62 protein-coding genes, 2 pseudogenes and 1 riboswitch (1 of these 65 only partly in view) are annotated in these 57,011 nt (G+C 38.0%); of the genes and pseudogenes, 14 read left to right on the plus strand and 50 right to left on the minus strand.

What is annotated here, in order from left to right; all coding sequences use genetic code 11:
* The 3 genes in view from ACN6NE_RS04545 to ACN6NE_RS04555 are tightly spaced (at most 15 nt apart) and all read left to right on the plus strand, a layout consistent with a single transcriptional unit that may run on beyond the window.
* On the plus strand, window positions 1-761 hold the 3' portion of the coding sequence (locus ACN6NE_RS04545; protein WP_129704270.1) for a spore germination protein. Its footprint begins 676 nt before the window's first position; 761 of the gene's 1,437 nt are visible here — the last part of the coding sequence; its start codon lies off the left edge, out of view; its stop codon occupies window positions 759-761.
* 15 nt (window positions 762-776) lie between these two features.
* The gene (locus ACN6NE_RS04550) at window positions 777-1,886 is read left to right on the plus strand and encodes a GerAB/ArcD/ProY family transporter (RefSeq protein ID WP_129704272.1); all 1,110 of its coding nucleotides are present in this window, start codon (window positions 777-779) and stop codon (window positions 1,884-1,886) included.
* On the plus strand, window positions 1,883-3,010 hold the full coding sequence (locus ACN6NE_RS04555) for a Ger(x)C family spore germination protein (RefSeq protein ID WP_129704274.1): 1,128 nt from the start codon (window positions 1,883-1,885) through the stop codon (window positions 3,008-3,010). The genes ACN6NE_RS04550 and ACN6NE_RS04555 overlap by 4 nt, the downstream gene beginning before the upstream one ends.
* A 6-nt stretch (window positions 3,011-3,016) precedes the next feature.
* Here the strand turns inward: ACN6NE_RS04555 and ACN6NE_RS04560 are convergent, their stop codons facing one another.
* Entirely contained in the window at window positions 3,017-3,385 is a 369-nt protein-coding gene (locus tag ACN6NE_RS04560) for a hypothetical protein (RefSeq protein WP_013084654.1), read from the minus strand.
* A 230-nt stretch (window positions 3,386-3,615) separates the two neighbouring features.
* Between ACN6NE_RS04560 and ACN6NE_RS04565 the strand changes: the two genes are divergently transcribed.
* Window positions 3,616-4,218, plus strand: a complete 603-nt coding sequence (locus ACN6NE_RS04565) for a DUF3885 domain-containing protein (RefSeq protein WP_013058688.1) — start codon at window positions 3,616-3,618, stop codon at window positions 4,216-4,218.
* Window positions 4,219-4,286: 68 nt separating this feature from the next.
* Here ACN6NE_RS04565 and ACN6NE_RS04570 read toward each other — a convergent pair whose 3' ends face one another.
* The 5 genes and pseudogenes from ACN6NE_RS04570 to ACN6NE_RS04590 all read right to left on the minus strand — a co-directional run bounded on the left by ACN6NE_RS04570 (window position 4,287) and on the right by ACN6NE_RS04590 (window position 7,981).
* A complete protein-coding gene (locus ACN6NE_RS04570) occupies window positions 4,287-4,952 on the minus strand; it encodes a hypothetical protein (protein ID WP_474324714.1) in 666 nt (221 codons plus the stop codon).
* Window positions 4,952-5,647: pseudogene (locus ACN6NE_RS04575) on the minus strand (ATP-binding cassette domain-containing protein). Before ACN6NE_RS04575 ends, ACN6NE_RS04570 begins: the two are co-directional and overlap by 1 nt.
* A pseudogene (locus ACN6NE_RS04580) lies at window positions 5,644-6,012 on the minus strand (GntR family transcriptional regulator). The pseudogenes ACN6NE_RS04575 and ACN6NE_RS04580 overlap by 4 nt, the downstream one beginning before the upstream one ends.
* Window positions 6,013-6,117: 105 nt before the next feature.
* Entirely contained in the window at window positions 6,118-6,873 is a 756-nt protein-coding gene (locus ACN6NE_RS04585) for an alpha/beta family hydrolase (RefSeq protein WP_474324715.1), read from the minus strand.
* Window positions 6,874-7,090: 217 nt separating this feature from the next.
* On the minus strand, window positions 7,091-7,981 hold the full coding sequence (locus ACN6NE_RS04590; protein ID WP_013058693.1) for a YitT family protein: 891 nt from the start codon (window positions 7,979-7,981) through the stop codon (window positions 7,091-7,093).
* Between the two features lie 259 nt (window positions 7,982-8,240).
* Here ACN6NE_RS04590 and ACN6NE_RS04595 point away from each other — a divergent pair, with 259 nt between their 5' ends.
* The 3 genes from ACN6NE_RS04595 (at window position 8,241) to ACN6NE_RS04605 (ending at window position 10,617) form a co-directional block, all read left to right on the plus strand.
* Window positions 8,241-9,050, plus strand: coding sequence for a DUF4397 domain-containing protein (locus ACN6NE_RS04595; RefSeq protein WP_129704280.1), 810 nt, complete (start codon window positions 8,241-8,243; stop codon window positions 9,048-9,050).
* Window positions 9,047-9,670: a class F sortase gene (locus ACN6NE_RS04600; protein ID WP_129704282.1), complete on the plus strand. Its 624-nt coding sequence runs from the start codon at window positions 9,047-9,049 to the stop codon at window positions 9,668-9,670. Before ACN6NE_RS04595 ends, ACN6NE_RS04600 begins: the two co-directional genes overlap by 4 nt.
* Before the next feature lie 128 nt (window positions 9,671-9,798).
* Complete coding sequence (locus tag ACN6NE_RS04605; RefSeq protein ID WP_129704284.1) at window positions 9,799-10,617, plus strand: glycerophosphodiester phosphodiesterase family protein; 819 nt, start codon at window positions 9,799-9,801, stop codon at window positions 10,615-10,617.
* Between the two features lie 27 nt (window positions 10,618-10,644).
* On the opposite strand, the gene ACN6NE_RS04610 is transcribed toward ACN6NE_RS04605, so the two are convergent.
* From ACN6NE_RS04610 to ACN6NE_RS04665, 12 genes are all read right to left on the minus strand, one after another.
* The gene (locus tag ACN6NE_RS04610; protein WP_474324717.1) at window positions 10,645-11,331 is read right to left on the minus strand and encodes an ABC transporter permease; all 687 of its coding nucleotides are present in this window, start codon (window positions 11,329-11,331) and stop codon (window positions 10,645-10,647) included.
* Between the two features lies 1 nt (window position 11,332).
* Window positions 11,333-12,175, minus strand: a complete 843-nt coding sequence (locus tag ACN6NE_RS04615; RefSeq protein WP_129704288.1) for an ATP-binding cassette domain-containing protein — start codon at window positions 12,173-12,175, stop codon at window positions 11,333-11,335.
* 119 nt (window positions 12,176-12,294) lie between these two features.
* Entirely contained in the window at window positions 12,295-12,804 is a 510-nt protein-coding gene (locus ACN6NE_RS04620; RefSeq protein ID WP_129704290.1) for a GNAT family N-acetyltransferase, read from the minus strand.
* A gap of 35 nt (window positions 12,805-12,839) precedes the next feature.
* Entirely contained in the window at window positions 12,840-14,045 is a 1,206-nt protein-coding gene (locus tag ACN6NE_RS04625) for a TolB family protein (RefSeq protein ID WP_129704292.1), read from the minus strand.
* 361 nt (window positions 14,046-14,406) lie between these two features.
* Window positions 14,407-15,225, minus strand: a complete 819-nt coding sequence (gene yidC, locus ACN6NE_RS04630) for a membrane protein insertase YidC (RefSeq protein WP_013058701.1) — start codon at window positions 15,223-15,225, stop codon at window positions 14,407-14,409.
* A gap of 21 nt (window positions 15,226-15,246) precedes the next feature.
* Window positions 15,247-15,519: a hypothetical protein gene (locus ACN6NE_RS04635; RefSeq protein ID WP_013058702.1), complete on the minus strand. Its 273-nt coding sequence runs from the start codon at window positions 15,517-15,519 to the stop codon at window positions 15,247-15,249.
* Window positions 15,520-15,730: 211 nt separating this feature from the next.
* Window positions 15,731-17,110 (minus strand): sucrose-specific PTS transporter subunit IIBC, encoded by a 1,380-nt coding sequence (locus tag ACN6NE_RS04640; protein WP_129704294.1) that lies wholly within the window; start codon window positions 17,108-17,110, stop codon window positions 15,731-15,733.
* 178 nt (window positions 17,111-17,288) lie between these two features.
* A complete protein-coding gene (locus ACN6NE_RS04645) occupies window positions 17,289-18,116 on the minus strand; it encodes a PRD domain-containing protein (protein WP_474324718.1) in 828 nt (275 codons plus the stop codon).
* Window positions 18,117-18,153: 37 nt separating this feature from the next.
* Complete coding sequence (locus tag ACN6NE_RS04650; protein ID WP_013084668.1) at window positions 18,154-18,651, minus strand: PTS sugar transporter subunit IIA; 498 nt, start codon at window positions 18,649-18,651, stop codon at window positions 18,154-18,156.
* A gap of 255 nt (window positions 18,652-18,906) precedes the next feature.
* Complete coding sequence (locus ACN6NE_RS04655) at window positions 18,907-19,533, minus strand: FMN-dependent NADH-azoreductase (RefSeq protein ID WP_045293975.1); 627 nt, start codon at window positions 19,531-19,533, stop codon at window positions 18,907-18,909.
* 140 nt (window positions 19,534-19,673) lie between these two features.
* Complete coding sequence (locus ACN6NE_RS04660) at window positions 19,674-20,126, minus strand: transporter (protein WP_129704296.1); 453 nt, start codon at window positions 20,124-20,126, stop codon at window positions 19,674-19,676.
* 160 nt (window positions 20,127-20,286) lie between these two features.
* Entirely contained in the window at window positions 20,287-20,832 is a 546-nt protein-coding gene (locus tag ACN6NE_RS04665) for a hypothetical protein (RefSeq protein ID WP_129704298.1), read from the minus strand.
* A gap of 689 nt (window positions 20,833-21,521) precedes the next feature.
* Here ACN6NE_RS04665 and ACN6NE_RS04670 point away from each other — a divergent pair.
* Complete coding sequence (locus ACN6NE_RS04670; RefSeq protein WP_013084672.1) at window positions 21,522-22,688, plus strand: FtsW/RodA/SpoVE family cell cycle protein; 1,167 nt, start codon at window positions 21,522-21,524, stop codon at window positions 22,686-22,688.
* A 245-nt stretch (window positions 22,689-22,933) separates the two neighbouring features.
* Here the strand turns inward: ACN6NE_RS04670 and ACN6NE_RS04675 are convergent, their stop codons facing one another.
* Both ACN6NE_RS04675 and deoD read right to left on the minus strand, forming a co-directional pair.
* On the minus strand, window positions 22,934-24,382 hold the full coding sequence (locus ACN6NE_RS04675) for a SulP family inorganic anion transporter (RefSeq protein ID WP_028410908.1): 1,449 nt from the start codon (window positions 24,380-24,382) through the stop codon (window positions 22,934-22,936).
* A gap of 214 nt (window positions 24,383-24,596) precedes the next feature.
* A complete protein-coding gene (gene deoD / locus ACN6NE_RS04680; RefSeq protein WP_129704300.1) occupies window positions 24,597-25,301 on the minus strand; it encodes a purine-nucleoside phosphorylase in 705 nt (234 codons plus the stop codon).
* Window positions 25,302-25,495: 194 nt separating this feature from the next.
* Between deoD and ACN6NE_RS04685 the strand changes: the two genes are divergently transcribed.
* Window positions 25,496-25,648, plus strand: coding sequence for a hypothetical protein (locus ACN6NE_RS04685; RefSeq protein ID WP_013058712.1), 153 nt, complete (start codon window positions 25,496-25,498; stop codon window positions 25,646-25,648).
* Window positions 25,649-25,699: 51 nt separating this feature from the next.
* On the opposite strand, the gene ACN6NE_RS04690 is transcribed toward ACN6NE_RS04685, so the two are convergent.
* The 5 genes from ACN6NE_RS04690 to ACN6NE_RS04710 form a co-directional block, all read right to left on the minus strand.
* Entirely contained in the window at window positions 25,700-26,023 is a 324-nt protein-coding gene (locus ACN6NE_RS04690) for a hypothetical protein (protein ID WP_013058713.1), read from the minus strand.
* A gap of 246 nt (window positions 26,024-26,269) precedes the next feature.
* Window positions 26,270-26,896: a phosphatase PAP2 family protein gene (locus ACN6NE_RS04695; protein ID WP_474324720.1), complete on the minus strand. Its 627-nt coding sequence runs from the start codon at window positions 26,894-26,896 to the stop codon at window positions 26,270-26,272.
* 234 nt (window positions 26,897-27,130) lie between these two features.
* Window positions 27,131-27,901 carry a sporulation protein gene (locus ACN6NE_RS04700; RefSeq protein WP_474324722.1) on the minus strand — a complete coding sequence of 257 codons (771 nt, stop codon included), beginning with the start codon at window positions 27,899-27,901 and terminating at the stop codon, window positions 27,131-27,133.
* Complete coding sequence (locus tag ACN6NE_RS04705) at window positions 27,888-28,724, minus strand: serine/threonine protein kinase (protein ID WP_129704306.1); 837 nt, start codon at window positions 28,722-28,724, stop codon at window positions 27,888-27,890. Before ACN6NE_RS04705 ends, ACN6NE_RS04700 begins: the two co-directional genes overlap by 14 nt.
* 3 nt (window positions 28,725-28,727) lie before the next feature.
* Complete coding sequence (locus tag ACN6NE_RS04710; protein ID WP_129704308.1) at window positions 28,728-28,982, minus strand: hypothetical protein; 255 nt, start codon at window positions 28,980-28,982, stop codon at window positions 28,728-28,730.
* A 117-nt stretch (window positions 28,983-29,099) separates the two neighbouring features.
* Here ACN6NE_RS04710 and ACN6NE_RS04715 point away from each other — a divergent pair, with 117 nt between their 5' ends.
* On the plus strand, window positions 29,100-30,161 hold the full coding sequence (locus ACN6NE_RS04715; RefSeq protein WP_129704311.1) for a DUF2515 family protein: 1,062 nt from the start codon (window positions 29,100-29,102) through the stop codon (window positions 30,159-30,161).
* Window positions 30,162-30,219: 58 nt separating this feature from the next.
* On the opposite strand, the gene ACN6NE_RS04720 is transcribed toward ACN6NE_RS04715, so the two are convergent.
* The 3 genes from ACN6NE_RS04720 to ACN6NE_RS04730 all read right to left on the minus strand — a co-directional run bounded on the left by ACN6NE_RS04720 (window position 30,220) and on the right by ACN6NE_RS04730 (window position 31,761).
* The gene (locus ACN6NE_RS04720) at window positions 30,220-30,390 is read right to left on the minus strand and encodes a YozD family protein (protein ID WP_013058720.1); all 171 of its coding nucleotides are present in this window, start codon (window positions 30,388-30,390) and stop codon (window positions 30,220-30,222) included.
* A 266-nt stretch (window positions 30,391-30,656) separates the two neighbouring features.
* Complete coding sequence (locus tag ACN6NE_RS04725; protein ID WP_013058721.1) at window positions 30,657-31,343, minus strand: hypothetical protein; 687 nt, start codon at window positions 31,341-31,343, stop codon at window positions 30,657-30,659.
* A 202-nt stretch (window positions 31,344-31,545) separates the two neighbouring features.
* Window positions 31,546-31,761: a YozE family protein gene (locus ACN6NE_RS04730; RefSeq protein ID WP_013058722.1), complete on the minus strand. Its 216-nt coding sequence runs from the start codon at window positions 31,759-31,761 to the stop codon at window positions 31,546-31,548.
* 408 nt (window positions 31,762-32,169) lie between these two features.
* On the opposite strand from ACN6NE_RS04730, the gene ACN6NE_RS04735 reads away from it, so the two are divergent.
* Window positions 32,170-33,207 carry an acyltransferase family protein gene (locus tag ACN6NE_RS04735; protein WP_474324724.1) on the plus strand — a complete coding sequence of 346 codons (1,038 nt, stop codon included), beginning with the start codon at window positions 32,170-32,172 and terminating at the stop codon, window positions 33,205-33,207.
* A gap of 121 nt (window positions 33,208-33,328) precedes the next feature.
* Window positions 33,329-34,174 carry a D-amino-acid transaminase gene (dat, locus tag ACN6NE_RS04740; RefSeq protein ID WP_474324725.1) on the plus strand — a complete coding sequence of 282 codons (846 nt, stop codon included), beginning with the start codon at window positions 33,329-33,331 and terminating at the stop codon, window positions 34,172-34,174.
* Between the two features lie 35 nt (window positions 34,175-34,209).
* Here the strand turns inward: dat and ACN6NE_RS04745 are convergent, their stop codons facing one another.
* From ACN6NE_RS04745 to ACN6NE_RS04805, 13 genes are all read right to left on the minus strand, one after another.
* Window positions 34,210-34,488, minus strand: coding sequence for a YokU family protein (locus tag ACN6NE_RS04745; RefSeq protein ID WP_474324727.1), 279 nt, complete (start codon window positions 34,486-34,488; stop codon window positions 34,210-34,212).
* A gap of 14 nt (window positions 34,489-34,502) precedes the next feature.
* Window positions 34,503-35,915, minus strand: a complete 1,413-nt coding sequence (kamA, locus tag ACN6NE_RS04750) for a lysine 2,3-aminomutase (RefSeq protein WP_474324729.1) — start codon at window positions 35,913-35,915, stop codon at window positions 34,503-34,505.
* Window positions 35,916-35,982: 67 nt separating this feature from the next.
* Complete coding sequence (gene ablB / locus ACN6NE_RS04755) at window positions 35,983-36,831, minus strand: putative beta-lysine N-acetyltransferase (protein WP_474324730.1); 849 nt, start codon at window positions 36,829-36,831, stop codon at window positions 35,983-35,985.
* Between the two features lie 26 nt (window positions 36,832-36,857).
* Window positions 36,858-38,123: a peptidase gene (locus tag ACN6NE_RS04760; RefSeq protein ID WP_028410900.1), complete on the minus strand. Its 1,266-nt coding sequence runs from the start codon at window positions 38,121-38,123 to the stop codon at window positions 36,858-36,860.
* A gap of 13 nt (window positions 38,124-38,136) precedes the next feature.
* Complete coding sequence (locus ACN6NE_RS04765; protein WP_129704319.1) at window positions 38,137-38,799, minus strand: 3-oxoacid CoA-transferase subunit B; 663 nt, start codon at window positions 38,797-38,799, stop codon at window positions 38,137-38,139.
* Window positions 38,784-39,485: a CoA transferase subunit A gene (locus ACN6NE_RS04770; protein WP_129704321.1), complete on the minus strand. Its 702-nt coding sequence runs from the start codon at window positions 39,483-39,485 to the stop codon at window positions 38,784-38,786. Before ACN6NE_RS04770 ends, ACN6NE_RS04765 begins: the two co-directional genes overlap by 16 nt.
* Window positions 39,486-40,835: an aspartate aminotransferase family protein gene (locus ACN6NE_RS04775; protein ID WP_129704323.1), complete on the minus strand. Its 1,350-nt coding sequence runs from the start codon at window positions 40,833-40,835 to the stop codon at window positions 39,486-39,488.
* Window positions 40,836-40,943: 108 nt separating this feature from the next.
* A complete protein-coding gene (locus tag ACN6NE_RS04780; protein ID WP_129704326.1) occupies window positions 40,944-42,179 on the minus strand; it encodes a dicarboxylate/amino acid:cation symporter in 1,236 nt (411 codons plus the stop codon).
* Window positions 42,180-42,359: 180 nt separating this feature from the next.
* Window positions 42,360-42,514: riboswitch (cyclic di-AMP (ydaO/yuaA leader) on the minus strand.
* Window positions 42,515-43,120: 606 nt separating this feature from the next.
* Window positions 43,121-44,590, minus strand: a complete 1,470-nt coding sequence (locus ACN6NE_RS04785; RefSeq protein ID WP_221783451.1) for an NAD(P)/FAD-dependent oxidoreductase — start codon at window positions 44,588-44,590, stop codon at window positions 43,121-43,123.
* Between the two features lie 217 nt (window positions 44,591-44,807).
* On the minus strand, window positions 44,808-46,208 hold the full coding sequence (locus ACN6NE_RS04790) for an ATP-binding protein (RefSeq protein WP_129704330.1): 1,401 nt from the start codon (window positions 46,206-46,208) through the stop codon (window positions 44,808-44,810).
* Window positions 46,209-46,361: 153 nt separating this feature from the next.
* Entirely contained in the window at window positions 46,362-46,535 is a 174-nt protein-coding gene (locus ACN6NE_RS04795) for a YjcZ family sporulation protein (RefSeq protein ID WP_080967524.1), read from the minus strand.
* Between the two features lie 91 nt (window positions 46,536-46,626).
* On the minus strand, window positions 46,627-47,052 hold the full coding sequence (locus ACN6NE_RS04800; protein WP_474324733.1) for a hypothetical protein: 426 nt from the start codon (window positions 47,050-47,052) through the stop codon (window positions 46,627-46,629).
* Window positions 47,042-47,203 carry a hypothetical protein gene (locus ACN6NE_RS04805; RefSeq protein ID WP_164796341.1) on the minus strand — a complete coding sequence of 54 codons (162 nt, stop codon included), beginning with the start codon at window positions 47,201-47,203 and terminating at the stop codon, window positions 47,042-47,044. Before ACN6NE_RS04805 ends, ACN6NE_RS04800 begins: the two co-directional genes overlap by 11 nt.
* Window positions 47,204-47,417: 214 nt before the next feature.
* Between ACN6NE_RS04805 and ACN6NE_RS04810 the strand changes: the two genes are divergently transcribed.
* On the plus strand, window positions 47,418-48,173 hold the full coding sequence (locus ACN6NE_RS04810; RefSeq protein ID WP_474324735.1) for a DUF4397 domain-containing protein: 756 nt from the start codon (window positions 47,418-47,420) through the stop codon (window positions 48,171-48,173).
* Window positions 48,174-48,204: 31 nt separating this feature from the next.
* Here the strand turns inward: ACN6NE_RS04810 and ACN6NE_RS04815 are convergent, their stop codons facing one another.
* The 7 genes from ACN6NE_RS04815 to ilvA form a co-directional block, all read right to left on the minus strand.
* The gene (locus ACN6NE_RS04815; RefSeq protein WP_013058738.1) at window positions 48,205-48,777 is read right to left on the minus strand and encodes a YpmS family protein; all 573 of its coding nucleotides are present in this window, start codon (window positions 48,775-48,777) and stop codon (window positions 48,205-48,207) included.
* A 12-nt stretch (window positions 48,778-48,789) separates the two neighbouring features.
* Window positions 48,790-49,677, minus strand: coding sequence for an SGNH/GDSL hydrolase family protein (locus tag ACN6NE_RS04820; RefSeq protein ID WP_230933461.1), 888 nt, complete (start codon window positions 49,675-49,677; stop codon window positions 48,790-48,792).
* Between the two features lie 233 nt (window positions 49,678-49,910).
* Complete coding sequence (locus tag ACN6NE_RS04825; protein WP_474324737.1) at window positions 49,911-50,489, minus strand: SCO family protein; 579 nt, start codon at window positions 50,487-50,489, stop codon at window positions 49,911-49,913.
* A gap of 24 nt (window positions 50,490-50,513) precedes the next feature.
* A complete protein-coding gene (locus ACN6NE_RS04830; protein WP_474324738.1) occupies window positions 50,514-52,130 on the minus strand; it encodes an ATP-binding protein in 1,617 nt (538 codons plus the stop codon).
* A 150-nt stretch (window positions 52,131-52,280) separates the two neighbouring features.
* Window positions 52,281-53,123, minus strand: a complete 843-nt coding sequence (locus ACN6NE_RS04835; protein ID WP_474324739.1) for a DegV family protein — start codon at window positions 53,121-53,123, stop codon at window positions 52,281-52,283.
* A gap of 169 nt (window positions 53,124-53,292) precedes the next feature.
* Window positions 53,293-53,544: a YpmP family protein gene (locus tag ACN6NE_RS04840; protein ID WP_013058743.1), complete on the minus strand. Its 252-nt coding sequence runs from the start codon at window positions 53,542-53,544 to the stop codon at window positions 53,293-53,295.
* Window positions 53,545-53,705: 161 nt separating this feature from the next.
* Window positions 53,706-54,977 (minus strand): threonine ammonia-lyase IlvA, encoded by a 1,272-nt coding sequence (gene ilvA, locus ACN6NE_RS04845; protein WP_013084697.1) that lies wholly within the window; start codon window positions 54,975-54,977, stop codon window positions 53,706-53,708.
* Window positions 54,978-55,208: 231 nt separating this feature from the next.
* On the opposite strand from ilvA, the gene ACN6NE_RS04850 reads away from it, so the two are divergent.
* A complete protein-coding gene (locus tag ACN6NE_RS04850) occupies window positions 55,209-55,427 on the plus strand; it encodes a hypothetical protein (protein ID WP_129704338.1) in 219 nt (72 codons plus the stop codon).
* A gap of 277 nt (window positions 55,428-55,704) precedes the next feature.
* Here the strand turns inward: ACN6NE_RS04850 and ACN6NE_RS04855 are convergent, their stop codons facing one another.
* Together ACN6NE_RS04855 and ACN6NE_RS04860 are read right to left on the minus strand one after the other, a co-directional pair.
* Complete coding sequence (locus tag ACN6NE_RS04855) at window positions 55,705-56,190, minus strand: dihydrofolate reductase (RefSeq protein ID WP_474324740.1); 486 nt, start codon at window positions 56,188-56,190, stop codon at window positions 55,705-55,707.
* Window positions 56,187-56,981, minus strand: a complete 795-nt coding sequence (locus ACN6NE_RS04860) for a thymidylate synthase (protein ID WP_013058746.1) — start codon at window positions 56,979-56,981, stop codon at window positions 56,187-56,189. Before ACN6NE_RS04860 ends, ACN6NE_RS04855 begins: the two co-directional genes overlap by 4 nt.
* Window positions 56,982-57,011: the final 30 nt, after the last annotated feature.

The raw sequence follows: 57,011 nt of genomic DNA on the forward strand, positions 1-57,011 counted from the left end.
AAGTACAAAATACCGAAAGACCGGATCGTGTTCTCGCTGCGGTGAATGAAGGGCGAGTAGCCATTTTAGTAGATGGCTCTCCTTTTGCTCTTTTAGTGCCTACAACTTTCGATATGATTATGAAATCACCCGATGATTATTACGAAAGATGGATAGCTGGTTCATTGCTAAGATTACTAAGGTACTTGTCTATTTTTATTACCCTATTCTTTTCAGCTATTTATATTTCACTCGTTTCGTTTAACCAAGGCCTGCTTCCGACTGAGCTAGCTATTACTATTGCGGCCACACGAGAAAACGTTCCTTTTTCTCCTTTTATCGAAGCAGTGGTTATGGAAGTGACGCTTGAATTATTGCGCGAAGCCGGTCTGCGTCTCCCAACTCCTGTCGGACAAACAGTTGGACTTGTAGGCGGGGTTGTGATTGGTCAAGCAGCGGTAGAAGCCCATATCGTTAGTTCCGTTATGATTATTGTTGTATCTGTGTCGGCAATTGCTTCCTTTACCGTTCCTCAGTACGGAATTGGCCTTTCGTTTCGAATTTTGCGTTTCGTATCTATGATGATTGCAGCAATCTTTGGATTATACGGAGTTACCATGTTTTTTCTTGTTCTCGTCATTCATCTAACCAAACTCGAAAGTTTTGGTATGGCCTACTTCAAACCGTTTTTTGCATTAAATAAAAAAGCATGGAAAGACTCTTATATTCGTCTTCCAAACAAAAGCCTAAAACAGTCTAAAAATAAATCTCAACAAAACTGACAAAAGGAGGACCATATGGAACAATCACAATCACAGTCACAATCAAGCAAGCTTCTTTCAGATTTTTATGCCATATCAATTATTTCTTCAACCATGCTTGGCGTCGGTTTATTAACGCTCCCAAGCAGTATTACAAACCAGACAAATAATGCAGATGGATGGATTGTACTTATTATGGATGGCCTTTTGTTTATTGGAATTGTTCTTTTTTTAGTCTGGATGGTTAAGTATTTTACGATTAGCTGTATGTTTGATTTCACACAGGAAGCAACCGGCAAGCTGATTGGGAATATATTCAATTTCGCTATGGTCGTTTATTTCACATCTGTAGCAAGTTTCGAAGTAAGAGCTATGGCAGAAATGATTCATTTTTATTTACTGGAAACGATGCCCATTGAATTAATTATCCTTTCATTTATTTTGACAGGCGTCTATTTAATCACTGGCGGTATTGATTCTATCGGAAAAGTAATGGCGCTATGTTTCCCTGTAACGGTCATTATTCTTCTTATCTTATATCTTCTTAGCATTGGAATGGTGGATTTAAAAAACTTGCAGCCTGTGTTAGCTGATGGCTTCAGTCCGCTTCTTTCTGCTTTTACAACCGTCTCTGTTTCCTTTTTAGGGATTGAAACCATTGTATTTCTACCCAAGCATATGAAAAACAAAAATCATTTACGAAAAGTTTCCATCATCGGATTTTCCATTCCTTTACTTTTATATATTATCACTTACGTATTAGTTGTCGGCGCTTTATCCGTTCCGGAGGTAAAAACAACCGTTTGGCCTACGATTGAATTTGTTCAGACACATGAAGTAAAAGGAATTTTCTTTGAGAGGCTTGAATTATTTTTACTTATTGTCTGGCTTCTTCAGTTTTTTTTAACCTTTGTAATGTATTTCTTTTTAGCTGTTTCAGGCTTTAAAAAAATTTTCAAAAACCGATCCACTACCAATATTATCTTTCTTGTACCCGTTTTATTTATGAGCTCTTTAGCGCCCAAAACAGCAAGCGACGTGTCGCATTTTTCAACGGTACTAGGCTGGGCATTTTTAGTGACATTTTTAGTTATCCCTCTTTTTTTCAGCATGTTAATGAAAATAAAAAAGGTTGTGTTCAAATGACGAAAAAATATCTTCCTGTCATGATGACCATTTTTTTATTATGCGGCTGTATGAGCCATCGAAATATTGAACAACTTGCTCTGGTTATAGGAGTGGCAATGGATATCACACCGAAAATCGAACCAAAAACAGGAAAAAATCAGCTTGTGCTGACTCATCAAACGCTAACCGAAACGGAATCCGGAAATATGTCTTCTTCTATTCCATACAAGAACATTACAACAGCTGGTCCTACTATTCATGAAATCACGCGAAATATTTCGCTGAAATCTGATCCTATATACAGTCAGCATCAGCGAGCACTTTTAATAGGAGAAAAAGCGAGCAAGACCATCCCTCTAGATGCGCTTATTAATCAGTTTGTCCGTGATAATGAAATACGGCGCAGCAGCCTTGCGTTTGTTACAAAAGGCGATGCTAAAAACGTTTTAACGATTCAAGGAATGTCTGTACCACCAGTCAACTTAATTTACGAGCTTGTTTACAATAAATTCAAAACGAATAAAATTTTAAATCCCCTAACAATGGGAGAGTTATCAGCCAAGTTAAAAACCGATCAAAGCTTTTTAATACAGCGGATTTCTAAAATTAAAAATAGCGTGGAACTAGACGGTGCGGCGATCATAAAAGATAAAAAAGCAAAATTCATCTTAACTCAGCACCAAGTGGAGGCTTTAACGTGGTTAACGGGGAATATTAAAGGCGGAATTATTTACGGCAAACACAGATCATACCCCTTTTCCTATGAAATTGGAGATGTTCAGCAAGATGTGAAGGCCCGCATTGATTCAAATCACTCCGTTCATTTTGATATCAACGTTCAAACAAGCGGCAGGCTATCAGAAGATTGGGAGACTTCAAAACAGGCTCTTGCCGCATCTAATGTAAAGAACACCGAAAACAAAATAGAAAAAATCATTCGAAAAGACGCAGAAAAAACACTACGCTTACTGCAAAACAACTACAAAGCTGATGTGATTGACCTGCATGATTACGTACGAATTCATTATCCTCATTTTTGGAAAAAACATCAGCATGAATGGGATGAAATATTTAGCCAGTCGACCATCGACTATCATGTTCATGTTCAAATTAAAGATTTTGGGACACAGGGCAGGGATTAGCTCTTATTACTCAACGCCAGCTTCAGTCAGCTCTTTTTTCTTTAGTTCCATAATCGTGAACTTATCGGTATAGTTTTTGCTGACAAACAGCTGGCGTTCATTGTCGTTATTAAAATAAAATTTTTTATCATCTTGATATTGAAAATTCACTTTCTTCTTTTTCATTTGTTTAATAAACGTTAAGTAGTCATCTGAATGAATGAGATACCTTTTAGGCTTATCGGATATTTGAACAACATCTTCACCGGAAGATTTTAATTTTACAATACTCCATGCAATGGGAAGAGGATTACCTTCTTGAAAGATCGTTTTGTGAAAAATGAGCACAAAGAAAGCAGCTGTAATAATTGAAATAAGAACAAGCTGTTTTTTCACCGTATATCATCCTTTCTTCACGTCGTTACTACGTTAAGTAATACGACAGGCGTATGAAAAAACCTGTTCATCCGAAAAGGTTGTGTAAAGAAATAATGCAAAATCAACAAAATATAACAGTTTGGTTACCTTTTGATTAAATAACATTACTTCTTTACAAATTTAGCTAATCACGTGATAGACTAAACTCAACATATTAAGTCAGGACTAAACTAAATGAGGTGTTGCGTATGACTACAATGCGGCTTCAATCATACTTAACAACAATGTTTCCAAATGTTCAAATGAAAAGACCTCTTTTTTATAACGCGCCCGCAGGTATCCGCTTTACGCTTACCAATCAAAAAGGCGTATGGGAACGAGAATACATGAAAAATGTGTACGCACGCGCTTATGAAATTTTTGAGACACTCCATGAAAAAAATGATGAGCTGTTACTTGTTTTCAAAGCGAATGCTGCACAAGATGATTTACTTTTAAAAAAGAAAAAAGAAACAGCTATTAAAAAATTCATTCGCTCTCGCCTGAAGAAACAAGAAGTTCAATCCGTAGCATTATTAAATAACGCTGAGTATATTATTGCCTGTAAAACAAATGATGTGAAAGAAAAGCTTCTTTTGCAATCAATTGCCAACCGCGATCTTCATATTCATCCGGCTATTGAAGAAGAGTGTTACATTGTGAATTTGAATAAAGAAACCATCTTCCACCTATACGACGAGCGCGGACTGGACATTGTATCGAACAATCAGTCTTCTCTTCAACTTCTTCAGCAAAAGTTTCACGACTGGATTCTAGATATTGATGCAGCTTGCTCTAAAAAAGTACAATAAAAAAGCAATCATTCAGTAAAGGAATGATTGCTTTTTTATTAGGCTTGATGGACAGGAGACGCTTTTTTTTAAAACAGCCAGTTGATAAGAAAGAATAAAAAGCTTACGATAACCATTGTTCCAAATGTAAGTAACAACGACCCGTTCGAAAAGCTTTTTATAAAATGAATAACCGGTTCTTTTGTCACTGGAATGGTAAACAGTAAAATTAAAACAGCACCGGTGACCATCCCTCCTGTTTGCCCGAATTTGTAAACGATGCTGCCGAGCAAACACGCTGCTGCTGTAATAAAAAAGATAAATACAGCATCCGTTAAAAAGTGAACAGCGACAGTAGGGTCATGAAAGATAAAATCGCTCGCATAATAAATCTGAACATTCATTAAATTCGAACTATTAATCACCTTTATTGAAATGCTCATGATGACAACATTGATAAGGGACATTATAATTGCAAATAAAGTAAAAACACAGGTCATCGTTAAAAGATATGCTTTACGAGTAGCTCCTAATTTCAAGCAAAAGGAAAAACTTTTTCGAATGATAATAAAACTTACAATACCTGAAAAGATGTACTGCGGCATACTTGTTACTAATAGAAGATGCTCATTCACCTGACTGAACACTAAAATATCTACTACAACAAAAGCTAACAGAATCGTCCAAAAGCGAATCATTAAATACTTTAGTTCAACGTAGAGCGAATAACTAATGGCGGCAAACTGTCCTTTCATTACGCTACACCTCCACGATTTGCTGTAAGATAAATCATAATATCCTGTATGTGAACAGCTTCTACATGAAATGAACTGTCGACAAGCTCCTCAGCATAAATATCTTCATTAAAGAGCACTATTTTTTTCTCTCCTCCGAATACTTGTTCATGGATTACTTGCTTTCCTTTTTCATATTCATCCAATAAAAGCTCATAAAAACGCGCTCACATCGCAGCATCAAGTCCAATATAAGGTTCATCAAAGATTGTGATGCTCGTTCGAGAAGATAGCCCAACAATAATTCCTAATGCTGATTCCATACCTTTAGATAATGCTTTCACTTTCATATTACAATTTAAATCGAACTCTTCCATAAGCCTCTCAGCAGCTTCTTCGCTCCAATAAGGATAAAAAAGTGACGCAATTTTTAGCACGTCTTTGACTTTTAATGTTTTTTTAAAATTTCCGCTTTCGTTAATTAAGCAGATGTTTTGCAAAACAGAGCGGTTTTCAAATGGAGATTGATTCCCCACTTTTAACTCTCCTGTCGTAGCTGGAATATGTCCGGCTACAATTTGCATCAGAGTCGTTTTGCCCGCTCCGTTTCTACCTAGCAACCCGTATATTTTATTTTGTGATAGCGTAAGTGAAATGTCTTTTAACACTTGTTTAGATCCATAGCATTTATTTAACAGCTGCGCTTCTATATTCATTTTATTTCCCCCTTGTCTAACAGCTCTTTTAACTCGGTTACCGTAATTCCTAAATGCTGTGCTTCTTTTTTCAGCGGAACGATAAAACGGTTATAAAATTATTCTTTTCTTTGTGTAAGCAATACTTCTTTGGCGCCTGCACATACAAACATCCCTATCCCTCTCTTTTTATACAGTATTCCGTGGTCAACTAGCTGATTAATTCCTTTAGCTGCTGTTGCAGGGTTAATGCGATACATTTTGGCAAATTCATTCGTAGAGGGTACTCTTTCTTCTTCTGGAAAAGCATCATTCAAAATATTCTCTTCGATGGTTTCTTTGATTTGTTGAAAAATTGGTCGCTGATGATCTAATGATTGTTTCATTTTGACTACCTCACTTAAGTGGTTCGTTACTCATGCAACTAACTATATAACTAGTTGGTTATTTTTTCGAGTATTATTTCCAAAAAAAGAAAAAAAGTCCATCAGTTAGTTACTGATGGACTTTTTCATTTGACTATTTAACCACTTGACCGTTCTTTTTACTAGCTCATCCTGCTGCTCTTTAGGAGAAATACTCGCTTTGTTGTCTCCTTTTTGTTTACCGTACATCCCAAACTGTGCATGATTAGCTCCTTTTACTTGGACCAGCTCCGTATTTTTTGAAAGTAAATGCTTGGTTTCTTTAATTTTTTCAGGGGTCGACAAACCATCTTTCTCACCGGTTAAAGACAAAATAGGATAAGTGGAAGTTGAAAAATTATTTTTATTCATTGGATACGATGCTAAAAGAACTAAGCCTTTTATTGAATTTTGATGATCATACGCATAAGAGGCTGCACTCACTCCTCCAAGGGAATGCCCTCCGATAAACCATGCGGAAATCTTTGGATAGCTCTTCACAATATCTGTCGCTTTGTTTTGACTAAAAAAACTCATATTAAACGGAGAATCTACCACAGCAACAAGATATCCTTCATTTTCAATTTGCTTAGCATAATAGCCATATGCTAACGGCTCTACTTTAGCACCTTGATAAATAATATAGCCAGCTTTTATCTCTTTGTTCGTTTGAGGCTTGAATACGTAATAATCGTCTTTCTTCACTACTTTTTTCTCATCTACTAGTGAGTGAAGCTGCTTTGAAGGTTCATAATCAAAACTTGACCATATGACAAAAAAAGCCACGGTTACTGCAACAAGAACGGCAAGACCGACTCCTACTATTTTTAACGTTTTTTTCATGTCACTCGCTCTTTCTGTTTTTTTACTATGTACTCTTTTTATATCTTTTAGACATTTTACATGTTTGTTTCAAAGACATACAAGAAAAAAGAGGGGCTCAATATGCATGAAGCAGCAAAAGTGACACAAACCGTTACAAATAATGGAACAAGCAGAGAAAGCTAAAAATTCTGCTGTAAGCTATATAAGGGGCAGTCTCATTAGTAGACAACTTTCATTAATGAATATCCCGTTTCTTAAACCTTCCTCCTCTGACTTCAGCAATAGCCGCTACAGCAAAAAAAGCAGATGGATCTATCTCATCGATAATCGCTTTTAGCTTTGCTTCTTCAAGTCTGGTAATAACACAAAAAATGACTTTTTTATCATCTCCCGTATACGCCCCTTCCCCATTTAAATACGTGACGCCTCTCCCTAAACGAGCAAGAATTGCTTCGCCAATTTGTTCATATTGTTCGCTGATAATCCAAGCTGACTTAGACTCATCTAACCCTTGAATCACAATATCAATCGTTTTAAAAGCAATGAAGTAAGCCATTAAAGAATACATAGCGCGATCCCAGCCAAATACAAAACCGGCACTTCCCAAAATAAATAAATTAAAAAACATAATCGTCTCACCTACGGAGAAAGGCGTACGCTTATTAAATAAAATAGCTAATATCTCGGTGCCGTCTAGCGAACCTCCGTACCGAATAACAATTCCTACTCCCACACCGAGAACAATTCCTCCAAACACAGTGGCTAAAAGAGGGTCACCTGTTAAGACCGGTAAGTCGTGAAAAATAGAGGTAGCAATGGATAGAATGATAACACCTAAAAGCGTAGATAGCGCAAATGTTTTTCCAATTTGCTTGTAGCCAATAAAAAAGAATGGAAGATTTAATACGAAGATATAAAAGCCGATTTGAACATCCGTTAAGTGGGATAAAATAATAGATATACCTACAATTCCACCGTCAATAACCTCATTAGGGACAAGAAAAAATTCTAGCCCGACGGCCATTAAAAGGGCTCCCACTAAAATAAACAGCATGCGCTTTACAATCATTTTAGCTGATAGCGAACGATGAACAACCTTTTTTATTTCATGATTCGTTTGCAGCACATAACTTCCCCTCCTTTTGTGATAGAGACATCAACTACTAACCAAACCCCCTATTTTAATATTATCACAAAATTCAAACTATTTACCTGCTCTTTTACAAAAATTTCATCTAATGAAATAAATTATGAATATATTGGATAAAATTGCAGATGATAACAAATGAATAAATGCCCGAGTACGTTCAAAAGTGAATGCATGCCCACCACTTTTCATACGGGACTAACAGGACAAACTTAGATTAAAAGGAGAGTAAAACGTTATGAACCGTGTAAAGATTATTGCTGCTTCTTTACTCGCAGTTTTATTGCTAGCTTTTTCAGATAATTTCACTTCTGCAGCTGTGCAGGAGGCGATGATACGAGTTGTGCATGCGTCACCTGATGCACCTGAAGTAGATATATATGTCGACAATCAAAGCATCGTAGTCGGCGCATCGTTTAAAGATGTGACAGATTACCTTAAGGTACCTGCGGGGTCTCATAAAGTAGAGGTATATGCCATAGGTACAAAAGGAAAAGAAAAACCTGTCATTTCCACCAATATAACCGTCGAAGCAAACAAAGCCTATACCCTTGCTGCTATTAACCAAGTTGCACACTTAGAATTAAAAGTAGCTCAAGATGATATGAACGTAGCTAAAGGAAAGAGTAAAATCCGAATTGCTCACTTTTCTCCAGATGCTCCCGCTGTTAATGTAGGTATTAATCACGGCCCTACTTTGTTTAAAAACACTGCTTTTAAACAAATGACAAATTATTCTGAAGTACATGCCGGAACCTATGATTTGACCATTACAACTAGTCAAGACAATAAAAAAGTACTGGACATTCCAAACCTTAATTTAGAAGCCAACACGCTCTACACAGTGCTCGCTATTAACAAAGCCGACAGTCTTGAAACGCTTTTATTAAAAGATAATACGGCTATGCCTTCCGAAATGCCAAAAACAGGTATGGGCGGTGCTTCACAGGATAATTATAATTCAATTGTGCCGGTTCTTACTTTATTAGGAATTGGAGCAGTCGCTATATTTGTTGTTCGTCGTCACAGAGGATACGAAAGCGAATGAAATGGATAGGAGGGGTTTTCACCTTTTCTTTTATACTATTCATGAGCAGCTGGTTTGCCCAATCAGCAATTGCAAACGGCTCGACGGATTTTGTTGTGAAGTTGGCTGAAACAAAATCGGCTCAATCCTTGAAAGCTTCAGGAACTGCTTCTACGCCTCTTCCATCTCAGCTTATTATTCCGAAGCTTCATATCAAGGCTTTTATAAAAGGAATGGGCCTTACTAACCAAGGTGAAATGAGCGTTCCTGATAATGGTCATGATGTAGCTTGGTTTAAGCTTGGAGCAAGACCCGGAGAGGAAGGAAATGCGGTCATTGCAGGACATGTTGATGATCAAAAAGGACCGGCTATCTTCTATCATCTCGACAAGCTCACAAAAGGAGATGAAATTTTTGTAACCGATCAGCAAGGGGATCAGCTGACCTTTGTTGTTACCAATAAAGCTTCTTATCCCCGAGATTCTGCTCCTATCAGAGAGATTTTCGGTCCAACTTTTCAACACCAGCTTAATTTAATCACCTGTACGGGAACGTTTGATCATACACAGAAAACTCATGAGCAAAGGCTCGTTATTTATACAAGCCTTCGCCCGGAAAAAACAGCCGATGTTTCTCACTAAACATCGGCGTTTATTACTTTTAATTACATACTGGTTCGTTTTATTTAAATATTTACACAGCCTTAATATGAACACAACATCTCACTAGTAAACTAATGCACGACCCCTCAATAAAAAGGAGTTTTGATATGAGACGAAAATGGTGGTTTGTAAGCTCACTCACTCTTTGTTTATGCGGCATTTTTATGTTTATACATACGCAGGCAGCTTCTATTCAAGCAGAAAAAGTAGCCATTATTGCTCATCGAGGCGCATCAGGGTATGAGCCAGAGCATACGATGCAATCTTATCTCGCGGCCGTCCAGCAAAAAGCGGATTACATTGAACTTGATCTTCACATGTCTAAAGATCAGCAGCTTGTAGCAATTCATGACTACAAAGTTGACCGAACGACAAATGGAACAGGATATGTAAAACAGTATACAGTGAAGCAGCTTCAGCGTTTGAACGCAGGAAAAGGTAATAAAAAAGCCGTCATTCCAACTTTAGAAGAAATATTCCGTACGTTTGGCAATCGAACAAACTATTATATTGAAACAAAATCTCCTCATGAATATCCAGGTATGGAAAAGGAATTGTTGACGCTGATGGCTAAGTACAACATTCATACCAATCACGTCATTGTACAATCATTTAGTCCTGAAAGCTTAAAAACCGTCCATCGATACCGACCTACTATGAAACTAATTCAACTGATTCGTTCTAAGCAAACCAATATGTTAACAGATCAGCAGTTCAGACAAATCAAAACGTACGCGAACGGCATCGGTCCGAACGCAAACACGCTGACAAAACCATATGTACAAAAAGCTCGCTCGTACGATTTAGACGTTCATCCTTATACAGTAAATGACGAAAAGAAAATGAGAACGCTTATCGAGTGGGGCGTAACCGGTATGTTTACTAATTACCCGGATCGTCTTTATAACGTGCTTCATAATAAATAAACACTTGCCGCGGCAAGTGTTTATTCTTTATACATCTCTTCTATTCGCTCTCCACAAGTACAGGCTAATTAATGCTATGGCATAAAGCAAAGCCCAGCCAAACACCAAAAATTTGTTTAATCCTTCGTTAATAAATTGAATGATTGCAGATACGGGTGGCAATACATACAGCAGCAGTCCGCCTCCTTGATACGGAAATGAGACACCTGCCGCTGCAAGCGTAACGATTAAAATAAATAGAGGTCCAAACCACGATAAGCTGCCTTCTCTTACAACATCTCTTGTAAAAACAAGACCTATGCTCATACCAAGCAAACTAAACGTCCAGTGAATAATAAACCCAAACACCATTTGCTTAGTGGATATATCCACTTCAAACATATCAAGCAGCACGGGATAAGCAATAGAAACCGCTGATAAAAACGTAAACAGCAGCATACAGGTAATAAGCTTGCTCATAAAGTACTTGTTCTTTTTCCCTACATGAAGTTTTGTAATAACTTCTTGACTGGAATCTTCCGCGTGAAACAGCGACATCGTAAACCAAGTGGTTAGAAAAAAGAGGAAAAGTGCTGTATTAAAAAAGCTATCAAGCACCGGGTTCGGTCTATATGTATAGTTCATACACAGCGAAATAATATAAAGTGCAAGCGGCGGAATATATCGATACGATTTAATGTATGTAATAAAATGATAGCGAATCAATGCACTCATCTTAAATTTCTTCCCTTTCCATATGATATAGCTTTACAACTTCAGCTTGAACAGCAAGCAATTCTGCAAGAAACTCGTTTACATATTTTTTATCTATATAAAAAATCCAGTAGTTTCCGTGCTGTTCAATTTTCGTGCACTTTTCTTTTAATAAACGAAGCGGCTTATTGAGAATGACATTTGCCTCAATAACCGTTAAATGCTCAATGAGTTGAACGCGCTCATTTTTTAAAATGCGCTGTGAGCCAATGGTGATAACACGATCGGCTACAGCATGAATGAGCCTTTCTTCATGACACGTAAATACAATGGTCATCCCTCGTTCTTTGAGCTTTGTAAAAATCCGTTCTACTTCTAGCTGAGCACGAGCATCTAATCCTGATAGAGGTTCATCAAGCAATAGCAGCTTAGAAGAACTCAGCAGTGCTTGCATCATGTTGACTTTTTGCTTCATTCCTTTTGAAAAAGAAATGATTTCTTCATGTCTAAACTCTACCATTTCGAAAGTTTCGAGCAGTTCTTCAATTCTAGAGCTGCGCTTTTTCTTAGACAATCCTTGAATTCGTCCCATGTGTTGCAAATAACCTGCTAGCGTAAAACGCAGCTCCTGAGGAAATTGTTCCACCACAAATCCAGGCGTACCGGTTTCTTTATGAAGGTGAATTGTCCCTTTAGTCGGTTTAGATAATCCGCCAATTAGCTTTAAAAACGTACTTTTTCCCGCACCGTTTTTTCCAACAATCGCGACAGTCTCTCCTTTATAAAGGGTCGTGTGAATGTTTTCTAATACGGTATGTTTTTTGTATATTTTTGCAACATTTTTTAATTCAATCAGTTTTTCCATCTGCTGCCTCGCCTCTCCATAATCCTATATGTTAAATCATAGCATATTTATGGGGAATGTGCTTCCATCTCTATACGTTTCAGCTAAATTTTTCCCGCACAAAAAAGCCTTTGATATGATCAAAGGCTTTTCATAGACAATACCATATGCTCTTCATCGATAAATTCACCATCTACTTGAAGAGCTCTTTTTTCATACGCATAAGAAGTAAAACCGAGGCTTTTGTATAGGGCTTTTGCTCCTTCATTTTTAGCAGCGACGGCCAGGTAGATTTGCAAAACATCTGTTTTTGAAAAAGCTTGTTCAACAGCCATTTTTAACAGCTTCTTTCCAAGACCTTTCCCCCTTGCTTCAGGGGCTACGTACATCCCCCAAATATCTCCTTTATGCTGAACTTTTAAAGGCTTTTGCTGCTGAAACCCTACGATCCCCACGAGCTGTTTTTCCATAAAAGCTCCTACTACAAATTCTGATTGGCTGCTTGGAAAATAATTTCGGATATCAGCAATTTCTTTTTCATATTCTTCCTCATAACTTAAAATAAAACTTTCGGGATGATCTTTTAAAGCACGAAGACGGAGTTCAAAGTACACGCCAGCGTCTTCTTTTACCAACAATCGTATATTCATTTTTTCACCTTAGTTTCTTATGTTTTAATTAGCTATTAAGGGTTGTACACGCTAAATACTTCATTCCACCGATACAGCTCATAATAATTTCCCGGCAGGTCTAATCCTGAAATAAGCACCTTATCATTTTTCATATCTTTTACGCGTGTTAAAAGATTTGCTTGTTTTCGATTTGTACGAATCCACATCGTTTGATTGGTTGCTTTATGATAAACAGGCGCATAATCTCCTAAGCCTTTTTGTGGAAATGTGAACTGACTTTGCTTATTGGTCTTTACGTTCATGCTATACAAAAAAGGCAGTGGCCTCTTTTTTTCATCATTCGACCACCCTGCTTCGGGCACACGTGAAATGATGATGTTATCTTTTTCTGTCCAAGTAAAATCCCAATCTGCGAAGCCTTTTGGAGTAAACACATGTTCTTTAAAAACCGGCATCTCTTTTAAAGTGAACTTTTTATTTTCAGTGGCAAACCTTCCTTCCCCATTAATAAATGCCAGTACTTGCTCTTCATTACTCCACTTAAACCAATTAGGTACATTAAGCATATCTCCCACTACTTGAAAAGCTTTCCCTTCTTTTGTAATGATGCACAGCTTATTTGCATCTGCAGACATCGAAGCCGTTGGAATAGCAATAAAACTAATCCATTGACCGTTAGGAGACCATTTGAAGCTGCTTGTTGTATACGCAAAAAACGAATCATTTTCTGCTGGGAGCGTCGTAAAAGCCTCCACTTTTTTTACATCTAACCCTGCATATTTGCTCACTGTATATAGCTTTACCGGTCCCCATCCCGTGGGCGCTAGCGCAGCAGCTGACGTAATTAAAAATCGATCTCCTTCTGGAAACCATGAAAACTGATCAACTCCTACGGCTACACGCTTCTTTTCATGCGTTTTAACGTTGTAATATACTAAGATTCCATTCGAAATATACGCAAGTTCCTCAGCAACCGGTGACCATTGATAATGAGTCACATCATGTTCAACAAGTAGCGGTTTTCCTTTTAACGGTGCAATCATTAAAGAATCATTTTCTGAATAAGCAACTATATCTCCATGTGATGACCATTGAGGCATAGAGGCATGACGGGCATAGGATAACTGCCTTTCGGTACCGTTATCATATACCCATAGGTTTCCTTGCCGTATAAAACTGACTTTCACTGTATTGGCAGCATTTATTTGCATAGGGAACAACATAAGAAAAAGCAGACATAACGCTATTTTTTTCACCATGTTCACTCCTGTCTTTTTTTTATAGCGTTACACAAATCTCCTCATCTCATCACATTTTTAAAAAAATAAAAGAGGTTGAGACATAACGAAATGAATTTAATCGAAAGACGAACAAATGGGATACATGAGCTGAACCTCTTTTGACACCGCAGTTGATTTCCGTGCAAGACTTCGTCTAGTCCTCCATTCAACTGCTAGAAGCAACGAAATAGATGAAATTTCCGTTCGCCATAACAAAAAAACAAACCGCTAATCAAACATTTTGATCAATGGTTCGTTTTTCACTTCGGCTAAACTACTTTTGTCCCAGCCTCTTTTTAAAAAATAAAAAAGCGCAGCGAATAGCTGCGCTTTTTGTATATTATGATTTTGACTTAGATTTTGGTGATGGCTTTGTTTTAGCTTGTGCTGTATTGTTAGCCGCATCTTTTTCTTTTAATAAACTCATACGTTTTTTCAAGTAGTAACCTTGTCCAATTCCGAATAAGTTACCAATTACCCAATATAATGCAAGAGCAGATGGAAGTGAAATTCCTGCTACTAAGATGAAGATTGGCATAATGTTCATCATCATTTTCATTGGAGGTTGAATTTCATCCGTCATACTTACACGAATTTGTAAGAATGTCGTAATCGCTGCAACTACGGGTAAAATGAAGTAAGGATCTGGCTTTCCTAAACTTACCCATAAGAATGAATGCTGTGCAATTTCATGCGTTCGTGCAATGGCATTATAAAATGCGATAATAATAGGCATTTGAATAAAGATTGGCAAACATCCACCAACCGGATTAATTTTATGCGTTTGGTAAAGCTGCATCATTTCTTTTTGCTGCTTTTGCTGTGTTTCAGGATCTTTTTTACCAGCATATTTCTTTTGAATCTTTTCCATCTCTGGACGAAGTGCTTGCATAGCCATCGTGCTCTTTTGCTGTTTTAAAATAAGCGGCAATAGAACTAAACGAATGATAACCGTCGCAATAATAATAGACAGACCATAGCTTCCTCCTGCCCACTCAGCAATTTTCGTTAATGCCATAGATAAAGGGTAAACAAAATAATGATCCCAGAATCCGCCGCTTGTAGCCGTGACCGGTGTTTTTGTACTGCTACAGCCGGCTAGAGCTAAAAGAAGCGCTCCCATTAAACCAAGCAATAATAATTTTTTATTTCTTTTCATATTCTTTCCTCCTAATAATGACTAAATGTATGAAGTGTTTTTCAGAAGGAAAGGATCTTCTTCATCATTATTCTTCTCTTTAACTGGTGTTTTTCTATACACATGTATAAATACATTTCGTCTTTTCCATATTGTTAATACTGAAGGATCAATCCCTGCATTCACATGGTCGGTGACAGGTTCCGCATGAAAAGCCGTAAACCTAGCTTCACGAAGCATATAATAACAAAGGATGTATAAAACGAAAGCAGATAAATACGGCGCATATAGAAAAAGATCGTGATAAAATTCCATGTGCCAGCTCTCTTTCTGACTATAATAGTACAATCCAATATATGTAGTGTAGCATTTACGTTCTTGTTACACAACATCAACTTATCTCTTTGACTGTTCTACGTATTACTTTTTAAAAAGTTTCATATTTACGACACAAAATTTGCTCACCATAAAATATGATGAGCAAATCTAATACCATTCTCTATTCTCGTATGCTTACCGCTGGTTCTCAGTCTTCTTTTAGTTTCATGAACCACGTAACGCCGAATGCTACACCTACAGAAATAATCATACCGATTATATAGTGAATTAAATTGCTCATACCAAGCGGTGCAGCAATGGCCATCATTGGAATACCTGTGAGTCCGTAGGCATTGGCTACTACGTGCATAAGTACAACGTAGCCTCCCCCGGCTGCTCCGCCTATAGCCGCAGCAATAAATGGCTTGCGAAGTCTTAAGTTGACACCGAAAATAATCGGTTCTGTAATTCCTAAGAAGGAAGAAATAGCCGCTGGAATCGCAATTTTTTTCGTTTTGGCATTTTTCGTTTTAAAGTAAACAGCCAGCCCTGCTCCTCCTTGCGCCACGTTCGCGCAGGCCCAAATAGGAAGTAAGAAGTTAACGCCAATCTTCGGATTAGCAAGCAGTCCTGCTTCAATAGCATGAAAACTATGCTGCAAGCCTGTTAATACAATGGTCGAATATAAGCCACCAAACAAAATTCCTGCAAACACTCCGGCTACATCGTATAGAGACTGAAGGCTGATCGAAATTAAATCTCCAATATAGCGACCGAAAGGACCAATAAACACAAGTGACACAAAGCCTGTGATAATAACAGTTAAAAAAGGCGTAACAAGTAAATCAACCGAATTCGGCACAATTTTCCGGAGTCCCTTTTCAATTTTGCTCATGACGTAGATAGCCAATAAAATCGGAACGACCGTACCTTGATAGCCAATCAGCGGAATACTTAAGCCAAACAAATCCATATATTCTGGCTTAGCATCTGCTAATGTCCACGGATTTAATAACATCGGATGCGTCAAGATCCCTCCAATAACCGCTCCCAGATAAGGATTTGAACCAAATTCTTTTGCAGCTGAAAACCCGATTAAAATCGGTAAAATGATAAATGCTGCGCCTGAGAACATATCTAACAACACAAACAACGCGCTATCTTCTGAGACCCAGTGGAACGCTTTCATCATCCCGAGCAGCCCCATTAATAAACCACTGGCTACAATAGCTGGAATAATCGGAACAAAAATATTGGAAAGCATGCGGGCAAAGCGAGCAAATGGGTTCATTTTCTTTTTCATTTCTTCTTGATGATCCACTGGGACAGCAGCCTCTTCAGCGCCTAATTCTTTAACAAAAGCAGCGTGAATTTTATTAACGAGACCGGTTCCAAAAATGATTTGAAACTGTCCTGAATTTGAAAAAGCCCCTTTTACATCTTCTATTTCATCTAAACCTTTTTGATCGATTTTGCTTTCATCTCGAATAACGAGGCGCAAACGCGTAGCACAGTGCTGCGCACTAGCAATATTTTCTTTTCCTCCTAAAAGCGGAACAAGCTTTTTAGCAATTTCTTTTACGTCCATCTTACTTCCTCCTTTTTGTATGTCATAAAAAAAGCAAGACCTAAAATACGCTTATAAAAGACATAGTTGTCCTTCATGCGCATTCTAGGTCTTGCCTGCTTTACCAGTCACAATCCCGATTATTCAATTAATACGCTTTCATTGTACTCAAAGCAACGATATTCGTCAATGTTTTTTTCTATATTCTTTGCTCTATTCGGCAAATGTGAAGCGTGATGTATCCTAACTCCGCTTCTGGAAAATTAATTTCGTACTCATCTTTGACAAATTGCTTTATCTTTTCAGCACACTGATACGATTTTTTATATTTGACTTTTAATACGTCGAGCATCTCTTCATCCATCTCATGAAAAGGTTCATTTTGCGCTAAACGATTTAACGCAAAGCGCAAGTGAGTCAACAGACGCTGATAGGACATGCTGTTTTCATCAATCTCCGTATTCAGCTCTTTTTTTATAATCGTAACCATTTCATTAATAATCGTTGTATTCATCATTAGCTGCTGCATTCCCGGTGAATTCAGTTTCGCCGTATGAATATGAAGCGCAATATATCCCGCTTCGTCAATCGGCATCGTGATATCTAGTCTCTTTTTGATATGCTGAAGAGCCCATACTCCTATTGCATACTCAGGCTGATAGAGAGATTTAATTTCATTGAGTAATTTATTTTGTATGGAAATTCCGCGGGCTATCCTTTCGACAGCAAAGGATAAATGATCGCTCAAAGCAATATGCACATGATGACTTAGCGTAGCAGAAAGCTGCTGCTCAGCATACGAAATGATTTCTTCCGCCACTTGAATATGCTCTTCAGGAAGGTTTTTTAATAGTTCTTGAAACTTTTCCTGTTCTTCTTTCATGACAAAGATTTTCTCCACTTTCGCAGCATTAATAAAATCATTTTTGCCTTTTTGAAAAGCGATACCAGGACCCATCGCAATTTTTTCAACTCCGCCTTCCTTAAAGACAACGGCGTTGTTATTTAATACTTTTAAAATCTTCAAATACGCTCTCCTTTCTTAAAGGAAAAGGCCTTGCTTATTACTTCATCGTTACTTTTGCACAAGCCGTTTCGCCTTTTTGAACCGTCCCTTGAGCCAAAATTTCGAAACTTTCACTTGCATCACTATTTGTAATAACGATTGGTGTGATAATACTTTTCGCTTTTTCTTGAATAAGTGCTAAATCAAATGTGATAAGAGGTGTTCCTACACTTACTTTATCACCTTGTGCCACGTGAGCTTCGAATCCTTCGCCTTCCATTGCCACTGTTTCAAGGCCGATATGTATTAATACTTCCGTACCGGCTTCTGTTTTTAAGCCTACCGCGTGTTTTGTATGGAAAAGCTGAACGACTTCACCAGCAACAGGTGAAACAACTTGTCCTTCTGAAGGTTCGATTGCAAAACCGTCTCCCATCATCTTCTGTGCGAACACTGGATCTGGCACTTCGCTGATTGGCAGGATATTACCTGAAAGCGGAGCTAGAACGGTTGTTTCTTTCGATTTTGTCTTATTACCAAATAATTTTTTAAACATCTCAATCACCCTTTTTTAGATTGTACTTGTAGCATACCCCAATGATTCTGCAGAAAAACTTCCCCTATCCCGATGTTACGTTAACATGGTCATTATTTAACCATGCTTTTTTTGTCTTGTAAATAAAAATGTATAAGCGTTTTTATAAGAAGTACGTTCTCTATGCTGCACTTTATGTAACCCTTTACATATTTTACGAAGGAAAGATGTTGAATTTTAAACCTAAAAAAAAGCCCTTTTAAAGGGCTTTTGACATTAGAACGTTGACGCAACTTCTTTTGCTTTTTCAGATGCTTTTGCTAGAATATTGTCTGCTTCTGCTGGTGTATAAGCCATGCCTTCTGCAACAACCAGTTGGAAATCTTGAACACCAATGAAGCTCATCACTGTACGTAAATAGCTTTGAGTAAATTCTAGCTCTGCCGCAGGGCCTTCTGAATACACACCTCCACGGGCTTCTAGTAATACTACTTTTTTATCTGAAGCTAATCCTACTGGACCATTTTCAGTATATTTAAACGTTTTTCCTGCAATTAAAATGTTATCAATATATGCTTTCATTAATGGAGGGAAGCTTAAGTTCCACATTGGAGCTGAGAAAATAACTTTGTCAGCTTGTAAAAACTGCTCTACTAATTCACCCATACGCGTTACTTTTTCTAATTCAACAGCTGATAATTCTTCACCAGCTCCAGCTTTTCCCCATGCTGCTAAAACATCTCCATCAATGAATGGAACTGTTTCTTTATACAGATCAAGTGTTGTCACTGTATCAGTCGGGTTTGCTGTTTTATACTCATCTAAGAAAACCTGTGCTAAACGAGTTGAAAATGATGCTTCATCAACCTGCGGATTTACTTTCACATATAATACATTTGCCATAAATGTCATCTCCTAAAAAGTGTCTATCATCATTAATTCGAGATATTACTAAATAAATTATCTTTAATTCGAGATTTATTATATAACGCCATTTTTTATGCGTCAACCTTTTCGCACAAAAAAACTCCGCAAGCGGAGTTTTATACACATTGAAATTCTCGAATTTGATTTACATCTACACCAGCATACACCCAGAAAGATCCTGTCCAGCGATAACCTGCAACTGAGCGTCTGCCTACAAAGGTTGGGTAAAACCAGTAAGGTCGACCATGTCTCGGCCATATATAGGTATATCGGTATAAGCATCCTGCAATAGCACCTGGATCAACAGCATAAAGTGATGGACCTCCTGAACCTAGCTTTGGTGTAGGTGTAAAAGCTGGCGGTGGACTTGAAGGCGGCTGCGCTCCTCCCTGCGGTGGAAACCCTTGGCCCCCTCCTCCAGGTGGTGGCGGTGGAAATCCTTGACCTCCTCCAGGTGGAAACGATGGAAACCCTTGGCCTCCTCCTCCAGGTGGAAACGATGGAAACCCTTGACCTCCTCCAGGTGGAAACAAATTTTGAAAACGTGGATCGTATTGATATGGATACATACGCACTCCCCCTTTATAATGCTTGCTACGTTACAATATGCATCATAATGAAGATAGGTGAATGTCTACTTTTACCTTCTATAGACTAATTGTACGATGTCAAACTTGATGAGCTTAAAGGAGAGCCTTATCGGAGGAAATAATAAATCCAACACGGAAACTACTTGCGTGTTGGATCTGCTTGCGGGAAATATTTTTCAATAAAATTATACAGCCAAAATACGGTAATCAAAATAGGAGCTATTAGAAAAGGATGTTGAACCCACATTTTTACCAGTACCTTTTCAAATGACGGAATCGATTTTAACACTTGAAATAACGAGCTTCCGCTAAAAATAACGCTCGTTCCTATCAATAAAAAAGATAGCCAGTTAAATTGATCTATCCACATGCTCATAGAGATATAAAAACTAACACCCGTTCCTATGCCCCCCATTATTCCACTTAAAATACTTTTTACCGAAAAAGGAATCCCTACAAACCATCCGGCTCCTAGTCCTGCACACCCTGCTAAAATGCTAGAAAAAAGCAGCGGCTGCTCAAGCCAGAGACATGCATTCACTCCAACCACTAAGGTGACATGTATTCCTACGTGAAGGGAAATTCTTTTGCCAACAGGCTCTGAAACATAATGATAGTAGCGCACGCTATAAAAAATTGTCCACCATAATAATAAAAATGCTGTCACACTTGCCCCTATAATCATAAACACACCTCTCTACGTTATGATTCTATTAATCTCTATCTATTATTTTCCTAATATCCTGTTTCTCTTATTCGGTAATCTATCCATATATCTTCCATACGTTCGTTCATCAGCAAGAAAGTAGAATATAACTGTATTCTTGTCTCAACTGCTTACTTGTGGGGGGTGCTAAGAAGTTGAATGTCTGCATGTAGAAAAAGATAGTGAAGAACACTTTCTCTTATCTTTACTATTATTCATATGTAAAGCTTGCTAGATTTAGTCCTCGCAGTTTAGAATTTTTCAGTCGTTCATATGAAACTATTTGCCCTTTCTTTCGTTATATATATACACGTTTCTTTATCTTTTCACGTGCAAAAAAAGATAAATTCCTATAATATGTTTTCATATTAACCTTTAAGGAGATAAAGAAGATGAATTAAATAAATCCCTGCAAATAGAGTTTTTAGAAAAAAGAAATTGTTATCATTTCTCCTATTTATGTTATAGAATAATTCATGTATAATAAAAGGCTGTATGGTAACGCAGCGTGCGACATATCTTTTCTTACTTTTAGCAAGTCTATATTCAAAGCAAAAACTGCAAAGTGGGGTTAGTGCGACTCTTCATTAATCGACTTTGCATTAAAAACCAGCATTTTTCTTTTATCATAAAGAAAGAATGAGATTTAATAGTGACAGGTGAATAATATGGGTGAAAATCAAAGAAATGTTAGTAGATTTGACTGGAACTTGGCTTTCCTAATCTTCCTATTGTTTTGCGTAAGCGTTGTGGCAATCCATAGTGCTGAAAAAATTGGGCAGTATGATAAGAACTTCGTAGCGCAACAAGTTGTTTTTTATATAATCGGAATGGTGATTATAGGGTTTGTCATGCGTTTTGACTCCGATCAGCTTCAAAAGCTAACGTGGGTTTTTTATGGATTTGGGAACTTTTTATTGCTTCTTTTACTAGTGGCTCCGTCAAGCATTGCCAGAGAAATTAACGGGGCAAAAAGTTGGTTCACACTTCCCGGCTTTTCGTTACAGCCATCAGAGTTTATGAAAGTGTTTTTGATTATCACACTGAGTACGGTCATTGTTAAACACAATGAAAAATATCGTATCCGGACAGTAAGAGAAGACTTTTTACTGCTTGGTAAACTGGGTGCTGTACTTGCTTTACCTTTATTATTAATCATGCAGCAGCCTGACTTAGGTACCGCTCTTGTGTTCTTAGCAATCACAGTTGGACTTGTATTTGTTTCAGGCGTAAGCTGGAAAATCATCGCGCCTGCATTTTTAGGTATTACAGCGGTTGGTTCTGTCATTTTGGGACTTGTTGTTTATGCACCTAGCCTATTAGAAAAGTATCTAGGGGTTAAGCAATACCAATTTGGACGTATTTATTCTTGGCTTGATCCTGAGTCATATAGTTCGGGAGAGGGCTATCATTTAAAGAAATCGTTAGATGCAATTGGATCAGGAATGGTAAACGGTAAAGGAATCGGAAATGGCGTTGTCTATTTGCCAGAGGGACAGACCGACTTTATTTTTGCGGTTATTGGAGAAGAGTTTGGCTTTATTGGCGCCAGCATTGTTATTAGTCTTTTCTTCGTACTCGTTTATTACTTGATCAAGCTAGGCCTTGAAACAAAAAATGAATTCAATTCTTACTTATGTGTAGGCGTTATTTCAATGCTTACGTTCCACGTATTTCAAAATATCGGTATGACCATTCAAGTCTTGCCTATTACCGGAATTCCACTTCCTTTTATTTCATATGGAGGTAGTTCACTGATGGGGAACATGTTTGCAATGGGTCTGATGTTTGGAATCTCATGGCATCACAAACGCTATATGTTTGGAAATGATTAAAGAGAGACGATGGTCTCTCTTTTTTTTCTTTTATCTCCCTATTAAGCATGCTACAATAAAGAAAACGCTTCCGAATCCTGTTTTAAAAGGAGTAGATATGCATGCTTGATTACCAATATCGGCGCAAAGCCTATGCTATTTTGTTAAAACAGACATCCGTACCTTCATCTACAACTTCTTTTTCCACCTGGCTCATACAGCTACTAAAACGAAACAAGTAAAAAAGGTGTGCTACTGCACACCTTTTATTTGTTCGACAGAGACGTTATGCCAATTTGCCTTACGATTTTTTTACTATCTTCATTTAGTCCTTTTACAATAACCTTTTTATTCAATCGCTCGTACTTATCGATAATTTTTGAGATGCCGATCACGGCCGATTGATCCCATATATGAGAAGAACTAAAATCAATAATGATGGTATCCGGGTCTGTTTCATACTGAAATTCATCCATGAAGAAGCTGATGGTGGCAAAAAATAATTGCCCTGAAACCCTGTATTGTTTCATATTACCTTCTGTTTGTGAAGTTGTTTTGATTTTAGCCATCTTCCAGCCAAATACAATAGTACTTAAAACAATACCTACCATTACTCCTAATGCTAAGTTATGTGTAAACAATACGATAACCACCGTAACAACCATTACAATGGCATCCGATAGTGGATATTTCGTTAAGTCTTTAAGGGACTGCCAATCAAATGTACCGGCAGCTACCATAAACATAACGCCTACAAGAGCAGCCATTGGAATTTGTTTAACAACATCGCCAAGCACCATAATTAAGAACAATAAAAAGACTCCGGCGACTAAGGTAGATAACCTTCCACGTCCCCCTGATTTTACATTAATCATAGATTGTCCAATCATGGCACAGCCAGCCATTCCTCCAAAGAAGCCCGTTACAATATTAGCGATGCCTTGACCACGCGCTTCTTTATTTTTATTCGAAGGCGTATCTGTAATTTCGTCCAGTACCGTTGCCGTTAGCATAGATTCAAGTAGGCCTACAATCGCTAAAGGAAGCGAATAAGGTAAAATGATAAGCAGTGTCTCCACTGATAAATCAACCTTTGGAAAGTGAAGAACCGGCAGCGAACGCGTAATATTCCCCATATCTCCTACCGTTTTTAAATCTAAATGAAAGACAATCGCTACAATGGTCATCAAGACAATGGCAACAAGCGGAGATGGTATTGCTTTGGTCATGAGCGGAAACAAATAGACGATGAGCAGCGTTCCGGCTACCATTGCGTACATCATCCAATTTGCTCCTTGAAAATGGGGAAGCTGTGCTGTAAAAATTAAAATACCTAGCGCATTTACAAAGCCAATCATAACTGTTTGAGGAAGAAATGATAAAAACCTTCCTACTTTCAAAACACCAAGTAAAATTTGAATAATTCCGGTTAAAACAGTAGCTGCAAATAAATACTCAATGCCGTGATCTTTGACTAAGTTAATCATCAATAAAGACATTGCTCCTGTTGCAGCTGAAATCATAGCTGGTCTTCCGCCTGTAAAAGCAATCACAATTGCCATACAAAAAGATGCATACAGGCCAACCATGGGATCGACACCGGCGATAATGGAAAAAGCCAGGGCTTCTGGAATAAGCGCAAGAGCAACTGTCATCCCAGACAAAATATCTGCTCGAACGTTTGAAAACCACTGCTGTTTAATACTTGCCATCATGATGGTTTATCACCTCTTATGAATTTTTTATACGATTTTCGACTTTCACGAAAACCAAAGCCGTTTTTAACGTATCAAATCGTACCATACAATTCCCCGTTTGGAAACAATTAATTTTCACAAATAAAAAGACGAGAAGCTTGATTGCTTCTCGTCTTTTTATTTGTTATGCCGCAGCTTTTCACTGCCATTCAGCAAATAAACGAATTTATATTCATTCATTAATTGCTGCTTCAAGCGCAACAATAATCATATCGTTAAACGTCGTTTGACGCTCTTCTGACGTTGTTTCTTCACCAGTGAAAATGTGATCACTTACTGTTAAAACCGATAAAGCATTACGGCCGTATTTAGCAGCTAGCGTATACAAAGCCGTCGTTTCCATTTCAACTGCCAATACCCCGTGAGCTGCCAATTTTTCTAGCTGGCCGTCTTCATTGTAAAATTGATCAGATGTAAATACACTTCCTACTTTTAACTGAAGGCCTTTTTCAACACCTGCATCGTAAGCGCGCTTTAATAAATCAAAGTTAGCTGTCGGTGCATAGTCAATAGGACCAAATTTAACGCGGTTCATTTGTGAATCACTTGAAGAAGACATGGCTAAAATAACGTCACGTACTTTTACATCTTTTTGAATTGCTCCGCATGTACCAACGCGAATTAGGTTTTGAACACCATATTCATTCATTAGTTCATTTACATAAATAGCAATTGATGGTACACCCATTCCTGTTCCTTGAACAGAAACGCGCTTTCCTTTATATGTTCCTGTAAATCCAAGCATACCGCGCACTTCGTTATAGCAAGTTACATCTTCTAAAAATGTTTCTGCAATGTATTTTGCACGAAGTGGATCACCTGGAAGTAAAATCGTTTCTGCAATATCACCTTGTTTTGCCCCAATATGTACGCTCATTTCGTACCTCCTATATGTAAAAAATCTTACGCTTTCACTATACCATATTGTATCCCTTGCATGTCTATTTACTTCTAACATTATGCGTCAAAAATAAAAAGACATACTGCCCAAAAAATGGCGTAGTATGTCTTTTTATATAAGGGCACGCTAATAGCGCAAGGGATTTACTAACGTTAGCTGAGGTGATATGTATGGGAAAAAAACATCGCAACCGAATTAATTCGCCTAAAAAGAATAATCATATTCCAAAAGAAGCAATTATAGCAGAACATGAAGCCCATGGAGATGAATATTCAGCAACAAACCGAAAAAATGGCCCTGGCCATCATACTCGTGATTACTAAGGGTTAACATATAAATAAAAAGCGGCCAGATAGGTCGCTTTTACCTTATGTTTAACGTACGTGCAGACGGTTTACTTTTTGCCAGCCGTCTGTCCATAGCTTGTAGTAATACTTTCCTCGAGTACCTTCATCAATTAACAAAATATCGCCTGTGCTGATAAACCTCGCATCACAATCTTTTGGCAAATTATCAGCAATATTAAACATCTGAAATACTTGTGTTGCTGCGTCTTGATGATCGAATGCTGTAATCGTTAGACGATGGACAGGCTTATATCCGCGCTTTTCGCCTTTTTCTTCTGTTTGCATAATGGTTACATCATATTCTGTGCTAATATTAAATTGTTTTTTTATTGTGGTCCACACACTCAACATTCTTCCCTCCACCCAAAAGCAAGTATTTACTCTTTTACGTCATGTATTCTTATATAATTAGTGATAAAATCCGAAAATCCTTTATCGAATCAAAACGTTTTTTGTCGAAATTACTAGTTTTTTCTTATTAAACGTGTACATAAAATATTTGTTTCCCATTTTATCATTAGTTGTTTTTGAATGGATGAATCAATAGGCCTACTTAAACAAAATGAAATATTAACGAAAAAAATGTAACCATTGCTCCTATTTTTGGTTATATAGGCGCTTAGAAAGGAGGTAGACCCCTAAGGACCAAGCAAGTCCTAAACAATATCCTGCTAGTATATCCGTTAAAAAGTGTACGCCTAAATACAAACGGCTAAATCCAATTAATAAAATAACAATAGCAATTACGCATGCAGCTGCCGTTTTGACAGCCCTGCTTCTTGTATACATCCATATTAACAAAAGTACTCCGCTGTAAAACGCCATTGAGTTCATGGCATGTCCGCTTGGAAAACTATAGTGAGAGGCGGGAACCACTTGACTCCAATCAGGTCTTGGTCTTGCAAAAATCTCCTTCAGTCCCCAATTTAAAGCGCGAACTCCCCAAAAAACGAGCGTGATATATAAAACGAGCAACCCTTTTCGTTTATAAAGAAGAAATACTATAATCGCAAACCATATTGGCGCAGTGACATACCAAGATCCTACGGTTGTTATAAATATGATGATGGGTGTTAACGTGCCCGTCCTCCATCCTTCAAAGGTATGAAGTATATTAAAGTCAAGCTGTTTCACCCAAGGTGTATTAAATGTAAATAAAATGAGTAAAAAGAAAGCTAAAAGCGATACAATAAATAGAGAATATTTTGTAGTGCGATTTACCATTTTTATTTCCTCCAACCTATTAAAAGAAAAAGCATGTAGCGTTCTACATGCTTTACTTATTCACACGTTTTGGCTGAATATAGTCTTCTGGCTTAGGAGCTTGATGAACGACAAATTCAGCCGAAAATTCCTCTTTTGTATTTATTTTTTTCGTTTGCTTTGATTGCGGCATATACCTCTCTCCTTTCTTTTTACTGTCTTTAATATACGAAAAATAAAGGAGAGCTATGCACGTTAGCTATAGCGTGAAATAATATTGGTTAATATATTTTTTAACTGAGGAATTTCTTTTTCAGAAACATGAACATGAACGAGCGACTCATCTGCATCCAGCATTTCAGAAAGAAAGCCGCCAAACCCTCTGGCACGTCGATCTACTTCTATAAATAAATCGTAGTCATGTAAGCCGTTCGGCTGCACGATGATTTCAATTTCATCTACTTTCCCAGCGTACACTCCACCGCTTGGAACAAATTCAAATTCTTGAACAAAAGGAAGCCTTTTTCTCATCCGGCGAGGGGCTTCTTCGCACTCGACTTGGCGCAAGCGAAAGCCAAGCTGTTCCATAGCTTCAATTGTGCTTGTTACCATAAGGTTAGGAAGCACTTTTACATGATCAATATCTGACGGATCAACGGCATCTTTAATATCAAGGCTCGTCGCCACCCAAACCCGGGTTCTCCCTAATGTAACAGGTGTATCATCAGGCAGCTGAAAGGTAAAAGGAATAGACTTCGTTTCAGATGGTTGAATCGTGAACGGGTCGTTAATCTTAAACGTATTAAGCTCAATATCCTGCTTGTATTTTTTATCGTCTCTTTCTTTTACATAAGTTGTGAATAGACGCAGATAGATGCTGTCAATTTTCTGCTCAACATTGCCTCCGTACACTTCAACAATTCCTTCAATCTTTTCACCAGCACGAAATTCATCATTGACAAGCTTAGCGTCCACTCGCGCTGCACCAATTCCAATGCGGGCTAACGCTTTATTAAATAGCGCCATACTTTCCCCTCCCTGAGTTCTTACTATTTATATAGTCATAAATATCTTTTTGTAAACTTTTAATGCTTTCATACGATTCATCTGCTCTCATCATTTTTTGAATGATGATTTTAATAGGTATCGACAAACTTAGCTCTTGTTCCCAGCTTCTTTCTTGTTTTTCCGTCGGCTCATAACCAGAGTATAATAAAAATAAAAGAAAATGACCAAGTGCATAGATATCGCTTGCAGCAGATGTTTGTCTCATAAACTGCTGTTCTTCTATAAGGGTGCTGGTTTCTTCATGGTCCCCTAAAAATCTAGCAAGACCAAAGTCAATAACATAAATGGTTCCGTTAACATCAATAATATTTGGAATACGAAGATCACGGTGAACGATTCCTTGCTCATGAATAGCAGAAACTACGTCTAGAATATTAAGTAAAATGTTAAGCGCTTGTTCTTCAGTATACACGCGCTTCTCTTCAAAAATTAAATCTTCAAACGTTTTCCCGTGAATCAATTCCATCACTAAGAAACAGCCTTCATCTGTTTCGATAGCTTCATACAGTGAAGGAATTTGAGGATGATTTAATTGAGACAGCAATTTCGCTTCATAATGATAAGACTTCAGCCCCTGAGACGTGCGCTGCTTTGTTTTACGGAGTTGCTTTACTACTACCTCTTTTTGTTGCACAATATCGTTAGCAACATATGTTATACCATAGCTTCCCATTCCCAGTACATCTATGATTTCATAGCGCCCGCAAATGACTTTTCCTTTTTTAAAAGGGCGGTCAACTAACCAGCGATGAAGGTGTTTGAACATTCGATTTTTCATCATAAATCAACTTGAGAAAAAGCTTGAGAAGAAGCTTCCACTTTTACGCTTGCGCTTGTAGTGGTGGTGGCCATATTTTGAATGACTGTGGCTGTCATAATATTTGCTTCGTTTATAATCGCTACTGCTGCTATGGTGACGAGGACGTCTGTAATGATGATCACTGCTGCTGTAGTGACGAGGACGTCGATAGTGTCGATTGCTGCTGCTGTAGCGTCGGTGTTTAGATCCAGTTAATGATTCAAAAATTTTTCTGAACATAAAGAAAACCTCTTTTCTTAACATTTGTTACCCTTTATACGTACGAAATGTTATAAAGGTTTCAAAAAGTCCCTTACCCTTTTTTTATATAGTTAAACGTTTCAAAGGAGGCTTAACATGACTTCTACTGACACAAATCCCCTGATTAGATTGGAGGATATTCTTCGCCTGCAGCAGATGATGCAGCTCAAACCTCCTGCTACTCTCCCGCTGTCTTTTATCGGAGAAGACGTAAAATTGATTAAAGAGATTCGAAAAAAAGTAAAAAAAGCTAATCAAAACAATGTTACACGTACCCAAGCTTATTTAGACTATTACCAAAAACACCCCGAAATTCACTGGGCTTTTTTAGCACACTTGGTTTCGCGAAACGGCGGCTATTACATGACAGATCTCTCCACTACCTTAATAAAATCCCTGCTTTCTCCAGAAAAACAGCACGCTTACTTCTTGTTTTTAGAACATTCCAATTCCGCCATTTTTCATGATGCTTACGCTCAGCTGTTACTCTATGAAAAAAGCAAAGAGCAAAACAGCAATCTGTTTCATTTACTCCCCGCTTTTCACATATCTTCTTTTATGAAAGCTGTTTGGAATGACTTTTGGCAGCATAGAAACAAAACGCTCTTATCAATAGCCCTGATTGTGAACGAACAGTATCATATCGAAAAAAATGTTCTTTTTAAAAAAGAGTTTCAGCGGGATGTTCTTCACTCTTGGCAGTTTCACACTCAAAACTTTCTCGGTATGACTCAAATCGTTTTTCCCTATTATTCAGGTAATAACATTGATTTATGTGGAACAAAAGTGTATCATTTCGAGTCTGTCTTAAAACGGATTGAAGTGGGAAAAACTTTATACGTTCTTCTTTTTTATTCAAACTTGCATGATTCTATCTATACATTTAGCCTTAAACACCCCCACACAGGGTCTCGAAGCGATTATAATTCGGATATATTTACAAAGAATCGAACTCATTCCAAAAAGCTGTATAGCCCGACGTTAAATATGAGCTGGGGAGACCGCGTACACCTTTTTTTAAGAAAAGATGAGTGGTTTGAAGACGAAAGCATATTTTCTCTCCTTGAGTCTATTCCCGCTTCTTCAGTTAAAAAAATTCCCCTTCAGCATCATATAAAAGTGCAATCTGCTATTAAAGCTGCTAACCCTTTTTCATAGCCGCTGTCTCATAAACAAAACGACGAGTTTCCCCGTCGTTACAGATGTATCTATCTTTTTATTCTTCATCTTGCTCATCAATAATACATTTATCAATGAGATAATCAAAAGTTATATCCGCTAATTCGCCTAGCTCTTCTTCAGCCGGAACATAGCCTCGCTTGACTAGTTCATTGTAAAAGAACTCCGCAATTTCTTCCGTATCAATGACCACTTCGATTTCTTTCACAATATCACTCCTTATCCCGTTTGAACGGATTAGCGTACCTTATTTTTTTAAAAAATAGGTTCACTTCATCTTCTGCTTGAAGTTTTACCTTATACACATTTATGAACAATTCGGCAATAGTATGTCTAAAATTTCAGCAGTTTAAATAGAAAGGTAATTATACCCATTCTTTTTTCATTACCATCGCCGTATACACAAATAAAAGATAGCTAAGAGAGATGTGATAATCTATCTCGGCTATCTTTTATTTATTAGGCATCTACCTGCTATTTTCCTTGTTCGGATTTTGCTATCTTTTTTAAATGTTTCAGCACTAAGTTCATGACTTCAGCGTATTCTTCATCTTCAAAAAGCTCATACAAAAATTTATAATCATTGTACACATCTAAAAGACCGTTTATAATCTCATGCTTTTCTTTAGTTAACCTCACTTCTTCTTTTTCAGAACCGTTTTGTTTTTTCATCTTTGGTAGCAACTCCGTCTTTTTAATTTCTTTACCTAAATACAACATATCAACACTTTGAGCGTAATTTTCTGTTTCCTCATGAGGAGTTACGAGAATGAGTTCTTCTTCACTAGCCTCAAGCCATTCTCCATCTGTTACACGTGACAATTCATAGACAATATCTTCCCATGAATCCTCTTTATAACGCCATATTTCTGTTCGAATACCAATGATTTTAAATAACTCTTTTCCATAATTAAAAACCTGGACGATATCGCCGAAGAAAAATTTATATTCAAGCTCTACTCTTTCCTGTACTAATATTTGACCTTCATATTCTTCTAGAAGCTCAATTGTATCTTCTAAAAAAAGACCTTCACTATGGTTGATTTCGTATACAAAAATCCCATCCATCACTTTTATATCGGTAATAGTGCCAACGGTCCCGTATATTGTTACAACGACTGTTTCACCAATTCCGTATTTAGGTTTTTTCTTCCCTGCCATCGTCGCACCTCCTTAGTAAACATACACCTACTGAAAAGTTACAATATTATATGCAGTAACTAAAAAAGGGGAAGTATAACATCTTTAGAACCAAGCCTTTATTATCTATTGCCCTCTATCATTTTTACCGCTGCTTATTACATGAGCTTAAGAAAATAAAAAAGCAGGCTGATGGATATCCATCAGCCTGCTTTTTTATTCCTCACGCATTATTTTGATAAAGCTCCCATGCTTCATCAAATACGGTCATACTTGATAAATAATGTCCGTTGAGCTCTAAATAAGAACTCAGTTCGTCATAATCTGTTGAAGATTTCGGGAAGCTGTGATCATCGTAAGCACTTCGCGCAAACTCTCCCATTCGATCATGTTTTTTATTTGATCGGAATTTCATTATATAGTGATAAAAGGATTTCATTGTACTTCCCCTCCAGCGGTATGTGTATCTTTTCTATTATTTTTTCAAGAAATCTACAACTTTCTTCTGTGATATGTAGATGTCGAACACTGCAATATAAGTGGTTTACTGGACAAAAAATATTAAATTCATGTTACAGTTGCAAAACAAATTTCACTATTAGCGTAACGAATAAATATTGTTATATCAATATTTTTCTTTTTTCAAAAAGATATTTGTAACAAAAACACATCGTTTTTATAACAAAAGCGTTGATTCGACAGGTTGCTCAAGCCTTTATGTAATTGCAAAAAAGAAGAATTCATGTTTTAATTCCGTAGTGAAAGGTTATTCTAACAATAATCGCCATTTAAATAAATCTTGTTGGTGGGAGGTTTACATCAGCATATGTTGAGGAAAAATAATACTATGAATACTCGAAATGCTTACTTTGATAATGCTAAATTCGTATTAATTTTTTTGGTTGTATTTGGACACATGATTTCTCCGTACCGAACAGATAGCAGCGGAATGCTGTCCATTTATCACTTTATCTTTATTTTCCATATGCCTGTCTTTATTTTACTAGCAGGTTATTTCTCAAAAAATTTTCATAAAAAAGGCTATTACAAAAAAATATTTACAAAGGTGGCTCTTCCTTACTTAGCTTTCCAAACTATCTATACCCTTTATTATAGTGTGCTTTATACAGATGAAACGTACACGCTTCAATATTTGGTTCCTAGATGGGCAATGTGGTTTCTACTGAGCTTAATTTTTTGGAAATTAATGCTTCCTTTCTTTGCGAAATTCCCGATGTGGATTAGCTTAACTGTCTCTATTTCGCTTGGACTTGCAATGGGCTTCATTGATATTGACGGATTTGATAAAATTCTAAGCATTAGCCGAATGTTTGTCTTCTTCCCGTTTTTCCTTTTAGGCTACTATTTGTCACAGCGACAAGAGCCTTTTACAAATCTTTTGACAGCGCGAAATCGAATCATTGCATCCATCGTATTACTAGTTACATTAATCGGAAGCTATTCTTTCTTAGACGACACAGCTTACACAGATATGCTGTATGGAACGAACACGTACGACAATGTGGTCGAATTTTTAATGCGCGCTTCTCACTATGGAATTGCTTTTCTTGTGTCTTTTGCCTTTATGGCTTTAATTCCAACGCGCGGTTTTGCTTTAACAAGCATTGGACAGCGATCCCTATACGTGTATTTATTGCACGGCTTCATTTTAAAATGGTTCTTTACAACTGACTTCTCAAAAAGTCTAGAGCCAACGTCATGGGGTATTATCGTCTTAATCGCACTGTCCATTTTAGTAACGATGCTTCTCGGCAGCCGTATTGTCGATTGGTTCATCACCGGTACCAAGCTCATCGTTCAGTTTGTTACACCTAAAAAAGCCATTCAGAAATTTTCATTAGCATTCAAACGTACGTTTTCATAAAAGTCATACTCCTAAAGGAGTATGACTTTTTTCATTTTCTTCGAAGAAATCAAGTAAATAATTTCATTTTGCTGAATTTTATGTTAACGTTTTAATATCTAAAGGAAGGGAGTTTTTCAAGATGGAATTAGCATATTATGCTGGAGAGTTTAGAGATATTAATGAGGCTGTTATTCCAATTGATGAACGCGGTCACCAGTTCGGAGACGGTGTTTATGAATTTATTCGCGTATACAAAGGAGTTCCGTTTTCAATTGAACGTCACTTAGACCGCTTAGAAAGAAGTGCAAAGGCAATCTTTATCGAACTGCCGGTTTCAAGACAAGAGCTAAAGGACATCATTCACCAAGCAATGGAAAAATCAACGTTAAAAGACGCTGATATTTATATTCAAGTTACGCGCGGGATTGCTCCTCGAAATCATTTATTTCCCGATGTACCTGCACAATTAGCACTCACAATACGCCATCCTCGCCAAACACCTGAAGAAGCCTATGAAAAAGGCATTTCCACGCTTCTTTTGGAGGACGAACGATGGGCTAATTGCTATATCAAATCATTGAACCTACTTCCTAACCTTCTGGCCAAACAAGCTGCGGCTTCTAAAGGATGTAAAGAAGCTATTTTAGTAAAAGACGGATACATAACCGAAGGGTCGAGCAGCAATGTATTTGCGATAAAAGACAACGTGTTGTTCACGACTCCTGCCACAAGAAAAATTCTATCCGGTATTACGCGCGCTAACGTACTGGAATGTGCGCAGGAACAAGCCATTCAAATCCGAGAACAAAATATGACTCCTTCCTTTTTAAAAGACGCTGATGAAGTTTTTATTACGAGCACATCTGTTGGTCTCTTGCCAGTTTTAAAAATAGACGAAGTCGAACTTCCAACTTTCCGTCCTGTTACAGTGGCTTTAAAACACGCGTACAGCCTGCGCACTGCTGGAACAAAGGCTTATCAATAAGCAAAGCCGCCCCTTACAAAATAAGGGGCGGCTTTTTAGAATTTAAAGTAGTTGCGCTTTAATAATCTTGGCACTTTTAATAGCTCATCATACCGAATGGATTCATCAAGTTTTTTTGTATCGATAAGAAGCAGCTGTGTTTCCACTTCTTCTATGATCTCTTCTTCTTGATATGACATCCCGCAACCTGAACAGCTGATACATGGCATATGAGTAATTTCAATACTTCTCGTTCCGTCTGGCAATTCCCAGTATGCGGTATTAGTTGTTTCTACCGCTTTTTCTTCTTCGCACCATGCGCATTGAACAGTCATATTACAGGACCTCCTTAAGATGATGGAGCATCGTCGCTTTTATTGTCTTTTTTCAATTGAGCTTTAAACTTTTTATCTTTTAATTCATCTCTTTTTTCACGTTTGTCTTTTAGGCTTTCGTGAGCACTGTCACTTTCATATGTTTTACGTCTTTTTACTCTCCCTAACCCTTCCGGTACAAGGTTGAATTGAGCATCATTCATAAGACCCGAGATGCCGATGGAAGAATCTTTAGCATCCGATGCTGGATAAACAGCTCGAAAATAATCATCTGCACGCCCAGGCACATAGCTTTCTGGCTCCGGATACGTCGTAATCACTCCTTCAAAGTTTCGCAGAACAACTTTACTTGCGCTTTGACTAATAATATAGTTTGGCTGAACCGCAATCTTTCCTCCTCCTCCTGGCGCATCAATAACAAACGTTGGAACGGCATAGCCAGACGTATGACCTCGCAGCCCTTCCATAATTTCAAGCCCTTTGGAAACAGGTGCGCGAAAATGCCCAATTCCTTCTGATAAATCACACTGATAAATATAGTAAGGACGAACGCGTATTTTCACTAAATCGTGCATAAGCTTTTTCATGATAGCCACGCTGTCATTAATCCCAGCTAAAATAACCGCCTGATTGCCAACTGGAACGCCTGCATCGACAAGCATTTCACATGCTTTTTTTGTCTCTTCCGTAATTTCAATGGATGTATTAAAGTGAGTATTTAACCACACTGGATGATATTTTCTTAAAATGGCACATAAATTTTCCGTTATTCGCTGCGGAAACACAACGGGGGCTCTTGTGCCAATCCGAATAATTTCCACATGGGGAATAGCTCGTAAATTCTTCAAAATATATTCTAAAATGTTGTCATTAATCAGCAAGCCATCACCGCCTGAAATGAGTACATCTCGTACTTCAGGTGTTTTGGCGATATAAGCAATCGCAGTATCTAACTGCTTTTTTGGAACGCCCATTCCGATTTGTCCTGAAAACCTTCTTCGAGTACAGTATCTGCAGTACATGGAGCATTGATTGGTAACTAAGAACAAAACGCGATCAGGATAGCGATGAGTCAACCCTGGCACTGGAGAATCTTCGTCTTCATCTAGGGGATCTTCTAGATCATATTTTGTTTTATGAAGTTCTTTGCCAACCGGAACAGACTGCATACGGACGGGGCAGCGAGGATCATCTGGATTCATCAAAGATGCATAGTAAGGCGTAATATTGAGCGGAATTGTTTTGGTTGAAATGCGTACTCCTTCTTCTTCTTCAGGAGTTAAGTTAATGACCTTTTTTAAATCACCTAACGTTCGAATGGTGTTTGTTAATTGCCAAATCCAGTCATTCCATTTTTCTTCAGGAACATCTTTCCATAACTCAATATCTTTCCAATGTCGGGACGGCTTATATAAATCATATAACATACAATCGCTCCTTTATGAAGATTTACTATTGTTATATGTTACAGCCCATAAATTGGTTAATTATTTCTCACCCTTTACTTTTTGACAGATCCTTCACCCACACGTTCATATCTTCTAACGATTTATAAATGTAACAATTATTCGTTAATCGTCCCGTATAGATATACCCAAGCTGATGAAAAGCGGCATTCATCCCAAATGAAAGCGCTCTCGCTAGTGTGTATGCACAAAAAATATGCTGCTGTTTTAGCTCCTCCTCTAGTGCGCTTAATAAATGCTTCATTAATCCATACTTTCGGTAAGCAGGGAGAGTCGCACAGTCCGTTAGTTCAGCATTATGATAAACATAGTCAATTTCAGCAGAAGCAGCGCTAACGATATCGTTCTTGTCAACTATGATATAAAACAAACTATCTTCTTGAAGCAAACTAGAGAGATACTCTTCTTCGTAGAGGGGAGTAGGATACACTGTGAAGATTTGACGGTAGAGCTGAGAAAGTTGTTTAGCGTCAGATGAAATGGCTCGGCGCATGATCAGTTGATTCGATAAAGGAGAACAATCAGATGTCGGCAAATTCAAAACATCTTGAAGCAGCTCTGTTTCTTTTAACGTCTCCCCGCTGTCTCGGCGGGATTGAGACGTATAGTAGCATAAAAGATACGCGTCGCTTCCGTTAAAATAGCAGGGAACAGTTGCTTCTAAAGAAAATCCCAAGCTCATCCAGTCCAACAGATGTTCAGCACGTGCTTTTACAATCCACTTTTCGTACGTTGCCTTATCAATTTCTTTATATATATAGTTGTAAATATCGTTCACATTTCCCCGGTAATCATCTATTCTCAGACGCTTGTTCCATTCATCTAAAAAAAGAGTCATAGCAAAGGTTGGTTGACAAATACTTTCTTGTTTCGCCATTTGTTTGTATCCTCTCCCTTTTTAGCTTAGTCCGCAATACTGCACCAGTCTGCTACCGTGAGAGCAATAATTTCTGCTGCGTCAAGCATCGTTTGAATACAAATATACTCATTCGGAAAGTGGGCCACTTCTGTTACTCCCGGTCCAAAAACAACTGTTGGAATATCCCCTACTTGTGAAAGTATCCCTCCATCCGTTCCCCAAGGAGATGCTTCAATGATCGGCTGATTCTGTTTCACTTGATAAAAAGAGGACGAAAGAGAGGTCATAAGCGGATGCTCCAATTCAATTTCACCGGGAAGCCAGTGGGCCCCAAACCATTCCAAGTCGACAGGATGCTCAGCAAACCACTCATCACACTGAGGCAAAAGTTCAAGCCAGGATTTCATTTCTGCTCTGACATTTTTCATTTTTTCATGCGGAGCAACTCCTATCCTGCCTTCTAATATTACTTGATCAGCGACTGAAGAAGGCCACGTTCCTCCTTGTATATTTCCGATATTAATCGGCACGGGAATGGGAATTTTATTATAGAGCGGATCTGTAATTCGGCTGTTTCTCTCTTTTTCAAGACCCTCAATATGTTTAAGCACAACAGCTGCTTTTTCAATCGCACTCACGCCTTCATACCGAGTCCCTCCATGTGCTGCTACTCCATGCACGGTCACTCGAAACCACATGGAGCCTTGCTGTTTAGGGAAAATCTTCATGTTGGTTGGTTCTGGAATAATGGCACCATCTGCTTTATACCCTCTAAGTACACAGGAAAGTGTTCCTGCACCTCCGCTTTCCTCTTCTACTACGCTTTGAAAAATAACATCTCCTTTTAGTGAAATATCTAGCTCTTTCAACGCTTGAATAGCTAAAAGTAACGACACATTTCCTCCTTTCATATCCGTTGCTCCGCGTCCATATAAGTTTCCATCTTTTACAACAGCCGTATAAGGGTCTTCCGTCCACTGTGAAAGATCTCCGGGTGGCACTACATCAATGTGCCCATTCAAAATGATGGATTTCCCTCCACCTTTCCCTTTTAACACGCCTACCACATTCGGACTATCGCGAAAAGTAGAACGGTTGGAGGCAAAAGCTTCATGGCTACGAAGTATTTTTTCGTCCGGTTCCCATATATCAATATCTAACTGCAGCTGTCGAAGGCGTTCAATGACAATTGCCTGCGCATGCTTTTCAGAACCTTGTACGCTTGCTTCTTCTACGAAACGCTTGAGTAAACGCACTGCACTTTGACGATGCTCTGTCATCCAGTTATGAATAGATTGTTGTATGTTCATGTAATGGTCCTCCTTATGGTATTGTAATCAATTGATCACTCAGGCGAACTGTCGCTTCTGTTGAACTCAAAATATCCTCTACGGTATAAGGAGACATTAACTCTGTTAGAAGAAGCGCATCTTTTTCTACTTTAAAAACCGCCCGCTCTGTAATAACTAATCCCACGCAGCCCGAAGCAGTCAGAGGTAAAGAGCACGCCTTAACCAGCTTCGGTTCTCCTGTCTTGCTCGTATGATTCATTAGCACAATGACTTTTTTCGCTTTTTGAGCTAATTCCATCGCTCCTCCCATCCCAGGAACTCGCTTACCTGGCACAATCCAATTAGCTAAATCCCCTTTTTCACTCACCTCTAAAGCACCAAGAATAGTCATATCGACGTATCCTTTTCGAATCATCGCGAAGGCTGTAGCACTGTCACAGTATGAAGCCCCTTGAACGATAGTTGTTGGGTAGCCTGCTGCATTGCAAACATTCTCATCTTCTTCACCTAAAGGAGGGGAAGATCCTAACCCTAAAATTCCGTTTTCAGCATGAAACATCACATGAACAGTGCTTGGTACATAATTAGGAATAAGAGAAGGAATGCCAATCCCTAAATTAACAATCATGCCGTTTTTGATTTCAGCCGCAGCACGTTTTGCAATACGATGACGAATATCTATTCCCAAACCCATTTCCAATTCACTCCTTTTGAAGGGACAATATAATCCACAAATACACCTGACGTCATCACGTTCTCTGGGTCAATGTCGCCAAGAGGAACGATTTCATCCACTTCAGCAATAGTTATACGACCTGCCATAGCCATTAATGGATTAGTGTTTCGAGCGCTTTTATCATAAAGCAAGTTGCCGAATGGATCTGCTTTTTTTGCATATACAAAAGCCACATCGGCTGTGAGTGGTTTTTCAACTAAAAATGTCTTGCCGTCTACTTCCACTTTTTCTTTTCCAAATTGAATAATGTCATTTTCAATTCCTACATCAATCAGTAATCCTCCGAGTCCAACTCCTCCCGCTCGAATCCGTTCAGCAAGCGTTCCTTGAGGAGAAAACTCAACTTTCAGCTTTTCTTCTGTCATCAGCGTTCCAGCCACTGGGTTCGATCCAATATGAGAAGCGATCAGCCTTTGAATTCTTCCTTGGCTTACCAATTTTCCCGCACCAATATGAGGAAAGCCTGAATCATTACATATCAATGTAAAATTTGATTTTCCGCTTTCAATCAGACCGTCAATGAGAGAAGGCGGGCTGCCTACTCCTCCAAATCCTCCTATCATCAGCGTAGCAGCATGATCCACGTATTCAATCGCTTGTTCCACAGTTGTAATCTTTTGAAATGAGTTTTCAACCTTTGTCACTCATTTCACCTCATTTCTCTGTTTTTCATTTTGCACTTCATGTAATGTTTTCGAAAGCAGATCGACCGCTTCATCAAGTTGACGATGAGTAATTGTAAATGGTGGCGCAATAATAATACCGTCTCCTTCGACTCCGTCTGTTCCTGCTTGTGAAGGATAAAGGAGAAGACCATTTTTTTGGGCTTTACTTATTACGCGTGCCGTCATATTTTCCGAGGATGAAAAAGGCTCCTTCGTTTTTGGATTTTGCACAAGCTCAAGACCAATTAGTAAGCCTTTGCCACGTATATCACCAATGATAGGATAAAGAAGTTGAAGCTTCTTCAATTTCCCTACTAAATAGTCTCCTTTCAGCGCTACTTCTTGAACAAGATCATGCTTTTCAATATAGGTTAAAACAGCTAGCCCTACAGCGGATGACAGCGGATTAGCGCTTAGCGTATGTCCGCTCATAATTAATTTGGATCCGTTCATGATAGGTTCAATCGTTTTGCTGCTAGCCAACGTAACGGCTATTGGTGTATATCCTGCTCCCACTCCTTTTCCAAGCGTCATGATGTCTGGTTTAGCTCCCCAGTGCTCATACGCAAACATCACGCCTGTACGCCCAACTCCAGTCATGACTTCATCCGCAATCCATAACACATCATATTTATCACAAATTTCTCTTATCACTTCATAATAACCGGGAGGAGGTGTAAGCGCTGCTCCGGCTGCTCCTACAATGGGCTCTGTAATAAAAGCAGCAATATGTTCAGGGCCGGTTCGTTTGATAACTGTTTCCAATTCGTGTGCACAAGCAAGATTACAGAATGGATAGGTTTGATGAAACGGACATCGATAGCAATAAGGAGGTGAAACCGAAGGATAATCTTCAAGCAAAGACGAGAAGCGTTTTCGTCTTCCAACGTGCCCTGACATAGACAGAGCTCCTATTGTAATACCGTGATAGCTCATCCAGCGTGATAAAACCTTTGTTTTGGTTGACTTTCCTTGCTCTTGAAAATGCTGAATTGCCGTTTTCATAGCCGTTTCAGTCGCTTCTGTCCCGCTGTTTACAAAAAAGCTCCACTGGAAGTGATTGCTGCTTAATTCACATAGTTTCTTAGCTAAGGCTTCTGTTGGATCACTTGTAAACTGCGACCGATATACAAACGCAACTTTCTGTGCCTGATCGGTCATCGCATTAATAATTTCTTTTACGCCGTGTCCGATACTTGCTGTAACTGCCCCCGACGAAGCATCTATGTACCTTTTTCCATCTTGGTCGTACAAATAAATTCCTTTTCCATATGAAATAACTGGGTAGTCGTCGTCGAGCAGCGGCTTTATTACATGAGTTTTATTCATTTCCGCACTCTCCTTTCAAACATACACTCTTATTAAACTGTATGCTGAAAAGAAGAGTTTCTTGCCAATAAAAAAAGCCCTAGCATATAGCTAGAGCTTTTACACTTATTAAGCCGAGTGCGTTACAGATTTATCGATACGCTTTGCTTCTGACTCAGCCACAATAACGGCACACGCAGCGTCTCCCGTAATATTTACAGATGTACGAAGCATATCAAGCAAGCGATCAATCCCGATAATCAATCCGATACCTGCTACAGGCAGGCCAACCGAACTCAATACCATTGCTAGCATAATGAGACCAACTCCCGGCACACCTGCTGTACCAATACTAGCAAGCACCGCTGTCAATACAACCGTCACAAGAGCACCCAGCGACAGGTCAACACCGTATACTTGCGCAATAAAAATAGTCGCTACACCTTGCATAATTGCCGTTCCATCCATGTTAATGGTAGCACCTAACGGCTGAACAAAACTGCTGATGGACTCCGGGACACGAAGATTTTTTTGAGCCACATTCATTGAAATCGGAAGCGTTGCATTACTGCTTGATGTACTGAATCCAACTGTCATCGCAGGAGCAAAACCTTTAAAAAATTCAATTGGGTTACGTCTGGCCATAAGAGCGACTGATCCCCCATATGTTACGATCGAATGGATAAACAGTGCGAGCACGACTACAATCATGTACAGCCCCATCGCTTTAATTGCCTGCCAGCCTTGACTTCCAACCGCGGTTGCGAGAAGCCCAAATGTTCCATAAGGAGCAAACTTCATCACTAGATTTACAAGGTACATCATCAATTCATTACCTTGCTCGAGTAAATTATAAAGCCCTTTTGTTTTACTTCCAAGCATCGTAATACCAAAACCGATAAAGATAGAGAAAACGATAAGTTGAAGCATATTCCCTTCAGCCATCGCTTGAATTGGATTGACTGGAATCATATTTAAGAATGTCTCTCCAACCGGCGGTGCTTTTTCGGCTTCGAAAGAAGCGTTTTTTGTATCAAAAGATCCAAACGTACCCGGTTTGATTGCATACGCTAAAATTAAACCGATAATAATCGCAACGGTTGTTGTAACTAGGAAGTAGGAAACTGTTTTAGCCCCGATTCTTCCTAGTTTTTTAGGATCTCCTAAACCTGCTACACCTAACGTGATAGAGAAAAACACAATTGGTACAACAAGCATTTTAATTAAGCTTAAGAAAATTTGGCCAAGCGGTGTAAACAAGTACTTGTCCAGCGGAGCAAAAGCACTTGGAGCAAAAGCATTAATCAACACTCCTACAACAGCACCAGCAATTAGTGCGATAATGATCTTTGTCGATAGCTTCATAGATTTACCTCCCGTAAATAAATTATATTAGAATGATTCTAACTACCATACTTATTTTACCATGCATTGAGAGCGATAACACTCAAAATATACAATATATTAAAAATTTTCAGATTAATAGTTTAGGAATGTTTTTAGCTATACAAAAAACCATGAGAATATCATGGTTTCATAGACCTGTTATTCCCTCACTGAATGCTTACGGAGTTAGCTGTCGGATTCGGGTACGTGAGTTACCCTACTTGATTCATTCAAGATTCACCCCAAGTACATTACGCACAAATATGGGTCCCCCGTTCTCTTATAAAACAAAAGAGATTAAGCAAATAATTTTCTTTAATATTTTTGCATGATAATAATTGTTACTTTAATTAAAATTCATTTTATATGTTTCTGTCAAGTTTTTATTCAAAAATAATGCAGAATTTTATCATAAAAAGTTGAGAATTGTTATATTTTAAAATATTTACATCATATTTCAATAAACCACAAATACTTATTTAACAAGACTTAAAATCTAACGAATAAAAAATTAATTCAAAAAATAGTTTGTAAAGTGAACTTTCTTCTCATTAACTGCCATTCATAAATTTGCATAATTATTCTAACGTCCGTGTACTTTACTGCTTTCATAAATATTTTACTCATCAAAAATAACTCTTTTCAACTGTTGATTTTATCCTTATTGTGCTGCTTGATATAAATCCCCTAAAATTTCACTGACTTTATTGATGCAAAGAAATGGACATTATCAATTCGCCTTATTCTATTTAATTCTGCTCACGATAGAAGTATGGATTCCGTAATACCTTTTAAAAAAGGAGCGGGTAATTATCATATAAAACTATCGGAGTTGGAGCGGTACAAGTTCTTTACTTTTTACTTATTCGCTCTCGTTATTTAACACATATAAAAAAAGAGGCCGTGAAGGCCTCTTTTTCTTATACAGTAACAGGTTCAGAACTTGCTTTGCGATTCTTTAATTTTTCAACAATGTCACGCGCTACCCACACACCGCACGCACTTGCCTGCGCGAGTCCTCGCGTAATACCAGCTCCGTCTCCTCCCACGTATAAACCGGAAATTTCAGTTTCAAACTTATCGTTTAACTTCGGACGGGCTGAGTAAAACTTCGCTTCCACACCGTAAAACAGCGTATGTTCAGATGCTAACCCAGGCGTTACATGATCCAGTGCTTCTGTCATTTCAATTAAACTTTTCATCGTATTGTAAGGAAGCACTAAGCCCAAGTCACCAGGCACAGCTTCTTTTAGCGTTGGTTCTAAAAAGCCTTCTTTAATTCGATTTGCTGTTGAACGACGGCCCTTTAAAATATCTCCATACTTTTGAACCACTAAGCCCCCGTTTGACAGCATATTAGCTAATCTTGATACTTCGTGCGCATATTCGTTCGGCTGATCAAATGGATCCGAAAATTTATGTGAAACAAGCAGCGCAAAGTTCGTATTTTGACTTCCAAGCTTCGGATCTTTGTATGCGTGTCCATTTGCTAACATAATACCTGAATGATTCTCTACTACCACATGTCCTGAAGGATTGCTGCAGAACGTTCTGACTCTTGTACCTACAGACGTATTGTAAATGAATTTCCCTTCGTACAAGTGCTTGTTGATTTCTTCCATAACAACGTTGGATGTTTCTACTCGAACGCCGATGTCCACTTGATTGTTAATCATTTTTAAACGACGTTTTTTTAGTAAGTCACTCATCCACTTCGAGCCGTCTCGACCTGGTGAAACAACCACTTTATCAGCCGTAATTCTTTCACCATTCTTCAATTCGATACCACGCACGATATGCTGACCATCTTCTTTTTCTGTTATTAAATCGGCTACTTCCGTTTTATACTGCATATCAATTTTTTCTTTTAAGTATTCATAAATGCTTTTTAAAATTTCTAAATTTTGCTCTGTTCCTAAATGACGCACCTGGGCACGCAATAGCTTTAATCCTGCTGCGTATCCGCGTTTTTCAATTTCACGAACTTTATCAGTTAACGGATCCGTAATCGTATCGGTTGCTCCGTGTTTTAAATTAATTTCATCCACATATTTAATTAAATCTACCACCTGTGATTCAGACAGATAATCCGTCATCCAGCCTCCAAATTCACTGGTGATATTAAATTTCCCGTCTGAATATGCGCCGGCTCCACCGAAACCATTTGTGATAGAACAAGCAGGCAAACAGCCAGCAAACTCTTTTTTGCCAACCGCAGGCGGACATTTTTCAATTTTTTTCTGAAGAATCGGACAATTACGTCGATAAATATCGTGTCCTTTATCGATTAATAAAATAGTTGCTTCCGGTAATTTTAACGTTAACTCATAGCAAGTAAAAATCCCAGCGGGTCCTGCCCCTACCACAATAACATCATAATTTGAGTTCATTGTACATTCTCCCATCATCTTTTTTCTTTGGGTAAAAGATAAAAGTTATTGACCGAATTTTCTTTTTTTATTATCATTCGGTTATTTTCTAGCCATGTGATAATATATCAAAAATAAACCCTTTAGTCAACAATATACACGAACATTAAAATAAAATATTCAAAAAACATTCGCCTTTATTCCAAACAAATAAAAACCAGTGAACGAATAGCAAGCGCTATGAAATGTTCACTGGTTCTTTAATGTACGGAAGAGCAATTTCTACTTTTGTTCCCACTCCTACTTTACTCGCAAATGAAATATGCCCTTGATGCTGTTCGATTATTCGGTAGCTAATCATTAACCCTAGCCCCGTTCCTGTTTGTTTAGTGGAATAAAACGGTTCACCTAGCCGAGCTAAAGATTGCTCATCAATTCCACAGCCTTCATCCTCGATAATGACCATGCCGTATTCATTTCTTTTCTCAACGGTGACTTTAACTGTACCTTTGCTCATTGACTCAAGCGCATTTTGAATTAAATTAATAAAAACTTGTTTAAGCGCATTTTCTTCACAAAAGATTGTAATCTCATCACTAATCTCATTAATAATACGACAGTTTTTATAATTGGCGTGTGTATCTAATAGTAATGTCACATGACGTATGATTTGATTGAGACTTTTAGGGTGGTATGAATTTTCAATTTTAGGCTTGGCCAGCGTTAAAAATTCTTGAATAATGGATTCGACGCGATTCAATTCTTCAAGCATAATATCATTGTATTCTTCGTTGTACTGTTTCGATGCTTTTAACAGCTGAATAAACCCTTTAATCGCCGTCATTGGATTACGAATTTCATGTGCTACTCCTGCCGCTAACTTGCTCACCATTGTAAGCTTTTCAGATTTGCTTGCCATTTCATCATATTTTTTTCGATCCGTTACGTCGCGAATAATATACTGAATGGCATCCTGTCCTTCAAACTTAATTTTGGTTGCCGAAGATTCAATAATGACGACTCCTTTTTTAGTCAATAGTTTCACATCAACACGCGGCCTCACGGACATTCCATTCATCAGCTGAACCATTCGTTCTTTTACGATTTCTAAATGTTCGGGGTGAATAAAATGAAGCCAAGGACGCCCGATATACTCTTCTTTTTTCTCGCCGCCAAGAAGTTTAACACCAGCGGGATTCAAATATTGAATTCTGCCTTCTCTTGTTACAATAAATGCATCTTGGCTTTGCTGGACAAACTGCTTATATTGCTTCATTTTTCGAATGACTTCCTCTTGCTTTTCAATACTTGAGGAAAACTCTTTCCACTGAACAACTAAGAGCGGAATATCCCCTTCCGTGCGCTGAATATGGATGTGCACCGGAAACTGCTGATCTACTTTTTTCTTAAGTAAAACAACTTCTTCCTCTTGCTTTCTTAACGGTTCCACTTCATGCTTTTCAATAAAAAAGCGATTTGGCTCTTCAAATACATTACAGGAAAGAAGTCGTTCCTCCGTCGTTTTAAAAAGGTGGCAGCACGCTTCATTTAAAATTTGAATATCTCCATCCATATTCATTACGAGCATTGGTGTAAATGACATTGAAAATAGCTGTTGAAATACTTTTTCCTTTTCCATATATTCACCTTCGCTTATTGAGTTACTAGCTATAGTATAATATGGTAAATGTTGATTTGGCAAAATTTTTTTATTATTTAAACAATTTATATGTAAGTTTGTCCTTTTCCATCTGTTATAAAAAGCTCGCACATGCGAGCAAATGAGATCTAATCAGCAAAAACAGGTGCAGCCAATGATGATTAATAAAATAAATAGCACAACAATTAATGCAAATGACTGGCCCGTTCCGCAATGATGATAACCGCTAATTGGATAGTGGCAAGTGTCATATAGGTGGTGATAGCCTCCGTGATGGCATGGATCGTAACAATCGTAGTTATACATAGCAATCTCTCCTCTTGTTTTTTTTATTCATTTCGTACACTGTACTTTATATGCTTTAGTTGATTGTCCTGTATGTGCATTCGCCCATTTTTTACTTTCTATTACGCCATATTCGCCTTTTGGGCTGCAGCGTATACGAAAACAACAAAAGTAAAATACTTCCCATCACCAGTAACGTAGTGAAATCTTTCATAAACTCAATAATGAACCCTATATACGGGAGGTGGTATGCGTAGCTTCCAATCACTTTAAAAGAAGCAGGCAAAGAATCTCTTTGAGCTGTAACCAGTACATCAAGCTCTTGATTATGGGCCAGTACAAGTTCATTCTTTGAAGAAGATAATTCGTCTCTAAAGACAACTATATCTCCGTGATGCAGTTGGTGATAATCCGTTTCTTGAACGGTCACGGTGAAACCAAATAGGCTTGGAACTGTACTAACAAATAAAAATGTAAAGCAGATAGCATAAAGAACAAGTACATATCGAAACGCAGAAAACATACATTTATTGATCATAGGTAATCAGCTCAATTCGCTCGGTTACTTTATTTAGCGCGGGGGTAATGTGAATAAATGAAGTAGAGCGCTCTGTAAATTGAATTAAAAGTAGCAGCAGTAAAAAACTTAACATAATTAACCGTAGCATCCGAGCATAAAAATCGCGCATGCTTTCACTCCTTTTTTCTATACTAATTTCGGTCGTACAATAAGCCTTCAGCCAATAATTTGATTCAGTATATGCACATAGAGGGCATTTGGCTCATTTTTTCTTCTGGGAGGTCTCGGGAGTGATCAGTGATCGGCATAAATTATGAGTTTTAGCATATGTTTGGTTACGTATGGAAATGTTTTTATACTCCGACAATAAGGGAGCTGAACATATGGATAATTATTCCTTTGATCAATATATTAAAAAAGCAATGAAATACGATTTTCTAGCTAACTACTATAAGTATAGTGATCCATCTAAGCATATTCATTATTATCAAAAGCATTTGTACTATATCCAGCAGGCCATCTTAACTTCTTCTGAAAATACGAATTTGCGCGTAAATCCACCGCAACTTCGTATACTTCACGCTTCTCCAGATTCTCCATCTGTAGATATTTATATTAACAACAAACGAGTGATTCGCAATTTAACTTATAAACAAGAAACAGATTATATTGAATTACAAGAACCTGGAAGATATACAATTTCTATTTATCCCGCTGGAGAAACGGGAAGACCTGTTTTAACGGAATCATTTACATTTGAAGGAAACCAAAATTACACGGTAGCGGCGGTAGATGAGCTAAACAAGCTTGATTTATTATTTATCTATGATAATACGGATGTACCAAGTGGAGAAACAAAGCTTCGGTTTGTGCATCTTTCTCCTGATGCTCCTGCTGTGGATATTGCAGCTAGAGGCGGAGACGTCATTTTTTCTGGAGTGCAGTTTAAAGAAGTCACAAAATATTTGCCTTTATCCCCCATGCATGTTCAACTTAGTGTGCGCATAGCGGGAACCAAAAATGTAGTACTCGAAATCCCGGCACTGAACCTTCGTCCGAATCGAACATATACGGTATATGCCGTCGGATTTGCTAAGAACCGTCCTGTATTAGAAGCACTGATTTCTCAAGATCGTTAACAAAAAAAACCTTCCAAATTGGAAGGTTTTTTTATTCACTGCGCGAAATTAAACGTACGCGAATATCATCATTTTTTAAATCAAACTTTTGTACTTTTACAGCAAAATCACTCTCTAACTTCATCTGCTGTAACGCTACGTATACTGATTCATTCTTTGGATCAATCGTTACCCATTCTGGTAGCGCAAAGTTATTATTCACGTATCGAAGCACTGTGCGGACAGGAAGCTGCAGCTTTCCAACAGAAAGTGACTGCTGTTCAAGCACAATATCTCCATTTTTTTGTACGATTGGATCAAATGTCATTCGAATATTAATATCATCGCCGAATACTTGAATCGTACCGTCTACTCTTACTACATCGGTAAGAGTAATTTTGTAGTTAAGCGGCTGATTCTTAAACTCTTTTTTTAAATATTTATCAATCAGTACATTTAAGTCCGCTTTTTTAGCCAAAATAGTTAGTTCTGCGTCTCCTTCTACTTTTTCAGAGGGAGTTGGATTGGCCTTGTCAACCGGTTGAAAAATAAACGCAATAATAAGGATAGCCCCTAGAACATTAATCCCTAATAACGCGATAAATAGGGTTTTCCACTTCTTCATATAACAATCTCCTTACTCGTTCCCACTCTCTTTCGTGTTTTTCTCTTTTTCATCAGATGTAACTTCTTCTGCTGTTTCCTTTTTCTGGTCTCCAACGAGAGGATCTTCTTCCTCCATTGATTTACTAATGCGCTCAGCCATTAGTTTGTACCCTTTTTTATTAGGGTGAAACTCGTCTTTCCCTAATAAATTTACGTCAGAATCATAAAAAATATCATCAATTTTTACATAACTTACATTATCATATTGAGAAGCAATTTTCTCGCTTGCCGCATTCCATTCATTAATAACGACATTAATTTCTTTCACATCACTTAACGATTTAAAGAATGGATTATAAAAACCAATTAAGTAAATATGAGCATTAGGATTAAGCTTACGTATACGTGAAAACACGTCATTTAGACGTTTTTCATATTTTGACTGCTGTGATTCAAACGTCTTAATTGAGATATTGTAAAAATAATCTCTTACCACTTTCATCACGTCATTGCCGCCAATCGTCAAGAAAACGATGTCAGCTCTTGATACTTCAGCTGCTACTCCCGGCTGATTTAACCTCGCTAATAGCTGATCCGTCCGGTTTCCTCTTTTGCCTAGATTCTCTGTTCGTACATTTTGCACTTCATTTTGTTTAGAAAGGTATTTAGTTAAGTATGGTACATAACCGCCTTTTTTAGACTCATCTCCTACTCCTTCTGTTAATGAGTCACCAATGGCTACAATATCTAAATCTACAGGAAAAAAGCCTTTCGGAATATGCTTTTTAGGTGTTAAATCCACTTCTTTCTGAACGGCTTCTTCTTTATTGTCCGTTGGCAAAAAAGTCGTCGTCGAACAGCTCGCTAACACCACCGCACTCATACTGCTTATCACTATACTTTTCCATTTTCTCATCATAACACCTACTAACTATGCTGTATTCTCGCTGTCACAAGCAATACTGCTTACCGCTCTGAATAACTATATCTTTATATCTTATCATACTATGTCAAGTTGATATTTTACTACATTTCTTATATATAGTATATGTAAAAAAAAGGATAAGCATGTTTCTTTCATAAAAATATCCGCTAACACATCACTATAAAGATAGCTGTGTTTGGCGGATAGATTTGACGGATTTATAGCTCTCACTGAAGGGTTTTGATATCTTTTATCATATCTTCATAAGGAGGATCAGTCACTCCCTGATAAGATTTTTGAACGACTCCATCTTTGTCAATTAGAAAAAAATCCGTACCGTGAATAACCTGCGGATTTTCTTGCGGCTTTTTCACAATCGTTTTAAATTGGTCCAGCGCAAACTTTTCAATTTCCGCTTGTTTATAACCCGCTAAGAAATCCCAATTTGAAAAATCAGCGCCAAATTTAGTCGCATAATCCTTCATTTTCGGTGGAGTATCCACTTCAGGGTCTACGCTAAATGAAACAAAGCGAACGTCCAGCCCTTCATCCTTGGCCATTTTTTGTAATTTAGCCATATGAGCCGTCATTGGGGGACATACGGTTTCGCAGCTTGTGAAGATAAAGTTAGCTACCCAAACGTTCCCTTTCAGCTGACTTAGCCCTACTTTCTTTTGATCTTGGTTAACATAAGAAAAAGAGTCCATCTTCCAATTAAGCGGATTTTCTATTTTGGAACCACAGGCTGTTAACATCATACAACTAATGAGCAGTAAAAAAAACAATTTATAAGACCAGCTTTTCATATGTTCCTCCTGCACGGTTAAAGTTTAGTCATAGCTAGGGAAAATCAAGGTAAACGTTGAACCTTTTCCTGGTATGCTTTCCACTTCAATTCTTCCATTCATTTGTTCGACCAGTTGATAAGACACCATCAGACCAATCCCTGTTCCTTTTTCTTTTAAAGAATAAAACGCTGTTCCCAGCCGGTTCACTTGTTCACTGGTCATGCCTATACCAGTATCTTCAATTTGAATATGTACATACCCTTCTCGCTTGTAAAGCCCTACTCGAAGCGTTCCTCCAGCTCTCATGGCTTCAATTCCATTTTTCATAATATTAAGCAGAACTTGATTCAATTCGTTTCGGCTGCCGCGAACATACATCTCTTCTTTTGCGTCTAATTCTATGAGTATATTATTTGTTAACAAAGCATAAGAAGATAATAAGTCTACTAAGCTTGTAATACACTCCAAGCAGTTAATAAAACGATGCTGATGAACATCCGGCTTGGCTAAAGATAAATAGTCATGAATAATCGCTTCCGCTCTGTCCATTTCGTTAATCATAAGGTGAATGTAACTTAATTCAGTGTTTGAAAGCTTTGTATTATCTTGAAACAGCTGCAAAAACCCTTTTACCACCGTCATAGGATTTCGAATTTCATGCGCTACAGAAGCAGCTAATTGACCAATTGCATTCATTTTCTCTGCTCGCTGCAATTCCTTTTGCATCCTCGTTTTTTCCATAATAACTTCTAATTCATCAATCGCTTTAGCAATTCCATCTTTTGAATGACTGAAATTCGTTTCTACGTTCAGCTGTTCTTTTGTTGCTGACACTTGTTGAAAAAGCTGCTGAAGCCGCTCGGTCATTTCATTAAATCTTGTGTGTACATTCCCTAACTCAGAATCATTTTCATGTGTCAGCTTCACATCAAACTTCCCTTGACTTACTGCTTGAATTCCTTCTATTAATTCCCCTAGGGGCGACATTAATCGCCTTAGTCCCCAGTCTTGAATAACAATAATGAAGGTAAACAAAATCGTAAACGCAACGATCAAAGCCACAATTAAACGTTTTTGGTAGATATAGATAGCGCTTGCATCTATATCTACACCAAGAATAGCCACGACTTTTCCAGAGCTGTTTGTAATAGGCGATAAAACGGTTATCCACGTCCCAAATTCGTCTTTGTATGTAGATGTTACAATATTCTTCTTTTTTTGTTCTGCTTGCTTAAATGATTTGTAAAATTCTTCTCCTCCATCATAAATCATGGACGGCTCTAGCGATTGCTTAATTTTCTTATTCGCTGTTACGATAATCTTATTTCCATGCGACTTGAATTTTTCGGTCGTCATAATATATCCCTGCAAGTACGACGGATGCAATTCATAAATCTTTCTGAACTGCTTTTCTAGCTCGTCTTTTTCAGGAATCGTCCCGTTCCTTGAATCCACTGCTGCTATTACGTCTTGTTTAGATAAAGACTCCCTCCATAAATCGGCCATAATTAACGCATGCTGCGTTAGTGTCTCTTTTGCCATCTTTTTTTGAACTTGATAGCTAATGGCTAAAGAAATGACTCCAAGGGCAACTACAATTAAAGTAGAAAATAAAACCGTTTTGTTAAACACACTCAAATTTCGAATATATTTTTTCATCGGTATACTCCGGATTCAAAAGAATAGTAACTAGCACAGCATTCGCTGGTAGAAAGTTGATTCTATTATATCACACGTTCGTCCACTTCTCTTTCTCCTTTTTCCAAAAAAGAGAAAGCCAAAAAAGTGACTTGCAAAAAGCAACCCACTTTATTCAGCAAAATACATAAAACCAATTGCACCAATACCCGTATGCGTCGAGATAATAGGCGTCGTATCTTCAATCGAAAATTGCGTATAGCCTCTTGCCTTCACGATTGATTCTTTTAACTTAGAGGCGAGTCCAAATCCATCTGCATGTACAAGCCCTACTCCTTTAATACTTTTTCCTTCTGTATGCTCTTCGAACTGTTTCGTTAAAAACTTAACAATTTGAGAATGGCTGCGCACTTTAGCAACAGGAGTATATACTCCGTCAGCTAGAGAAGCAATCGGCTTAATATTTAAAAGAGAACCGATCAATCCTTTTCCTCGTCCAATACGTCCACCTTTAACCAAATTTTCAAGCGTATCAACTACGACAAAAAGATACGTATTTTGACGCACCTCTTCCAAGCGCGTGATAATTTCTTCTACTGTATGCCCATCTTCAATCATTTTCACCGCTTCAAGGACTTGAAACGAAAGAGCTTTTGTAATGTACATAGAATCAACAACGGTGATGTTTCCTTCTACCATTTGAGCCGCGCTTTCAGCTGCTCGAACAGTTCCGCTCATTCCCCCAGTCATATGAATCGAAATGACGTCATACCCTTCACTAACTAATCGTTCATATACTTCAACAAAAGAACCAATAGCTGGCTGCGAGCTTTTTGGTAATTCTTTTGAATTTTTCATTTTTTCAATAAAATCTGTCGGCGTTAATTCCACGCGATCTAAATACGTTTCATTATCAATATTAATACATAAAGGTATCATCTCAATACCGTACTTTTCCGCTTCTTCCAACGTTAAATCAATTGTTGAATCCGTTACCACTTTAATTTTCGCCATGTGTTCACCCCTATAAGATGCATTGCAGACTAGTATAACATGAACACTTACAACAATATAGTTATAATAGAATGCAAGTTTTGCTAATTCGTAAAACGCATGTTCAACCTTTTATATCAACAAAAAAAGTTGACTTTGCTGAAATATTCAGAAAAGTCAACTTTTACGTTTATGCATTATGCTTTAATACATGAGACTTAAAGAGCTGTTCGTAATCTTTCCATTTCAACACGCGTTTTAAATATTCTTGAAAAGAGTAGGTTTGCTTCGGAACTGATTCGTTCGTGATTTGTCTAATAAATAAATCAAGTTTTGCAGATAACATGAACCGAAACGTGCTATTTTCCTCTAAAACTGGAATTTCAGTAATTTTTACTTTTTGACCACTGACATGTTTAAATTCAAGGCTTTTTAATAGCAAGGCGATCAACCCTCTTTTTACCCGTTTATTTTATTATAATGCTTAAGGCACTTTCTGTCTTGATAAAATAAAAAGAAAACACAAATATTTTTTAAAATAAAAATGCTTCATCAACTTATTCGACAGTTGATGAAGCATTCCTTTTTAAAATGACCTTCTATTTAAATAAATAAGTGAAACAAGTTGCTTTCTTTATTAATTTCTGTGTAAGGAAATCCTTTTTTATCCATACGATTAATCAGTGGATAATAATCTTCTTTATGCTTGAGCTCGATTCCCACAAGTGCTGGTCCGCTGTCTTTGTTATTCTTCTTTGTATACTCAAAGCGCGAAATATCGTCTGTCGGTCCAAGCACTTCGTCTAGAAATTCACGAAGAGCTCCTGCGCGCTGAGGAAAATTAACGATAAAATAATGCTGTAATCCTTCATAAATCATCGAACGTTCTTTGATTTCTTGCATACGTCCAATGTCATTGTTTCCTCCGCTGATGACGCAAACAACCGTTTTTCCTTTAATTTGCTCACGGTATGAGTCAAGAGCAGCAATCGAAAGAGCTCCTGCTGGTTCTGCTACAATCGCATTTTCATTGTATAGAGATAAAATGGTTGTGCAAACCTTGCCTTCAGGAACAACTACAATATCGTCCACAAGCTCTTTACTGATGTCATACGGAAGCGTTCCGACTGTTTTAACAGCTGCTCCGTCTACAAATGGATCGATTGCCGGTAGCGTCACTACATTTCCATTTGCTAAAGATGTCTGCATGCCAGGCGCGCCTGCAGGTTCTACCCCAATTACAGCTGTTTGAGGCGAGATGCTTTTCACGTATGTGCCGACACCGGAAATTAATCCGCCCCCGCCGATACCCGCAAATACGTAGTCAATTTCATCTTCACAGTCATTGAACATTTCAACGGCTACTGTACCCTGACCTGCAATAACGTCTACATCATTAAATGGGTGAATAAATGTCCGATGCTCCTCTTCACTGCATGCAATAGCTTGTTCATAAGAATCATCAAACGTATCTCCGATTAGTACGACCTTTACGTTATCTTTGCCTAAAAATTTCACTTGATTAATTTTTTGGCGCGGCGTTGTGCTCGGCATAAAGATTTTACCATCGATATTTAAATGACGGCACGCATATGCTACACCTTGTGCGTGGTTTCCTGCACTTGCACAGGCAATTCCATTTTCTAATTCTTCTGGGGATAACTTTTTAATTCGATTGTACGCACCGCGAATTTTAAATGAGCGCACCACCTGTAAATCCTCACGTTTTAAATAGATATTACATTCATATCGTTCAGACAAAACGTCATTACGCTGTAGTGGTGTATGCACAACAACATCTTTAATCAATTGATTTGCAATCATGATGTCCTCTAAATGTACGTGTTTTGTTCGATTATCTACTTGTTGTTTCATAACCAACTTCCTTCCTCTTCTACCATTATTAATTTGTACATTATATCACATAAAATTTAGAAAAATCATTATTTTTCATTAATAATGCCTAAAAAAACTTTTCCAACTATTTTACTGTCCACATACTTTACATATGTTTAGCAAACGCTAAATAGACTTACAAAATTGCCCATATTTTCTACATGCAGCTGATGCGATAACAGGTATAAATTAAGAAAGGTTGTGGAATAAATGGAGTTTTCGCTTCAAAGTTATGAAAGTGCCGTTCCGTGCGAAATAGTTGCAGATGAAGAAAACGGTAGATACATGCTTCGCAAAGCAGATACGAGCGGAGAAGTTTTTAACACACCAAGCGAGCTGATTCAATGGATTGAAGCAAACTGGAGCGCTGAACAGTTTGTGAGCCCAGCGGCTTTTCACGAAATGATAAAGCAATTAAAATCAATATAAAAAGAGATTGAAACATAACGAAATCAATCTAAAGACGAATAAATGGAATATAGGAGCTAGCTAGCAGGAGGCGCTTGTTCCACCGCAGTGGATTTCCATGCGAGACTTTGCTTTCCTCGGGCGGCCGGTGAGCCTCCAATCAACTGCTAAAAGCACCTACATACATGAAACCTACCTTCACCCTCATAATAAAAAGATCCGAACGATTCAACGTTCGGATCTTTCTTCAACTAACATACTTTTGTACCAGACTCGCGTTTTTTATAAACAAAAGAGATCAGCTTCGCTCGTATACGGTAAAATAATACGTGTAGGGATTTTTTTCATCTTTAATTCCTTGCTGCTTCGAAATAACTTTCCATTCGCTAAAATCAATCGCAGGAAAATGTGTATCTCCTTCAAACGATTCTTCAATATGCGTAATATAAAGTCGGTTTGCAACGTCTAATGTTTGCTCATACAGAGTAGCTCCACCAATCACGAAGAGCTCGTCTTCTTTTTCAGCATCTAATGCTTCTAGTTCCTCAACTGAATGAATAACGTTTGCTCCTTCTTGTTGATAATCTTTTTGACGCGTAAGAACCACATTTTCGCGATTAGGGAGCGGTCGTCCAATTGATTCAAATGTTTTTCTTCCCATTACAATCGTATGACTCGTTGTGATGCGCTTGAAATACTTTAAATCTTCCGGAAGGCGCCATGGCAAATCATTCTCTTTACCGATCAGCCTGTTTTGATCCATTGCGACAATGAAGGAAATCATACGCTCACAGCTCCTTTGATGTGAGGATGCGCATTATAGTCTACTAACTCAAAGTCTTCAAATTTAAAGTCAAAAATTGATTTTACGTCTGGATTGATTTTCATTTTTGGCAAAGCATGAGGCTCACGCGTTAACTGCAGGTTTACTTGTTCAATGTGATTGCTGTAAATATGCGCATCGCCAAACGTATGAACAAAATCACCTGGCTCTAAATCACACACTTGTGCCACCATCATTGTAAGCAGCGCATATGAAGCAATATTAAACGGTACGCCTAGGAAAATATCAGCTGAGCGCTGATACAATTGACAAGACAATTTGCCGTCCGCTACATAAAACTGAAATAAGCAGTGACACGGCGGTAAAGCCATATTGTCTACATCAGACACATTCCAGGCGCTTACCATTAAGCGGCGAGAATCAGGGTTGTTTTTAATTTGATTGATAACATTTGTAATTTGATCAATTTTTTCTCCGTCCGGCGTTGGCCATGAACGCCACTGATGACCATACACAGGGCCAAGCTCGCCATTTTCATCCGCCCATTCATTCCAAATACGCACGCCGTTATCTTGTAAATACTTAACGTTTGTATCTCCTTGTAAAAACCAAAGCAGTTCATGAATAATTGATTTCAAATGAAGTTTTTTTGTCGTTAATACCGGGAAACCTTCTTGTAAATTAAAACGCATTTGATAGCCAAATGTGCTAATTGTACCTGTTCCTGTCCGATCTTCTTTTTTTGTTCCATTTGCTAACACATGCTCGCAAAGTTCAAGATATTGTTTCACTTCCGACACTTCCTTTATTAAAAAGTCCTT

It is taken from the genome of Priestia sp. 53B2, from assembly GCF_056099005.1.

Bases quoted from the DNA above. Each gene is read 5' to 3' on its own strand.
- ACN6NE_RS04695 (WP_474324720.1), bottom strand. From the start codon at position 26,896: ATGGTAAATCGCACTACAAAATATTCTCTATTTATTGTATCGCTTTTA.
- ACN6NE_RS04550 (WP_129704272.1), top strand. From the start codon at position 777: ATGGAACAATCACAATCACAGTCACAATCAAGCAAGCTTCTTTCAGAT.
- ACN6NE_RS04745 (WP_474324727.1), bottom strand. From the start codon at position 34,488: ATGACTGTTCAATGCGCATGGTGCGAAGAAGAAAAAGCGGTAGAAACA.
- ACN6NE_RS04835 (WP_474324739.1), bottom strand. From the start codon at position 53,123: ATGGCGAAAATTAAAGTGGTAACGGATTCAACAATTGATTTAACGTTG.
- ACN6NE_RS04800 (WP_474324733.1), bottom strand. From the start codon at position 47,052: ATGATCAATAAATGTATGTTTTCTGCGTTTCGATATGTACTTGTTCTT.
- ACN6NE_RS04665 (WP_129704298.1), bottom strand. From the start codon at position 20,832: ATGATTATAGGGGCAAGTGTGACAGCATTTTTATTATTATGGTGGACA.
- ACN6NE_RS04850 (WP_129704338.1), top strand. From the start codon at position 55,209: ATGGAGTTTTCGCTTCAAAGTTATGAAAGTGCCGTTCCGTGCGAAATA.
- ilvA (WP_013084697.1), bottom strand. From the start codon at position 54,977: ATGAAACAACAAGTAGATAATCGAACAAAACACGTACATTTAGAGGAC.
- ACN6NE_RS04735 (WP_474324724.1), top strand. From the start codon at position 32,170: ATGAATACTCGAAATGCTTACTTTGATAATGCTAAATTCGTATTAATT.
- ACN6NE_RS04790 (WP_129704330.1), bottom strand. From the start codon at position 46,208: ATGGAAAAGGAAAAAGTATTTCAACAGCTATTTTCAATGTCATTTACA.
- dat (WP_474324725.1), top strand. From the start codon at position 33,329: ATGGAATTAGCATATTATGCTGGAGAGTTTAGAGATATTAATGAGGCT.
- ACN6NE_RS04690 (WP_013058713.1), bottom strand. From the start codon at position 26,023: ATGTTGAGTGTGTGGACCACAATAAAAAAACAATTTAATATTAGCACA.
- ablB (WP_474324730.1), bottom strand. From the start codon at position 36,831: ATGGCGAAACAAGAAAGTATTTGTCAACCAACCTTTGCTATGACTCTT.
- ACN6NE_RS04670 (WP_013084672.1), top strand. From the start codon at position 21,522: ATGGGTGAAAATCAAAGAAATGTTAGTAGATTTGACTGGAACTTGGCT.
- ACN6NE_RS04775 (WP_129704323.1), bottom strand. From the start codon at position 40,835: ATGAATAAAACTCATGTAATAAAGCCGCTGCTCGACGACGACTACCCA.
- ACN6NE_RS04570 (WP_474324714.1), bottom strand. From the start codon at position 4,952: ATGAAAGGACAGTTTGCCGCCATTAGTTATTCGCTCTACGTTGAACTA.
- ACN6NE_RS04620 (WP_129704290.1), bottom strand. From the start codon at position 12,804: ATGAATATACGATTGTTGGTAAAAGAAGACGCTGGCGTGTACTTTGAA.
- ACN6NE_RS04635 (WP_013058702.1), bottom strand. From the start codon at position 15,519: ATGGAATTTTATCACGATCTTTTTCTATATGCGCCGTATTTATCTGCT.
- kamA (WP_474324729.1), bottom strand. From the start codon at position 35,915: ATGTTATATGATTTATATAAGCCGTCCCGACATTGGAAAGATATTGAG.
- ACN6NE_RS04830 (WP_474324738.1), bottom strand. From the start codon at position 52,130: ATGAAAAAATATATTCGAAATTTGAGTGTGTTTAACAAAACGGTTTTA.
- ACN6NE_RS04565 (WP_013058688.1), top strand. From the start codon at position 3,616: ATGACTACAATGCGGCTTCAATCATACTTAACAACAATGTTTCCAAAT.
- ACN6NE_RS04555 (WP_129704274.1), top strand. From the start codon at position 1,883: ATGACGAAAAAATATCTTCCTGTCATGATGACCATTTTTTTATTATGC.
- ACN6NE_RS04595 (WP_129704280.1), top strand. From the start codon at position 8,241: ATGAACCGTGTAAAGATTATTGCTGCTTCTTTACTCGCAGTTTTATTG.
- ACN6NE_RS04640 (WP_129704294.1), bottom strand. From the start codon at position 17,110: ATGGACGTAAAAGAAATTGCTAAAAAGCTTGTTCCGCTTTTAGGAGGA.
- ACN6NE_RS04760 (WP_028410900.1), bottom strand. From the start codon at position 38,123: ATGAACATACAACAATCTATTCATAACTGGATGACAGAGCATCGTCAA.
- ACN6NE_RS04795 (WP_080967524.1), bottom strand. From the start codon at position 46,535: ATGTATAACTACGATTGTTACGATCCATGCCATCACGGAGGCTATCAC.
- ACN6NE_RS04815 (WP_013058738.1), bottom strand. From the start codon at position 48,777: ATGAAGAAGTGGAAAACCCTATTTATCGCGTTATTAGGGATTAATGTT.
- ACN6NE_RS04650 (WP_013084668.1), bottom strand. From the start codon at position 18,651: ATGTTTAAAAAATTATTTGGTAATAAGACAAAATCGAAAGAAACAACC.
- ACN6NE_RS04675 (WP_028410908.1), bottom strand. From the start codon at position 24,382: ATGATGGCAAGTATTAAACAGCAGTGGTTTTCAAACGTTCGAGCAGAT.
- ACN6NE_RS04780 (WP_129704326.1), bottom strand. From the start codon at position 42,179: ATGAAGCTATCGACAAAGATCATTATCGCACTAATTGCTGGTGCTGTT.
- ACN6NE_RS04685 (WP_013058712.1), top strand. From the start codon at position 25,496: ATGGGAAAAAAACATCGCAACCGAATTAATTCGCCTAAAAAGAATAAT.
- ACN6NE_RS04625 (WP_129704292.1), bottom strand. From the start codon at position 14,045: ATGGTGAAAAAAATAGCGTTATGTCTGCTTTTTCTTATGTTGTTCCCT.
- ACN6NE_RS04615 (WP_129704288.1), bottom strand. From the start codon at position 12,175: ATGGAAAAACTGATTGAATTAAAAAATGTTGCAAAAATATACAAAAAA.
- ACN6NE_RS04715 (WP_129704311.1), top strand. From the start codon at position 29,100: ATGACTTCTACTGACACAAATCCCCTGATTAGATTGGAGGATATTCTT.
- ACN6NE_RS04820 (WP_230933461.1), bottom strand. From the start codon at position 49,677: ATGATGAGAAAATGGAAAAGTATAGTGATAAGCAGTATGAGTGCGGTG.
- ACN6NE_RS04655 (WP_045293975.1), bottom strand. From the start codon at position 19,533: ATGGCAAATGTATTATATGTGAAAGTAAATCCGCAGGTTGATGAAGCA.
- deoD (WP_129704300.1), bottom strand. From the start codon at position 25,301: ATGAGCGTACATATTGGGGCAAAACAAGGTGATATTGCAGAAACGATT.
- ACN6NE_RS04785 (WP_221783451.1), bottom strand. From the start codon at position 44,590: ATGAACTCAAATTATGATGTTATTGTGGTAGGGGCAGGACCCGCTGGG.
- ACN6NE_RS04705 (WP_129704306.1), bottom strand. From the start codon at position 28,724: ATGATGAAAAATCGAATGTTCAAACACCTTCATCGCTGGTTAGTTGAC.
- ACN6NE_RS04765 (WP_129704319.1), bottom strand. From the start codon at position 38,799: ATGGGTTTGGGAATAGATATTCGTCATCGTATTGCAAAACGTGCTGCG.
- ACN6NE_RS04605 (WP_129704284.1), top strand. From the start codon at position 9,799: ATGAGACGAAAATGGTGGTTTGTAAGCTCACTCACTCTTTGTTTATGC.
- ACN6NE_RS04730 (WP_013058722.1), bottom strand. From the start codon at position 31,761: ATGAAATCCTTTTATCACTATATAATGAAATTCCGATCAAATAAAAAA.
- ACN6NE_RS04805 (WP_164796341.1), bottom strand. From the start codon at position 47,203: ATGCGCGATTTTTATGCTCGGATGCTACGGTTAATTATGTTAAGTTTT.
- ACN6NE_RS04700 (WP_474324722.1), bottom strand. From the start codon at position 27,901: ATGGCGCTATTTAATAAAGCGTTAGCCCGCATTGGAATTGGTGCAGCG.
- ACN6NE_RS04585 (WP_474324715.1), bottom strand. From the start codon at position 6,873: ATGAAAAAAACGTTAAAAATAGTAGGAGTCGGTCTTGCCGTTCTTGTT.
- ACN6NE_RS04710 (WP_129704308.1), bottom strand. From the start codon at position 28,982: ATGTTCAGAAAAATTTTTGAATCATTAACTGGATCTAAACACCGACGC.
- ACN6NE_RS04810 (WP_474324735.1), top strand. From the start codon at position 47,418: ATGGATAATTATTCCTTTGATCAATATATTAAAAAAGCAATGAAATAC.
- ACN6NE_RS04855 (WP_474324740.1), bottom strand. From the start codon at position 56,190: ATGATTTCCTTCATTGTCGCAATGGATCAAAACAGGCTGATCGGTAAA.
- ACN6NE_RS04610 (WP_474324717.1), bottom strand. From the start codon at position 11,331: ATGAGTGCATTGATTCGCTATCATTTTATTACATACATTAAATCGTAT.
- ACN6NE_RS04825 (WP_474324737.1), bottom strand. From the start codon at position 50,489: ATGAAAAGCTGGTCTTATAAATTGTTTTTTTTACTGCTCATTAGTTGT.
- ACN6NE_RS04725 (WP_013058721.1), bottom strand. From the start codon at position 31,343: ATGGCAGGGAAGAAAAAACCTAAATACGGAATTGGTGAAACAGTCGTT.
- yidC (WP_013058701.1), bottom strand. From the start codon at position 15,225: ATGAAAAGAAATAAAAAATTATTATTGCTTGGTTTAATGGGAGCGCTT.
- ACN6NE_RS04600 (WP_129704282.1), top strand. From the start codon at position 9,047: ATGAAATGGATAGGAGGGGTTTTCACCTTTTCTTTTATACTATTCATG.
- ACN6NE_RS04660 (WP_129704296.1), bottom strand. From the start codon at position 20,126: ATGTATCCATATCAATACGATCCACGTTTTCAAAATTTGTTTCCACCT.